The 57671-nt window shown below is 66.5% G+C and carries 41 protein-coding genes (2 of these 41 cut by a window edge); 21 read left to right on the top strand and 20 right to left on the bottom strand.

Going from position 1 to position 57671, the window contains the following annotated elements:
• Positions 1 to 3529: the 3' portion of a hypothetical protein gene (locus F0U60_RS25390; protein WP_395824303.1), read on the top strand. It extends 1442 nt beyond the left edge of the window; only the last 3529 of its 4971 coding nucleotides appear in the window; the start codon falls outside the window, past its left edge; its stop codon occupies positions 3527 to 3529.
• 12 nt (positions 3530 to 3541) lie between these two features.
• On the opposite strand, the gene mmsB is transcribed toward F0U60_RS25390, so the two are convergent.
• From mmsB to chvE, 3 genes are read right to left on the bottom strand one after another with little or no spacing between them, the layout of a single operon-like run.
• Positions 3542 to 4753 (bottom strand): multiple monosaccharide ABC transporter permease, encoded by a 1212-nt coding sequence (gene mmsB / locus F0U60_RS25385; RefSeq protein WP_395824300.1) that lies wholly within the window; start codon positions 4751 to 4753, stop codon positions 3542 to 3544.
• A 2-nt stretch (positions 4754 to 4755) separates the two neighbouring features.
• Positions 4756 to 6285: a multiple monosaccharide ABC transporter ATP-binding protein gene (gene mmsA / locus F0U60_RS25380; RefSeq protein WP_395824297.1), complete on the bottom strand. Its 1530-nt coding sequence runs from the start codon at positions 6283 to 6285 to the stop codon at positions 4756 to 4758.
• A 42-nt stretch (positions 6286 to 6327) separates the two neighbouring features.
• Positions 6328 to 7392, bottom strand: coding sequence for a multiple monosaccharide ABC transporter substrate-binding protein (gene chvE, locus F0U60_RS25375; RefSeq protein ID WP_395824294.1), 1065 nt, complete (start codon positions 7390 to 7392; stop codon positions 6328 to 6330).
• 612 nt (positions 7393 to 8004) lie between these two features.
• Between chvE and F0U60_RS25370 the strand changes: the two genes are divergently transcribed.
• Both F0U60_RS25370 and F0U60_RS25365 read left to right on the top strand, forming a co-directional pair.
• On the top strand, positions 8005 to 8256 hold the full coding sequence (locus tag F0U60_RS25370; protein WP_395824291.1) for a hypothetical protein: 252 nt from the start codon (positions 8005 to 8007) through the stop codon (positions 8254 to 8256).
• A 122-nt stretch (positions 8257 to 8378) separates the two neighbouring features.
• Positions 8379 to 10220 carry a rhamnogalacturonan lyase gene (locus tag F0U60_RS25365; protein WP_395824289.1) on the top strand — a complete coding sequence of 614 codons (1842 nt, stop codon included), beginning with the start codon at positions 8379 to 8381 and terminating at the stop codon, positions 10218 to 10220.
• A 129-nt stretch (positions 10221 to 10349) separates the two neighbouring features.
• Here F0U60_RS25365 and F0U60_RS25360 read toward each other — a convergent pair whose 3' ends face one another.
• Both F0U60_RS25360 and F0U60_RS25355 read right to left on the bottom strand, forming a co-directional pair.
• Positions 10350 to 10520 (bottom strand): hypothetical protein, encoded by a 171-nt coding sequence (locus F0U60_RS25360; RefSeq protein WP_395824286.1) that lies wholly within the window; start codon positions 10518 to 10520, stop codon positions 10350 to 10352.
• A gap of 196 nt (positions 10521 to 10716) precedes the next feature.
• The gene (locus F0U60_RS25355) at positions 10717 to 11307 is read right to left on the bottom strand and encodes a malonic semialdehyde reductase (RefSeq protein ID WP_395824283.1); all 591 of its coding nucleotides are present in this window, start codon (positions 11305 to 11307) and stop codon (positions 10717 to 10719) included.
• Between the two features lie 90 nt (positions 11308 to 11397).
• Between F0U60_RS25355 and F0U60_RS25350 the strand changes: the two genes are divergently transcribed.
• The 4 genes from F0U60_RS25350 (at position 11398) to F0U60_RS25335 (ending at position 14100) form a co-directional block, all read left to right on the top strand.
• The gene (locus F0U60_RS25350; protein ID WP_395824281.1) at positions 11398 to 11802 is read left to right on the top strand and encodes a winged helix-turn-helix transcriptional regulator; all 405 of its coding nucleotides are present in this window, start codon (positions 11398 to 11400) and stop codon (positions 11800 to 11802) included.
• A 223-nt stretch (positions 11803 to 12025) separates the two neighbouring features.
• Entirely contained in the window at positions 12026 to 13144 is a 1119-nt protein-coding gene (locus tag F0U60_RS25345) for an alpha/beta hydrolase family protein (RefSeq protein ID WP_395824278.1), read from the top strand.
• Between the two features lie 172 nt (positions 13145 to 13316).
• Positions 13317 to 13919 (top strand): GrpB family protein, encoded by a 603-nt coding sequence (locus tag F0U60_RS25340; RefSeq protein ID WP_395824275.1) that lies wholly within the window; start codon positions 13317 to 13319, stop codon positions 13917 to 13919.
• Positions 13903 to 14100, top strand: a complete 198-nt coding sequence (locus tag F0U60_RS25335; protein WP_395824272.1) for a hypothetical protein — start codon at positions 13903 to 13905, stop codon at positions 14098 to 14100. Before F0U60_RS25340 ends, F0U60_RS25335 begins: the two co-directional genes overlap by 17 nt.
• Positions 14101 to 14410: 310 nt before the next feature.
• Here the strand turns inward: F0U60_RS25335 and F0U60_RS25330 are convergent, their stop codons facing one another.
• From F0U60_RS25330 to F0U60_RS25315, 4 genes are all read right to left on the bottom strand, one after another.
• Entirely contained in the window at positions 14411 to 14869 is a 459-nt protein-coding gene (locus F0U60_RS25330) for a GNAT family N-acetyltransferase (protein ID WP_395824268.1), read from the bottom strand.
• A gap of 138 nt (positions 14870 to 15007) precedes the next feature.
• The gene (locus F0U60_RS25325; protein WP_395824265.1) at positions 15008 to 15826 is read right to left on the bottom strand and encodes a hypothetical protein; all 819 of its coding nucleotides are present in this window, start codon (positions 15824 to 15826) and stop codon (positions 15008 to 15010) included.
• On the bottom strand, positions 15823 to 16455 hold the full coding sequence (locus F0U60_RS25320; protein ID WP_395824263.1) for a hypothetical protein: 633 nt from the start codon (positions 16453 to 16455) through the stop codon (positions 15823 to 15825). Before F0U60_RS25320 ends, F0U60_RS25325 begins: the two co-directional genes overlap by 4 nt.
• Positions 16456 to 16642: 187 nt before the next feature.
• A complete protein-coding gene (locus F0U60_RS25315) occupies positions 16643 to 17884 on the bottom strand; it encodes an alpha/beta hydrolase fold domain-containing protein (protein WP_395824260.1) in 1242 nt (413 codons plus the stop codon).
• 175 nt (positions 17885 to 18059) lie between these two features.
• Here F0U60_RS25315 and F0U60_RS25310 point away from each other — a divergent pair, with 175 nt between their 5' ends.
• The 4 genes from F0U60_RS25310 to F0U60_RS25295 all read left to right on the top strand — a co-directional run bounded on the left by F0U60_RS25310 (position 18060) and on the right by F0U60_RS25295 (position 24129).
• A complete protein-coding gene (locus F0U60_RS25310; protein ID WP_395824257.1) occupies positions 18060 to 20123 on the top strand; it encodes a lipoxygenase family protein in 2064 nt (687 codons plus the stop codon).
• Positions 20124 to 20327: 204 nt separating this feature from the next.
• A complete protein-coding gene (locus F0U60_RS25305; protein WP_395824254.1) occupies positions 20328 to 20888 on the top strand; it encodes a transglycosylase domain-containing protein in 561 nt (186 codons plus the stop codon).
• A 549-nt stretch (positions 20889 to 21437) separates the two neighbouring features.
• Entirely contained in the window at positions 21438 to 22775 is a 1338-nt protein-coding gene (locus F0U60_RS25300; RefSeq protein WP_395824251.1) for a glycosyl hydrolase family 18 protein, read from the top strand.
• 148 nt (positions 22776 to 22923) lie between these two features.
• The gene (locus F0U60_RS25295) at positions 22924 to 24129 is read left to right on the top strand and encodes a cytochrome P450 (protein WP_395824248.1); all 1206 of its coding nucleotides are present in this window, start codon (positions 22924 to 22926) and stop codon (positions 24127 to 24129) included.
• Positions 24130 to 24177: 48 nt separating this feature from the next.
• Here F0U60_RS25295 and F0U60_RS25290 read toward each other — a convergent pair whose 3' ends face one another.
• The 6 genes from F0U60_RS25290 to F0U60_RS25265 all read right to left on the bottom strand — a co-directional run bounded on the left by F0U60_RS25290 (position 24178) and on the right by F0U60_RS25265 (position 40554).
• Positions 24178 to 27756, bottom strand: a complete 3579-nt coding sequence (locus F0U60_RS25290) for a PAS domain-containing protein (protein ID WP_395824245.1) — start codon at positions 27754 to 27756, stop codon at positions 24178 to 24180.
• 223 nt (positions 27757 to 27979) lie between these two features.
• Entirely contained in the window at positions 27980 to 31555 is a 3576-nt protein-coding gene (locus F0U60_RS25285; protein WP_395824241.1) for a PAS domain-containing protein, read from the bottom strand.
• Between the two features lie 133 nt (positions 31556 to 31688).
• Positions 31689 to 35270: a PAS domain-containing protein gene (locus F0U60_RS25280; protein WP_395824238.1), complete on the bottom strand. Its 3582-nt coding sequence runs from the start codon at positions 35268 to 35270 to the stop codon at positions 31689 to 31691.
• Positions 35271 to 35414: 144 nt separating this feature from the next.
• On the bottom strand, positions 35415 to 36635 hold the full coding sequence (locus tag F0U60_RS25275; RefSeq protein ID WP_395824235.1) for a phosphatidylserine/phosphatidylglycerophosphate/cardiolipin synthase family protein: 1221 nt from the start codon (positions 36633 to 36635) through the stop codon (positions 35415 to 35417).
• A gap of 70 nt (positions 36636 to 36705) precedes the next feature.
• Positions 36706 to 39537 carry a WD40 repeat domain-containing protein gene (locus F0U60_RS25270; protein WP_395824231.1) on the bottom strand — a complete coding sequence of 944 codons (2832 nt, stop codon included), beginning with the start codon at positions 39535 to 39537 and terminating at the stop codon, positions 36706 to 36708.
• A 24-nt stretch (positions 39538 to 39561) separates the two neighbouring features.
• Positions 39562 to 40554: an AraC family transcriptional regulator gene (locus F0U60_RS25265; RefSeq protein WP_395824228.1), complete on the bottom strand. Its 993-nt coding sequence runs from the start codon at positions 40552 to 40554 to the stop codon at positions 39562 to 39564.
• A 34-nt stretch (positions 40555 to 40588) separates the two neighbouring features.
• On the opposite strand from F0U60_RS25265, the gene F0U60_RS25260 reads away from it, so the two are divergent.
• Positions 40589 to 41677, top strand: coding sequence for an alkene reductase (locus F0U60_RS25260; protein WP_395824225.1), 1089 nt, complete (start codon positions 40589 to 40591; stop codon positions 41675 to 41677).
• Between the two features lie 407 nt (positions 41678 to 42084).
• Positions 42085 to 43104 (top strand): hypothetical protein, encoded by a 1020-nt coding sequence (locus F0U60_RS25255; RefSeq protein WP_395824223.1) that lies wholly within the window; start codon positions 42085 to 42087, stop codon positions 43102 to 43104.
• Positions 43105 to 43126: 22 nt separating this feature from the next.
• Here F0U60_RS25255 and F0U60_RS25250 read toward each other — a convergent pair whose 3' ends face one another.
• Complete coding sequence (locus tag F0U60_RS25250; RefSeq protein WP_395824220.1) at positions 43127 to 44167, bottom strand: hypothetical protein; 1041 nt, start codon at positions 44165 to 44167, stop codon at positions 43127 to 43129.
• 309 nt (positions 44168 to 44476) lie between these two features.
• Here F0U60_RS25250 and F0U60_RS25245 point away from each other — a divergent pair, with 309 nt between their 5' ends.
• Positions 44477 to 45106: a hypothetical protein gene (locus F0U60_RS25245; protein ID WP_395824217.1), complete on the top strand. Its 630-nt coding sequence runs from the start codon at positions 44477 to 44479 to the stop codon at positions 45104 to 45106.
• 100 nt (positions 45107 to 45206) lie between these two features.
• Here the strand turns inward: F0U60_RS25245 and F0U60_RS25240 are convergent, their stop codons facing one another.
• Both F0U60_RS25240 and F0U60_RS25235 read right to left on the bottom strand, forming a co-directional pair.
• Positions 45207 to 46337 (bottom strand): DUF2403 domain-containing lipoprotein, encoded by a 1131-nt coding sequence (locus F0U60_RS25240; RefSeq protein WP_395824215.1) that lies wholly within the window; start codon positions 46335 to 46337, stop codon positions 45207 to 45209.
• A gap of 102 nt (positions 46338 to 46439) precedes the next feature.
• Positions 46440 to 48419: a trypsin-like serine peptidase gene (locus F0U60_RS25235; protein ID WP_395824212.1), complete on the bottom strand. Its 1980-nt coding sequence runs from the start codon at positions 48417 to 48419 to the stop codon at positions 46440 to 46442.
• Between the two features lie 317 nt (positions 48420 to 48736).
• Here F0U60_RS25235 and F0U60_RS25230 point away from each other — a divergent pair, with 317 nt between their 5' ends.
• The 5 genes from F0U60_RS25230 to F0U60_RS25210 are packed head-to-tail and all read left to right on the top strand — an operon-like array spanning position 48737 to position 54410.
• Positions 48737 to 50083, top strand: a complete 1347-nt coding sequence (locus tag F0U60_RS25230) for an ABC transporter substrate-binding protein (RefSeq protein WP_395824209.1) — start codon at positions 48737 to 48739, stop codon at positions 50081 to 50083.
• Positions 50080 to 50961 carry a carbohydrate ABC transporter permease gene (locus F0U60_RS25225; RefSeq protein ID WP_395824206.1) on the top strand — a complete coding sequence of 294 codons (882 nt, stop codon included), beginning with the start codon at positions 50080 to 50082 and terminating at the stop codon, positions 50959 to 50961. Before F0U60_RS25230 ends, F0U60_RS25225 begins: the two co-directional genes overlap by 4 nt.
• A 4-nt stretch (positions 50962 to 50965) precedes the next feature.
• On the top strand, positions 50966 to 51799 hold the full coding sequence (locus F0U60_RS25220) for a carbohydrate ABC transporter permease (protein WP_395824203.1): 834 nt from the start codon (positions 50966 to 50968) through the stop codon (positions 51797 to 51799).
• A gap of 13 nt (positions 51800 to 51812) precedes the next feature.
• The gene (locus tag F0U60_RS25215) at positions 51813 to 52895 is read left to right on the top strand and encodes an ABC transporter ATP-binding protein (protein WP_395824200.1); all 1083 of its coding nucleotides are present in this window, start codon (positions 51813 to 51815) and stop codon (positions 52893 to 52895) included.
• Positions 52896 to 52910: 15 nt separating this feature from the next.
• Positions 52911 to 54410 (top strand): mannitol dehydrogenase family protein, encoded by a 1500-nt coding sequence (locus F0U60_RS25210; protein ID WP_395824197.1) that lies wholly within the window; start codon positions 52911 to 52913, stop codon positions 54408 to 54410.
• A gap of 131 nt (positions 54411 to 54541) precedes the next feature.
• Here F0U60_RS25210 and xylB read toward each other — a convergent pair whose 3' ends face one another.
• Positions 54542 to 56005: a xylulokinase gene (gene xylB / locus F0U60_RS25205; protein ID WP_395824194.1), complete on the bottom strand. Its 1464-nt coding sequence runs from the start codon at positions 56003 to 56005 to the stop codon at positions 54542 to 54544.
• Between the two features lie 168 nt (positions 56006 to 56173).
• Here xylB and F0U60_RS25200 point away from each other — a divergent pair, with 168 nt between their 5' ends.
• Both F0U60_RS25200 and F0U60_RS25195 read left to right on the top strand, forming a co-directional pair.
• Complete coding sequence (locus F0U60_RS25200) at positions 56174 to 56752, top strand: hypothetical protein (RefSeq protein ID WP_395824191.1); 579 nt, start codon at positions 56174 to 56176, stop codon at positions 56750 to 56752.
• Positions 56753 to 57136 (top strand): hypothetical protein, encoded by a 384-nt coding sequence (locus F0U60_RS25195; protein WP_395824188.1) that lies wholly within the window; start codon positions 56753 to 56755, stop codon positions 57134 to 57136.
• 4 nt (positions 57137 to 57140) lie between these two features.
• Here F0U60_RS25195 and F0U60_RS25190 read toward each other — a convergent pair whose 3' ends face one another.
• Positions 57141 to 57671, bottom strand: partial view of a hypothetical protein gene (locus F0U60_RS25190; RefSeq protein WP_395824185.1) — the 3' portion only. It continues 1317 nt past the right edge of the window; only the last 531 of its 1848 coding nucleotides appear in the window; its start codon lies beyond the right edge, outside the window — the gene reads right to left on this strand; it ends in the stop codon at positions 57141 to 57143.

Below are 57671 nucleotides of genomic sequence, written 5' to 3'. Positions count from 1 at the left end.
GCTGGCCCTCGCCCTGGCTGGCGTCCTGCTGGCGCGTCTGGTGAGCCCCGCCGAGCCGGGTGGGTGGATGGTGGGAGTTGCCGCCGTGGGAGCGGGGCTGATGTTCGTCGCCCGTCTGAACTCCCAGAGATCCTTCGGCCTGTGGCTGCTGGCCTGGGGCGGGGCGCTCTCGCTGGCGTCGCTGCCGCTGACCTCGTACGCGTCCACATCTTCGGGCTCGGACTCAGGGTGGCCGGCGGTCGCCGCGGGCGTGCTGGTGGCCCTGGCCGCGCACCTCACGGGCGGGTACCGCTGGCGGGCCCTGCATTACCTGGGGGGGATCGCCGTCGTCTTCGGGACCTTCGGCGTCATCGACGCCACGGGCGTAGAGGCGAGGGACTGGGCGCTGCTGTCCGTGCTCACCTTGGCGGCGGCGCTCTACGGCGTGGCGGGGCTCCTCCAGGACGCGTGGATGCGCCGGAAGGGAAAGAGCGACGAACTGCTGCCCCTGGATGACCTCTCGCTCGGCGTGGCCACGCTGACGCTCCTGCTCGCCCTCCCCCGAGTGGACATCAGCTTCCACGGGCCGCCCTTCTTGCCGCGGCGCTTCGCCTATCCCGACGAGTTCTCCCTGTCGCTCATGATTGGCTGCGCGCCGACCGTGCTCGCCTCGGTGCTCCTGCTGCTGCGTGTGAGACGGGATCGCAGCCGGATCGTCAGCACCTTGGTGGCCTGGGGACTCGCGCACTCGGTCTTGCAGTTCTTCCTGCAACGCGACATCCCGCAGCAAGGAGAGCGTGCCCTGCTCTTCGCAGGCCTGACGCTCGGCCTCTGCGCCATTGCGGCACTGAGGGGACGCGAGAGCGAGGCGTCCACTCCGGCCCCGAGAGGCCGGCGGCTGCTCGGGTGGCTCCGGTTGCCCTTCCCCGAGTCAGGACGCCCGCTCTACACCGATGGCTTCGCCGCCGTATCGGCCGTAGGAGTCGCCTTCACCCTCATCGTCCTCCTGTTCTGGCTGCGGCACCCGGACGAGGCCCAGCGATCCCCGGCAGTGCTCGCGGGTGCCCTGCTCACGGGGAGCGCGGTGCTCGCCTTCCTCTCGCGCGGCTTCGTCACGTGGCGCCTGCGCGGCTCGGTGGGGGTGCTCGCCTCCGCGGGCCTCTTCATTGCCCTCACGGCGATGATCAACCGCGCGGGACGCCCGCTCCCGCCCGACATGAGCGCCCTGCGCCTTCCGCTCATCGGCGTGGGCCTCTGGCTGCTGGCGCTCGCCACCCGACGCTTCGGTCCATGGCTCGGACACCGTCTGGAGAACGAGCGTCACGGCCGTCTCTACCACCTCGTCCCGCACGCCGGTGTGGCCGCGCTGGCCGTGGTGCTCTCGGTGAGTGCGTGGAGCACCGGTGGGCCCCTCCTCTCCCGCGCGCTGACGGTGGTGCCTCCGCTCCTGCTCCTGGGGGCCGCGCTCCTGGTGCTACTGCTCGCCTTCTCCTTCCGGGCTTCGGTGCTCGCCAACCTGGGGTTGCTCCTGGGGCTCCCGGGGGCCGCGCTGTGGGCCGTCCACCGCACCGTGCTCGGACATGCGCTGGTGGCGGCGAGTCATCCGGGTGGGCAGTGGGTGCGCGCCGAATTCCTGGAGGCAGCCCAGAGCGGCCACTGGCTCGCGTCCGGGTCGTGGCTGGGCCCCGGGGAGACGGTGCCTCAGTTGTGGTACCGGGCCTTCGTGGGAATCGCCGCCGCGGGGCTCGCGTATGCCGGCGCGGGGCTGGTGCCAGGAATCCACACCTTCGGCCCGGGACTCCTCCGGGCGCTGCACCGCTGGTCGGGCATCGCAGCGGGGCTCGTCTTCGCGGCGGCGTTCTTCCAGCCCGGGCTGGGGGCCGCCGTGCTCACCCTCGGCGCCGGGTTGCTGCTGCTCGTGGTCCGAGCCCGGCCCCAGGGGCATCTGGTGCCAGGCCTTGGCCTCCTCCTGGTCATCCACGCCCTGGCCCATCGCGAGCCCACCGTCGGTGCCTGGCCGGGCCCCCTGCTCGCCCTCGTGGGGCTGGGCGTGGTGGCGCTGAGCCCGTGGGTGGCCCGCTGGCGGGGGCTCGACGAAGGCCGGGCTCGCGCGCGTGCCCAGTTCGGTGCCCTGTTCTACGCCCTGAACGCGGGGGTGTACGCGCTGGCCAGCGGTGGCTCGACCCACCCAGAGGTGGCCGTTCTCAAACTCCTGCTCTCGGGCGTGTACGGCCTCGCCGGAGACTGGATGCAGTCCCCTGCCCTCCCACTCACCACGGCGCTCATCGCCGCCACGCTGTTCATCGGCGCGGCCCAGTGGAAGGGCGCACTGGCACGGCTGGGCGCAGGATGGGCCACGACGCTGGCGGGGCTCGCCGCGCTAACGGGCCTCTCGGTAGCACTCGTGGCGGGCGCGACGGAGCCAAGCTACTCGGCCCTTCTCACGCGGCACGGCCCAGCCCTGGCGCTCTGCGTGGCGGGAGCGGCGGCGCTCGCGCATGCGGCCAACCGCTGGCTTCGGGAGGGACGCGAGGACCTCGCGCGGGGGCTCGCCTGGGGCAGGGACTTGTGGCTCATCGCCACGGGTGGGCTGCTCGCGCTGGTGGCGGCCTGGATGAGCACGCCGGACGAGTGGGCACTCCCGCTGGCGGGCTCGGCCATCGCCCTGGCGGTGGCGGTGTCGCTGCACTGCGCGTGGCGGGAGATGACCGGCCGGCACGTGTACTTCGTGCAGGTGGCGGTGGTGGGCGTGTACGCGCTCGTGAGGGCGCTCTACGCCAGGGAGCTGCGCCCCGAGCATGATGCCCTCTTCGCGCTGGCGCTCGGCTTCGTGCTGGTGGGCGTGACGGTGTTGGCGCGGCGCGCGGGGGTTCCACCGGTGGAGCAGGCTACCCGCCGGTTCGCGGCGTTGCTGCCCGTGGGCATGGCGCTGGTGCTGCCCGGCGAGGCCACGCAGGAGGCCGCGCTGCTGGCGGGTGGCTCGGGCCTCCTGTACGCAGCCCTGGGCGCGGTGGAGCGCAGCCGGCTGTTTGGCTCGCTCGCGGCCACCGCCTGCAACGTGGCGCTGCTCATCGGCGCGCTCTCCCTGGACATGGAGGGCATTGAAATCTACCTGGCGCCGCTCGGGCTGCTGCTGTTGATGCTGGGCCAGCTCTTCACGCGCAGCCTGCCGCGAGCGGCGAGGAACGCAGTGCGCATCCTGGGTGGCCTGCTGCTGTACGTGCCCGCGGCGGCGAAGCTGACACTGCAGGTAGGCCAGGCGGCGGATGGCACTTATGCCTTCGTGTTCGGCGCGGCGTGCCTGCTGGGCGTGGCGGCTGGCATGGTGCTGCACATCCGCGCCTACCTGGCCCTGGGGACGCTGTTCCTCACACTGGACGTGGCGGCCACGCTCGTCCACGCCGGGTTGAGGGACCATCGCATCGGCTTCGGGGTGATGACGCTCACCGGCCTCTCCATCGTGGGCGGCCGGGTGTTCGCCACCCTGCGCCGCCAGGAGCTGGACCGGTGGCTCCGGGGCGTGCGCGTCGCGCTCAGGGGCTGGGACTAGCTCTACCGCCCTCTACTTCTTGCGATTGTAGACATCGACCGACACGGCGGCGAGGAGCACGAGCCCCTTGATGATCTGCTGGTAGTCGATGCCGATGCCGAGGATCGACATGCCGTTGTTCATCACGCCCATGATCAACGCGCCGATGACCGCGCCCGTGACCTTGCCGAAGCCACCAGCGGCCGAGGCCCCGCCGATGAAGCAGGCGGCGATCACATCCAGCTCGAAGCCGAGGCCCGCCTTCGGGGTCGCGGTGTTGAGGCGCGCCGCGAAGATGAGGCCGGCGAGTGCCGCGAGCACTCCCATGTTGACGAAGGCCAGCAGGGTGAGCCGTTCGGTCTTGATGCCGGAGAGTTTCGCGGCCTTCTCGTTGCCGCCGAGGGCGTAGATGCGCCGTCCCATCACGGTGCGGTTCGTCACGAAGCCATACAGGGCGACCAGCAGGGACATGATCAGGAGCACGTTCGGCAGGCCGCGGTAGGTGGCGAGCAGATGACAGAAGGACAGGACGAGCGCGGCGAGCAGCCCGTTCTTGAACGCGAACAGGGCGAAGGGCGCCGTCTCGAGCCCATGCTGCTGCTGTTGGCGGCGCTGGCGAATGCCCCCCCACAGGCTCGCGGCCGCGGTCGCGGCCCCCAGGAGCAAGCACGTGACGTTGAGTGTCTCCCCGCCGAACACGTCGGGGATGAAGCCAGAGCTCAGCTTCTGGAACCCGGTGGAGAAGGGACCAACGGACCGGCCCCCGAGCAGCACGAGCTGCAGCCCCCGGAAGACGAGCATGCCCGCGAGCGTCACGATGAACGAAGGCACGCGCAGGTAGGCGACCCAGTAACCCTGGAGCCCACCGATGAGCCCGCCCACCGCCAGGCAGAGTCCCATCGTCGGCAAGAAGGGCAGGTCGTACTCGACCATCAGCACCGCCGCGAGGCCCCCGACGAATCCGACCACCGAGCCGACGGAGAGGTCGATGTGCCCGGAGACGATCACGAGCAGCATGCCCAGCGCCATGATGACGATGTAACTGTTCTGCAGTACCAGGTTCGTCAGGTTGAGCGGCTTGAGGAGCGTTCCCCCGGTGGAGATCTGGAAGAACAGCATGATCACCAGCAGCGCCAGGAGCATGCCGTAGTCACGGAAATGAGCCTTGAGGAAGCTTCGCGCGGAGGGATGCGGACGCGGGGCGGTCCGCAACGCTTGGGATTCTTGGGTCAGCCCGGTATCCATCGTCAGTGTGCTCCCTTGCGCATGATGGCCTGCATGATCTTCTCTTGTGACGCCTGCTCGGCCGTGAACTCCGCCACGAGCGCGCCTTCGCACATCACGAGGATCCGGTCGCACATGCCGAGCAGCTCCGGCATCTCGGAGGAGATCAGCAGCACGCCCTTGCCCGTCTGGGCGAGCTCGTTGATGATCGTGTAGATCTCATACTTGGCCCCCACGTCGATGCCTCGGGTCGGCTCGTCGAGGATCAACACCTTCGGATTGGCGAAGAGCCAGCGGCTGAGCACCACCTTCTGCTGATTGCCGCCCGAGAGATTCAAGGTCTCCTGATAGATGCTCGAGGAGCGGATCCGCAGCCGCTCCCGGTACTCGTTCGCGACCGCGAGCTCCCGCACCTCGTCGATGACTTGGAAGCGCGACACCCCGTCCAGATGGGCGAGCGTCACATTCTTGCGGATGTCCTCGGAGAGGATCAGACCATAGGTCTTCCGGTCCTCGGTCACGTAAGCGATTCCATGGCGGATGGCCTTCTCCACCGTGCTGACGTCGACCTCCCGGCCCTCGACGCGCACGCGCCCGCGGATGTCACGGCCGTAGGTGCGGCCGAACAGACTCATCGCGAACTCGGTCCGGCCCGCTCCCATCAGACCGGCGATTCCAAGAATCTCCCCGCGGCGCAGCGTCAGGGAGACATCCTTGACGACCCGCCGCGCGGGATGGACCGGGTGATGGGCCGTCCAGCCCTCCACCTCGAGGAGCACCTCGCCCGGAGCCCGGTCTCGTTTGGGATAGCGGTCCGCCATGCCCCGGCCGACCATGCCCTGGATGATCCGGTCCTCGCTGACCGGCTCGCGGCGGCAGTCCAGGGTTTCGATGGTCGCTCCATCGCGCAGCACCGTGATCGAGTCCGCGACCCGGGTGATTTCGTTCAACTTGTGGGAGATGAGGATGGAGGTGATGCCCCGCTCCTTGAACCGCAGCAACAGGTCGAGCAGAGCGCTGCTGTCGCTTTCATTCAGACTCGCGGTCGGCTCATCGAGGATGAGCAGTTTGACCTCCTTGGCCAGGGCCTTGGCTATCTCCACGAGCTGCTGCTTGCCAACGCCGAGCTCGGTCACGAGCGTGTCGGGGGACTCCCGGAGTCCGACCTGCTCGAGCAGTTGCCGGGTGCGCACATGGGTCACGGACCAGTCGATGACGCCGTGCTCCGCCTGCTCGTTGCCGAGGAAGATGTTCTCGGCGATCGACAGCAGGGGGACGAGGGCGAGCTCCTGATGGATGATGATGATGCCGAGCTTCTCGCTGTCCGAGATGCCCGAGAAGCGCCGCTCCTCGCCCTCGAAGAGGAGTTGTCCCGAATAGGTGCCATGCGGATGGACGCCGCTCAGCACCTTCATGAGGGTGGACTTGCCCGCGCCGTTCTCGCCGATCAACGCATGGATTTCGCCGGCCTGGACCGTGAGGTGGACGTCGTGGAGCGCACGCACGCCGGGAAACGTCTTGGTGATTCCCCGCATTTCGAGCACAGCGGTCATGAAGAAGTCCTGGTGGGAGGGAATGGCCCCGTGCGTCTCGGCCTACTTGAGTTGGCTCTCCTTGTAGTAGCCGCCATCGACGAGGACCTGCTTCCAGTTGGTGGCGTCGATGCTCACGGGCTTGAGCAGGTAGGAGGGCACGATCTTCACCCCGTTGTTGTAGGTCTGGGTGTCGTTCACCTCGACCGTCTTCCCGGTGAGGAGGGCATCCACCATGTTGGCCGTGACCCGGGCGAGCTCGCGGGTGTCCTTGAACACCGTGGACGTCTGCTCCCTGGCGAGGATGGACTTCACGGAAGGCACCTCCGCGTCCTGGCCCGTCACGATGGGCATGGGCTGCTTCGGGGTTCCATAGCCCACGCCCTTGAGTGAGGAGAGGATGCCGATACTCAGACCATCATAGGGAGAGAGGACGGCGTCCACGCGCTTGTCGGCGTAGTAGGCGCTCAGCAGGTTGTCCATGCGGGCCTGGGCGACGGCGCCGTCCCAGCGCAGGGTCGAGACCTTGTCCATTCCCACCTGCCCCGAGCGCACCACGAGCTTGCCGCTCTGGATGTACGGTTCGAGCACGGACATGGCGCCGTTGTAGAAGAAGAACGCGTTGTTGTCGTCGGGCGAGCCGCCGAAGAGCTCGATGTTGAAGGGGCCCTTGCCCTCCTTCAGGCCGAGCGCCTTTTCGATATAGCCGCCCTGGAGCACCCCCACCTGGAAGTTGTCGAAGGTGGCGTAGTAGTCGACGTTCTTCGAGTCGCGAATCAAGCGATCATAGGCGATGACCTTGATGCCCTGATCGGCCGCCTGCTGCAGCGCGTTGGACAGGGTGGTGCCGTCGATGGCGGCGATCACCAGCACCTTGGCGCCCTTGGTGAGCATGTTCTCGATCTGGGCGAGTTGATTCGGGATGTCGTCCTCCGCGTATTGCAGATCGACCTTGTAGCCCTTCGCCTCGAGGGCCTTGACCATGTTGTTGCCATCATCGATCCAGCGGGCCGAGGACTTGGTGGGCATCGATACGCCGATGGTCGCCTTGTCCTTTGTACACGCGCCAAGCATGAGCGCGAGCGCACCCATCGCGACTGCCACCACCATGGAGCCGATTGATTTCATGTCGTTTCTCTCACCTGCGTTGGGGGTCGTGCTCCGAGGAGCATGGGAGGGGTTGCCACTCAGTGAGCGATCAACGCGGAGGCCAGCGAGGCGATGCGGGGAAGGCGTGGGGGACGCTGAACATCCGTGTCTCCAGTTAAATTGTGAGCGCTCACATCCTGGGGCGTTGGTGAAGGTACCAACGGATGAAACCCGCGTGCAATGACAAACCCGAAGGAGCAGGGAAACTGTCTCATGACGCGCTGCCCTAGACCCGGCGCGATTTGGCCATGATGCACCGCGCCGTCAGGGATTGAAGGGCTTGGAAGGCCCTGCTGACACGAGTCAGGAAATGGCTGTCACGAGTCATCCGCTCACGCGGGGTGGGATTTTCCGCTCGGCCTCCGCCTGGCGCGGCTGACCTCGGGGGGGGGGAGCGGCGTCCTTCATGGCACTGTCCGGTGCCAAACACCAACGACCGTGGGGTATTTGGGCGTGGAGTCCGAATGTGAGCGCTCACATCTGCTTGGGGGGGGAGCATTGCTTTGCCGCCATGAGAACGCTAACAATGCGGGGATGACCAGGAAAAACAGTTTTGCGGTTCTGGCGGTTCTCACCACGGCCTCCCTGACAATGGCCGCGACCGAGGCCCCCCTCGCGGACCCACTGGCCGCGTACCCGAATCCCGGACGCGTCACCGGCGACATCGGCATCCACGATCCATCCATGGTCAAGACCCCGGCGGGGACGTACCTGGCCGTGTCCACGGGACCCAATTTGCAGCTCAAGACGTCGGTCGATCACTACTACACGGACAGAGGTGCGCCCACTCTGGGGATCAACCTCATCGGTTACGACTCCCAGGGATGGCCCTTTGTCTATTGAGGGCATGCATTGCGAGAGGTTTCAACCCTGGCGGAGGCACCTGGGCCGCCATATGCCGCGACACTTCCAGCCCGGTGAGCAGAACGAAGTCCTGGAACGTGCTCCTGAAGTGGACCCCTATCATGCTCAGACATCTCCTGTTTGGCCGCGCCGCTTGCCTGCTGGCAGGCGCCGCGATCGTTGGTATTGCCACCCCCTCCACCGCCCAATACCAGCGTGAGACGCTTGGACGCGGCGTCGTTGCCGTGCCCGCTTCGAACGGCGGCACCCTGGTCTCCTGGCGCCTGCTGGCCACAGACCCGGCCGGCGTCGGCTTCCACGTCTACCGCGATGGCACCAGGCTCACGACGGATCCGCTCACCGACCGCACCAACATGCGTGACACGCGGGGCACGTCGAGCTCCACCTACACCGTTCGCGCGGTCGTGAACGGCAGCGAGCAGGTGGCCTCCCCCGCAGCCGCGATCTGGTCTGGCGGCTATCTCAACATTCCACTGCAGAAGCCCGCCGGCGGCACCACGCCCGACGGCGTCGCCTACACATATGTGGCGAACGACGGGAGCGTCGGCGATCTCAATGGCGATGGCCAGTACGAGCTCGTGCTGAAGTGGGACCCGACCAACGCCAAGGACAACAGCCAATCGGGCTACACCGGCAATGTCTACATCGACGCCTATCAATTGAACGGCACCCGGCTGTGGCGGATCGACCTCGGCCGCAACATCCGCGCGGGCGCGCACTACACGCAGTTCCAGGTGTTCGACTATGACGGCAACGGCCGTGCCGAGGTCGTGATGAAGACCGCCGACGGCACCGTCGACGGCCAGGGCCGCGTCATCGGCAATGCGAGCGCGGACCATCGCAACAGCGCGGGCTACGTCCTCGCCGGCCCCGAATTCCTCACCGTGTTCGAAGGCACCACCGGCCGCGCGCTGTCCACCGTCAACTACGTCGTGCCGCGCCACCCCGACACGCAGAATCCTTCGTCAAGCCAGCTCAACAGCATCTGGGGCGACAACTACGGCAACCGCGTCGACCGCTTCCTCGCCGCCACCGCCTATCTCGATGGCAGCCGTCCCAGCATCATCATGGCGCGCGGGTACTACACCCGCACCACCGTCACCGCCTGGGACTTCCGCAACGGCTCGCTCACCCAGCGCTGGCTGTTCGACAGCCGGGCGCTCGGCGACTCACGCTATGCCGGCCAGGGCAACCATCAGCTCAGCATCGCCGACGTCGATGGCGACGGCCGCGATGAAATCCTGTACGGCGCCATGGCCTTGGACGACAACGGCGCGCGGCTGTGGAGCAGTGGCCTCGGCCATGGCGACGCGATGCACGTCTCTGATCTCATCCCGTCGCGCCCCGGCCTCGAACGGTTCGGTGTCCATGAGAGCCCGGGCAGCAACGGCGGCATCGGCGCCGCGATGCTCGACGCGCGCACCGGCCAGCGCATCTGGACGAGTTCCGCCTCCAGCGATGTCGGCCGCGGCATCTCGGCCGACATCGATCCGCGCCACCCCGGCGCCGAGGCGTGGGCGTCCAACTCGAGCACGCTCTACAACTCCACCGGCCAGAACATTGGCACGCGCCCCGGCCCGATGAACTTCGCCATCTGGTGGGATGGAGACAAGCAGCGCGAGCTGCTCGACGGCGTCACCATCAGCAAGTGGAACTACACGGAGCAGACGCTCTCGACGTTGCTCTCGCCCTCGGGCACCGCGTCCAATAACAGCACCAAGGCCAACCCGGTGCTCAGCGCCGACATCCTCGGTGACTGGCGTGAGGAGCTGATCGTTCGGACCACCGACAGCACGGCGCTGCGCATCTATTCCTCGCCCTACTCGTCCAACTACCGCTACGTCACGCTGATGCACGATCCGGTGTACCGGCTCGGCGTCGCCTGGCAGAACACCGCCTACAACCAGCCGCCGCACCTCAGCTACTTCATCGGCGACAACTGACGCCGGAAGGACTCCCGCCGCGCCCAGCGGCGGGAGGTCTCCTGGAGCAGGCCTCAAGACAGTTCGGGGGCCATGCTCGCTTTCCGGCCCTGTGAGCCATCACAGAGTCTGCCACCTCATGCGTCGCGCTCAGTCGAGCTTGCGCGGCCCGACATTGCCCGTGACGTTGCTCGGGATGCTACTGGCGCTGTCGAGCGAATAGCTGTACCAACTGACGTCCCGGAGAACGCTGTCGCCGGTATCACGCCTCTGAGAGCTCCCCGTCGACGTTCCCGCGTAGCTGTTCGAGCTCGCGCTCATGTAGCCACCATCGCGCCAGTGGGGATACCTCGAGTTGTTGAAGGAGTTGCCTTCAACCAGGGCCTGACCACCCGTGCCAGTGACGTCCGCGTAACCATCGCTGACCTAGCGGATGCGCAGATGGTCGAGCCAGATGTGGTGGCTGTTGTTGATGGAGACTCCATCACCCGCTTACCGGGAACGGGGTAGTGCGTCCCTATCGGATCAGGTTCGTCTCCTCGAATTCAAGCCGCGGACCGCGTGGGTAGAGCGTGGCGGGATCGCCATAGCCCAGCGTTGTAATGAAGTTCACCCGCGAGGTCGTTCCCGCGAAAAAGGCCTCGTTGACCTTCTCCTCGTCGAAGCCGGACATCGGGTTGGTGTCCAGGCCGAGCAACCGAGCCGCGATGATGAAATAGGCGGCCTGAAGCGAGGAATTGCGAAACGCGGACTCTTCGATGAGCCTCCGATTGTCGCCATACCATCCGCGCGCGTCAGTGTGTGGGAACACCCGGGGCAGATAGTGGACGAAGTTCGTTTCCATGCCGAGCACAGCGCTCACCGGCGCGTCGAGCACCTTCTTGGCATTCCCGGGAGCGCAGAGCGCCGCCAGCGTGGATTTCGCCGCGTCGCTGACGCACCAGACGACACGGAGGGGTTGCTGGTTCGTCGATGTGGGTCCCCATTTCCAGAGCTCATGCAGCGCGCGGAGGGTTGCTTCGTCGACAGGGCGGTCGGTGAAGCTGTTGAAGGTGCGAGCTTTGCGAAACACCCGATCCAGCACAAGGTCACAAAGGGGTTCGGCCATTTGTCCTCCTATTGAGCATGGGACAACGCTCATTTAGAAGGCAGGGTATTCTTTGTATAGTAGGCACCTTTTGTATACCACGCCCTCGACATGAACACGCCAGCACGCAAGGCCTCCGTCACAGAAGCGAACCCACTGCCCGAGCCATGCCCGCTCGTCGAGTTCGTGACCCTGGTTTCAGGGAAGTGGGCGATCCCCCTGCTCTACCGCCTCATCATCAACGGCGGGCCCGTGCGTTTCCGTGAGTTGCAGCGAGCGGCCCGCCCGATCACACAGAAGGAACTCACCAAACAACTCAGACTGCTCGAGACACGTGGGCTGGTCCTCCGCACGGTCTATCCTGAAATGCCGCCACGCGTCGAATACGAGGCCACCCACGTGGCTCGCCAACTGCTCGGCGCTCTGGAATCGATCGCAGCCTGGATGCGCACGCACGGACGGTCGCTACATTCCGAGACGTCGGCCGCTCCCGGGCAGACCGCTAGCAGCAAGTAGTCTGTAGTCCCACCACAGAGTGGCATAGGAGCAGAGGGGCCGAGGCGGGCCACAGAAGGGGGCCGCAGCTTGGGGGGCCGGTTCCGGCGACCGCAAGACGAAGGGCCGGTGACTGTTCGAGGCGGGGCCGGTGTTCCACGAGCGGATGCCTGCCTTTGCCGTACCAGCAGCGGGTCCGGCAGGTGCGGTACCACCGCCACCTTTCCTGAAGGAAATGACACCCATGCCTCGTCTCACGGCCGCTACCGTGCTGTTCCTTGCCCTGTTTGCATCGCCCGCCACGGCGGACACGGCGCCCCACCTCCCCAGACCCACCGGCCACCAGCCGGTCGGCACCACCTCCCTGCACCTGAAGGACACCTCGCGCCCCGACCCGTGGGTGCCATCGGTGAACTACCGGGAGTTGATGGTCTCCCTCTTCTACCCGGCGACCTGGGCGAACGGTCCGAAGGCGCAGTACATGACCCCGGCGGAGTCGGCGGCACTGCTCGCGGACACTGGCATCCCCGACGTGCCACCCGAGCTGCTGAGCACGACGCGGACCAACTCCGTCCGCGATGCGTGGCCGGCCGGTTGCGCGCACAGCCTGCCGCTCGTCGTGCTGTCGCCGGGCTACAAAAAGCCCCGTGCCACGCTCGGCTCACTGGCCGAGGACCTGGCGAGCCACGGCTACGTCGTGGCGGTGGTCGACCACACCTACGAGACTCTCGCCACCAGCTTCCCCGACGGGCACGTCACCGGGTGTGCCTCGTGCGACATACCGCACGACCCGGAGTTCTGGCAGAAGCTGGAGCAGGGCCGGGCGGCCGACGTGTCGTTCGTGCTGGACACCCTGACCGGGCCGCGCCCGAAGTGGCGTGGCGCGTACCTGATCGATCCCTCCCGCATCGGGATGGCCGGCCACTCCGTGGGTGGCGCGAGCACCATTCCCACCATGGTCAACGAGTCCCGCATCCGGGCCGGAATTGACATCGACGGCGACACGGACACCCCGCTCCTCGCCCCCGGGCTGTCCCGGCCGTTCATGTTCCTGAGCCACCAGCTCACGCCCACCCTGTGCCAGCCCGGCGTGAACACGTACTGGGAACGGGACTGGCAGCAGATGACCGGGTGGAAGCGCTGGCTCGAGGTGGCAGGCACGGTGCACGCGTCGTTCACCGACATCGGGCTGGTCGCGGACCAGCTCGGCATCGACATCGGCGCGAGCACCACCGGGGAGCGCACCCAGGCCATCACCCGGGCCTACGTCAACGCGTTCTTCGACCAGCACCTGCTCGGCAAGCCGCAGCCACTGCTGGACACGCCCTCGCCGCTGTACCCCGAGCTCGTTATCTGCCGCTGAGCGAACACGTCCAGCGCACCGCCGCGACCGAGAGCCCCGCCAGCACCGCGGTCGTCGCGACCGTGGCGATTGCGCGCGGAAGGTCGATCGGACGAATGTCCCGCGGGCGGACCGTACACGCTCGAAAGCCGCGTCTTCTCGAAGAAGCAGGCGCTCACTACACTCGGTCGCCATGGCCAGCGCAGCAGAGATCGTCCGCAACCACGAGTACGACCCGAACGGCGTCGAGTACTTCGTTCCCCCGCCGAAGATCGAGCACATCGAGGTGGTGCCGTACGACCCGGCTTGGCCCGATGCATTCGAGGAGCTCGCCGCGCGCATCCGCGCTGCGCTCGGCGACGTCGCCCTCTCGCTCGAGCACGTCGGCTCCACCTCGGTGCCGGGCATGCCTGCCAAGCCGATCATCGACATCGATCTCACCGTTCCCGACTCGAGGGACGAGGACGCCTACCGCCCGGCCCTGGAGGTCGCAGGCTTCCCTGTGCTGTTCCGGGAGCGGGTCTTCCACGAGCACCGGTTCGCTCGCAGCGACTCGCCGCCCGCGAACATCCACATCTGGAGCCCCGATTGCCCGGAGGCCATCCGGCACCGCATGCTGCGGGACTGGCTCATCGCCCACCCGGAGGATCGCGAGCTGTACGCCGCGGCGAAGTTCGCGTCGGCGGAGCAGATCAACTCGGAGGGCGGCATGGTGATGGACTACAACCAGCGCAAGCAACCGGTCATCCGTGACATCCTGGCGCGGATGTTCCGAGCCCATGGGCTCATCGACTGACGTGAGAGGTGTGGCCCACGGCGTCAACGCGCCGAAGTCCAACCCCACCGAGGTGGTGCGCCTGACGCTCGATGCGCTCGAAGCCGGTAGGGAAGAGATCCTCGCTGACGAGGTGAGTCGCAACGTCAAGCAGGGTCTGTCCGCCGAGCCGGGCGTCTATCTCGGCATCCCCGGTGCATGAGGCGCTCCCGACGAGCAGAGCGCTCCGCGCCCCCGCCACTCGCGACCAGGGCCCGCGGCCGCCTCACCTTCTTCGGCTCCTCCACCGTCGCAGCCAGCGCCTGGCTCTCCTCCCTCGCTACCCCACAAGATGACCTTCGTCCAGACCGATCCCGGCGACACCACCGCCGGTTTCGAGCTGCGACGAAGCCGGGATTAGAACTGGACGGCCTCTCAGAGGCCGGCCACCTGTGCGTAGCGGCACAGCCGCTCCAGCCCCAGCCCGGGACTCAGCGCGGTAGTGCGTGGAGGACACGCATGGAAGCGCGGGCTCAAAGCGCGCGCTTCATGCCTTCGTGGCTCGCCTCGAAGCCCAGCCGTGCGTAGAAACGATGGGCGTCGGTGCGGCGCTTGTCGGTGGTGAGTTGCATCATCCCGCAGCCACGGGCCCGGGCGCGGGTCATCGCATCCTCCATCAGTTGCTCACCGATGCGCTGGCCCCGCAGGTCCGAGCGCACGCGCACCGCCTCCACCAGCGCGCGGCGCATCCCGCCCCGGCTCAGGCCGGGGATGTACGTGAGCTGGAGCGTGGCGATGACCTCGCCCGCGAGCTCTCCGACGACGAGCTCGTTGTTCGGGTCGGCGGTAATCTCGTCGAAGGCGGCGCGCACGCTCGGGGTCGGCTCCGCGACGTAGCCCGTGCGTGAGCGCGCAATCGCGTCATCCGCGAGCAGCGCGAGGATGGTGGGAAGGTCGGCGGCGGTGGCGATGCGAAAGGTGACAGGGGCCATGACCCCCATCTAGGCAAACTGCCACGCGTGCGCCACCCGTGAGTGTCTCCACCAAGTGCATCGTGCCGCTGGGCGTGCGGGCCAAGGTGGACTGCGAGGTCCGGCGCCTGCGCCTGCTGGAGCCTGCGGTGGTGTGCATCAGCTCTCTGGTTCGTCGGGCTCCACCTCGTAACCCTCGGACATGGAGAGCGGGTAGAGGGCCCGGTGGTTGATGTTGGGGTGATATACCGCGAGGTAGGGCTCACCCGCGATGGACACCCACGCCCATCTGGCGGGCTCGGGTTGTGCCCTCAGCCATGCCTCTGCTTCCTCGAGAGTGGCGAAGGACGCGACGGCGGCGGGTGGCGCCCTCCGCTTTAGCCCAGCGAGGTGGTATTCGAGCATGCGAGAGCGCGGCAGGCGACGGAAGTTCGCTTCGCGGTCATACACCACGTCGTGATAGGTGTTCGCGACCAGTACATGAGCGAAATCAGGAGGATTGGGATGATGTCTCAGCCAGGCTTCCGCCTCCTCCTTCGTCGCGAACGAGTCAATGGCATACGGAGGCGCATCCGCCGTGAGGTGCTCGAGGTACTCACTGAATGACGGGTGCTGCCCGGTCGAGGAGATGAACTGGAGGATGTCCACAACAACCTGGAGCACTTCCTCCTCTCTGGTGGAGTCGGCCTCATCGCGGAGCTTCGTGAGGAGCTCCCTCGTGCTGTTCAGTCGTTCCTCGAGACTCGCGAAGTCACTTCGAAGTGGTTCGAAGGAGTCGGGTGGCGGGCGAGAGCCAGTCACGAGGCTGTTGCGGAACTCCTCGAAGCGATACAGTTGGCCAGTCACGTAGACGAAGAGGAGCGCATCTCTTGCCAGTCCCAGAAGCTGTCTATGTTCAGAAGATGGATGCTTGCTCCATAGTTTCCCAATCGCTTCTTGTGTGTCGTACAAATCGTACCGAGAGCGCCGGGACGTCATGGCTTCACCTCCGCGAGCTGGGGGACCAAAGGCGTCTCAGATGACACCATCAGGATGGCTGGCACGAGGACCAGCGCGGTGCCTGCGCTTCCCACGACTGCCGCGACGAAAGTCACTCCAGCGATTACGACCACGGTCCCCACCACCAGTTCTTCGTGGTGCTGCTTCAACCAGGCAACGGCTTTGTCGGCAGCTGGGAATTTCAGGGCTTCGGCCTGTTCGCGGAGCTTGCAGCAGTCAATATAGGCGGGTCTGCATCTGCCGCGACATGTCTCATCTTTCGAGCCTTTGTTCGAGTGGCTCCAATTGCGGCCCCTGAGAGATTTCAAGCACATGTCCATGCAGGCATCCAGCTCTTCCTCGCAGTCGCGAGTCCACGCGGCGCGGACGATGGGGCCTTCCACGGAGCCAGCGCTCACCCAGTAGGGTAACCGCGACAGGTCGAAGCTGCTCAGGGGCTCCCACGAGTGGGTGACCTGCCCATGCCGAGTCTTCTCGAGGATGAGCACGGAGCGGGAAAGCTCCTGGGCGCTCGTACGGGTGGGGAGAGAGGCGCGGCTCGTACCGCAAGAGACTAGGAGGAAGCCGAAGCTTATCGCCATGAGCTTCCAGGCGGCTGTCGTTTTCACGTGGCGATTATTCGTGCCGAACAAGGGAGCGTCCAACCATTTGCCCTTATGCTGGCTGATAGGGCAGGTCAATCGCGACTGTCCCCGACCGGAGGGGTGCTCACGAATCCGCCGATTCTTCTCCAACGTGATGTGGCGTCTCCACGCGGAGGTTTCCGATGTCCCCCTCGCTCGACATCTCGTCCCTTCAATCGTCCACCACGCCCCGGGAGCTGAGCCTGGAGTCGCCGCGAGCCGTGCTGCTGGTAGCGGCTGCCTTCAGCGGAGCGTCCTGGAACGCGGCGGTGAGGAAGCGCTCCACGGCCCAGGTGGTGATCTGTCCTCCCGGGCCGGCCGGGTTGGCGTCGCAGCCATGCGTGGCCCACGGGAGCTCGATCCACAGATGGGGAACGCGCGCCTGTTCCAGTTGCTGGACGAGACGCCGACTGTGCTCGGCAGGGACCAGTTCATCCCGGGTCCCGTGGATCAGCAGCGTGGGAGGTGTACCCGGATTCACGAACCGAACGGGTGAAGCGGCGTCGAAGCGCTCCTGGACCTGGGCCGGCGTGCCTCCGAGGTATTCCCTCAAGGTCTTGGGACTGTCCATCACCAGGGGGTTGGTGGGGTTGTCCCAACCCCAGTTGAGGTCCGTGGGCGGATACAGCCCGACGACCGCGCGGATCGCCGGATCCCGGGCGGTGTAGGCCGCGAGCAGCGCGAGCTGGCCTCCAGCGGAGCGCCCGAGCAACGCGATGCGAGAGGGATCGCTCCCCAAGCGGGAGGCATTCTCTTGCAGCCACTTCAAGGCAGCCAGCACGTCCTCGGGCTGGGCCGGGAACGAGTGGCGTGGCGCGAGCCGGTAGTTGATCGCCGCGACGGTGAGGCCGCGGGAGGCGAGATAGCCGTTCAGCCAACCGAGCTGGGTGCTGTCCCCGCTGTTCCAGGAGCCCCCGTGGATCACCACCACGAGCGGCTGGGGTTGGGATGCATCGGCGCTCCGGTACAGGTCCAGGTGCAGCGCATGGCCATCGAGCTCCCGATAGAGGTGCCGGGTGGGAACCACCGCGGGAGTGGAGACCGAGAGGAGATCGCCCGGGACGAGAGGCGCGGGTCGCGCAGGAGCCCCGGGGAGCCCACGGGCCTGGATGGGACCAAAGGCCCGCGCGAAGCTCACCTCCAACCCCCTCACATATCCGAAGGCCCGGCCCAACGAGGAGAGCAGGAGCAACGCGGCGAGCACCGCCAGGACAGACGCGATGCGATCGCTGGCTCCCACCCCACCGGGCAGCAGCAACACGAGGAGTGGGCCAATGGCCAGCACGTGGCCCCACTCGGTCGCGGCCACGGCGGGTTTCCAAAGAGAACCCAGAGGAGCCTTGAAGAAGCCCAACAGCCCCAGCCCGAAGGCCAGGACGGCCAGGAGAAGACGAAGGATTGTGAGTGATTCCACGAAGTGAAGCTTAACACTTCCAGTGCGGTGACGCACCTGCTCGCAATGGACGTGTCAACGGAGCCGTTGACGCGTCATTGACGTGTCAATTCCAGCAGCTCGCGACGAAAAACAGGCCAGAGGCACCTTCATTCAACGAGATGCCCGCGGAACAGGGTTAGCAAGTGCGACACGTATGCATTCAGCACTCCGCCGATTTCTGTCGTCTCTGGGCTTCAAGGCTCGGGACGTCGAACCGGACCTCCTCGCTCCCGAAGAGCTGGCCAGGTGGTACTCGAGCCTCCCCCCCGAGGAGCGTGTTGCCGTCAGCCGCGAGCTGGCCTCACGTGTCCGCCGCCCCCGAGCGACCCGGGATCCCGCCACCCTGCCCGCCGTCGCCACCGGGCGCCTGCTCTTCGAGCATGACGGCCCCCAGGGTCCCATCCCGCTGCACCACCTCAAGGTCGAACTGTGGGATCGAGATCCCGGCGCTCCGGATGACTTCCTGGGCGAGGGCTTCACGGATCACGATGGGTACTTCGCGATCCGCTACGATCCCGCCGACGCGGGTGTGGGAGATCTGCCCGATCTGGAGCTTCGCTTCTTCGAACCCCAGCACACCTTCCGCAAGGATGGGCGGGTGGTGGAGACCTGGCGGCGCATCGGCTCGGAGCGGGGCCCCGACAACCACGGCGGACTCCAATACGACTTCGGCGCCCTCCGGCTGCCCTACTGGGAATACGATCCGACGGCGCCGCTGGCCCGGCTGCTCGTCACCGAGGAAGGCACTCCGCCCACCGCCTATGCCCCGGGGCGTTCTCTCGCGATGCTGAAGGCGGTCGCCCCCATCGAGCTCATCAAGCGCCAGCATCTCCTCCAGATAAACCTGGGTCATCCTCCGAGCCTGGCCCAGGTGCAGGCCGACTACCCCGAGCCGTTGACCGTCCGCATGGAGCGACAAGCGCCGGGCTCTTCCCGGAGCGACGCCTTCTTCGGCGAACGGTTCCTCAATGGAATGTTCTCGACCATCTTGGACCGCGATCCCGAGGTCCCCGGCGATCCCCATTCCTTCCGGCTCTATTTCCCCTGGAACGCCTACGAACAGGACGGCGTCCACTGCCTCCCGGATGTGGATGTGCGGTTGCGGCTGGTGGACGGCCAGCTGCTGCCCGTCCGCATCATCCTGGGGCTGCGGGAGCCAGGCGCGACAGCTCCCGGCTCACCTGTGACACGCCGGACTTTCACACCAGCGGATGGCGCCCACTGGGAGGCCGCCAAGCGCATGGCCCGAGTGAGCGCGACGCTGGACACCGAGCTGGGCAACCACCTCGGGCAGTGTCACCTCAATGTCGAGCAGTACGCCATCGCCGCGCACCGGAACCTGAGGCAGAACCCCCTCCGCTGGCTGCTCATGCCCCACCTGCGTGAGGTGGTCCTGATCAATCACTCCGCCAGCGGATTCCTGATCGGGCCGAAGGGGTACATCACCCGGGCCAGTGCGTTGACCGAGCGGGGAATTGAGACGCGACTGCAACACCTGCTGGGCAGCTACGACTGGAAGGGCTTCGCGCCCGCGGCGCCTGTGTGTGAAGGGCACCGCTATGCCCACGCCGCACAGCTCTTCTGGCGACTGCTCGGGGCGCACATCGACGCCTTCTTCGCCGAGCACGGCAGCGCGGTGGAGGCGCACTGGCGGGAGGTTCACCGCTTCTCGGACGACCTCGTGGCCCATTCGGTGCCTGCCTTCGTGTGCCGCTATCTACAGGCGCGGGTGTCGGGGAAGGACGCTCCGTGGTTCGTGCGCTCCGAGCGCATGGACCTGGACGAGAAGGCCACGAAGCCGCCACCGAAGGCCGTCAGCGCGATAACCCATACCGACAGCCCTGCGCCCGGGGAGGTCGATGCGCTCAAGCAGCTCTGCCGTTACGTCATCTTCTTCGCCACGTTCCGGCATGCCTGGGCCAACAACCTCCAATGGGAAGACGCAGGCGAGGTGCTGTACACCAGCCTAGGGCTCCGCTGGGGAAAGGGAGGAGTCCTGGTGGCCGAGGAGGATCCGGACGTCGCCCCGCCGCCGGACGAGGCAACCGAGATGCTCTGGATCTCCTGGATGCTGTCCAAGACCAACTACGGATTCATCCTGGCCAACGAGGAGGACGACGTGCATCCGCGGCTCGTGACGCTGCTCCGCGCCCACGCGGCCGAGTTCGCCGCACTGGGTATGGACATCAAGACGGTCAGCTCCCGCATCAACATCTGAGGGCGCCGGGATAGGAGTTGGCAAGGACCCTGCACAGGAGATCGTGCCGGAGGGCGGATGGCTCTGGGACGAAAGGCACGGTGGCTCATCGCGGGAGTGCTGGGACTGGCCCTGATGTCTCCGGTCTGGGGCTTCGAACTGTTATACCTGTATGGCCTTCCGGCGGAAGCGCTGCCGGAGCCTCCGGAGCAAGGGGCGCCTCCGATGATGCTGCAGGCGCTCTGGCTGGCGTCTGGAGAGGCGCCGGGTGCTGGAGTTCGCGCGTTGTGGGCGGGCAACTACTTCGCGAACGCCCTCGAGAAAGAGGAGCGGGCGTCACCGGGCAGGCATGCGGTGACCCGGGTCGCGTGGCTGCTCGTGCACCAGAGCCAGGAGCGCAGGATGCGAAACCTGGAGCACCACCTCGTCACCGGGGCGGTCGCCGTGTGGCTCTCGCGCCACGCCACTGAGTCCGAATTGAAGCGGTATCTCGCCGGCTGGGGGTACTTCGGCCGAGGCGCGCGCGGTGTCGAGGCAGCAGCGGCGACGTACTTCGGCAAGCGCCCCTCGGAGCTGACAGTCGCCCAGGTTGGGATGCTCGCAGGTCTACTGCGGAGTCCGTCACGCGATGAGCCCGCCTGCAACCCGGCGCGAGCCGTGAAACGCCGCGACTTCGTTCTGACGCGACTGCGCGATGCAGGGGTGATCACTCCCGAGGAGCTCACGGCCGCGATGAGTGAGCCCTTCGTCGTTCTCCCTCCACCGGTGCCGTGTCGATGGCCCTAGCTGGAGGACCCGTCGGGCAACGGCTCTCGGGCCGCGAGCCAGGACGGGGGAATGCGCTCTGCACCGGTGGTGCGAGCCGGTCCTGCTCAATAGTCCCGTGCCGCCGCAGCATGGCGACCACCGACAGGGCCATCTCGGTGTCATCCGAATAGGGCCACGGCCCAGGCGGAGCCGTCCTCTGGGCGATGAACTGCTCCTCCTGCGCTCCCAGGCGGAAGAACTGATCCCCGAAGGCGTCCCCCGTGGACAACCCCATCAGGGAGAGCGCCGCGCGCTCGTTTGCGTTCATGCTCATGCGCACCGAGCCTACTCCCCTGTCGATTCTGGTGACCCGAAAACCACGGCACGAGCCTCTATGGACAAATGACCCCCCTTCCCCTTCGTTCGCTCGAAACTGGCTCCATGCTCCAGCACAAACGTTCAGGGCTCCTCCTTCGCACCGCGTGCACGATTCTGTTCCTCGCGAGCGGGTGCACCCCGGCGACCGATTCGCCTGACAGGCAAGACGACACAACAGGGGCCTCCTCGGGTGCACTGGCCATATCCGGCGTGAGCTTCAAGACGGTGCTCGGCAACCGGTACGTGGGCGCCCAGAACAACGGCGGCGGCGCGGTCATCGCGACGGCCACCAGCGCACAAGCGTGGGAGAAGTTCACCCTCGATGACATCAACGGCGGCTCCCTCGAAAGTGGGGACTCAGTCTTCATCATCGCGGGCACCGGGCAGTATTTCCAGGCCGCGAACGGTGGCGGCTCCTCGCTGAACGCCGCCAGCTCGAATCGTCTCGGCTGGGAAACGTTCCGCATCGTCAAGCAGAACGGGAGCGGCGTGATCGCCAATGGCGACGTCGTCGGCCTCCAGACGGTGACCACGGGCCATTGGGTGTCGGCGGAGAACGGCGGCGGCGGCACGGTGTTCGCGTATGGCGCCGCGCTCGGCCCTTGGGAGCAACTGACCATCTCCGGCCTGCCCTCGAGCCAGCCTCCGCCGCAAACGGGGAAGCGCGTCGTGGGCTATCTGCCGAACTGGTACGGCTCCTACGCGAGCTGGGTCGGCCGGGTGGACTTCGACAAGCTCACCCATGTGAACCTCGCCTTCGCCCTGGGCGACGCGAACGGGCACCTCGAGCTGGCGCCGAGCAGCGACCTCGCGACCTTCGTGAACGCCGCGCACGCCCGAGGCGTGAAGGTGTTCCCCTCGCTCTGCGGTGGCGGAGGAGACAGTCGGATCACGCCCTTCTACCAGCCCGATAAGGTCGATGCCTTCGTGGATCACATCATCGACTTCGTGGTCTCGCACAACATGGATGGGATCGACGTGGACGTGGAGGCGCCGGATCGCATGGGTGCCGCGTATGACACGTTCATCGCGAAGCTGATCGCGAAGGCGCGTCCACGCGGGCTTCCCGTGACAGCCGCTGTCTCGCAATGGATGCAGTACGGCATGTCGGACACGACGCTGCGCTCCTTCGACTTCATCACCATCATGTCCTACGACAACGCGGGCACGTGGACGGGCCCGGGCGAGCACTCGAGCTATGCGCAGGCGGAGACCGCGCTCGCCTTCTACAAGAACAAGGGCGTGTCGCCGGACAAGATCGTGCTCGGCGTGCCCTTCTACGGGTACTGCTGGGGCAATTGTGGTGGAGGGAAGAGCAGCGCCTACGTGCTCTACAAAGACATCCTGGCGAAGTACCCGAACGCCTCGAGCTCGGATTGGCTCAGCGTCGACGGGGCCCAGTATTCGTATAACGGCCTAGCGACGATGCGCGCGAAGACGGCCCTGGCGAAGCAGCACGGAGGCATCATGATCTGGGAGCTGGCTGGAGACCTGAGCACGTCGAGCGAGCAGTCGCTGCTTCGCGCCATCAACGGTTCGCTGCAGTAGACGGTCGTGGAAAACGGGTGATGGGCAGCGCGGCGCATGGCCGGCTGCACCCGCCCCAGGGGAGCTGGCTCATCCGCCACTCCTCTCAAGCCACTCACAAATAGCCCCGCGGACTCAACCCCCATGGTCCCCTAACAAGAGGAGTACCATGACCGGGAATGCCTATGAGCTGTGGACCCCCGCCCACCGCGCCGATCCACGGCCCGTCTACGCGCGCATGCAGCAGGAGGCCCGCGTCGTCCGGTTGGTAGAGCCCTTCCAGCAGATGCCGTTCTGGTTGGTGAGCCGCTACCAAGATGTCGTGCCACTGCTGCGTGACGATCGCCTCACGAAGGACCCGTACAAGTTGAGTGAGCAGGCCCGCGCGCAATTCCTGCGCTACACCCACGATGGGCTCTCCCGGCACATGTTGTTCTCGGATCCGCCGGACCACACCCGGCTGCGCACGCTGGTCTCCCAAGCCTTCACCCCTCGCCGCGGCGAGGCACTGCGCTCGCGCGTCATCACCCTTGCTACCGAGCTGCTCGAGGCGGCGATCGCCCGAGGGAGCGTGGACTTCATCGACGCATTCGCCTTCCCGCTGCCCGTCATCGTCATCACCGAGCTGCTGGGGCTCCCCCCCGAGGACCGCGGGCCTTTCCGCGCCTGGACACACGCGATGCTGGTACCGCCCGCGGACGGCAACCCCGAGCCCGTCATGGCCGCGAGCCGGAGCTTCCTGCGGTACTTCACCACGCTGCTCGAGCGGCGGCGGGCCGAGCCGGGAGATGACCTCGTGAGTGCAATGCTGGCGGTCGAGGCGCAAGGGGACCGGCTCCGTCCCGAGGAGCTCATCAGCATGCTTCTCCTGTTGCTGGTGGCGGGCCACGAGACAACGGTGAACCTGCTGGGCAGCGGGTTGCTGGCGCTGCTCCAACACCCCGAGCAGCGCGAGCGCCTGCAAGCAGATCGGAAGCTGGTGGACTCGGCGGTGGAGGAGATGCTGCGCTACTGCAGCCCGGTGGAGATGAGCACGGCACGCTTCACGGTGGCGCCCACCGAGGTGTGTGGCCAGGTGATTCCAGCCGAAGAGATGGTGATCGCGGGCCTGATGTCGGCCAATCACGATCCGGAGGTGTTCGCCGATCCCAAGCGGTTCGATGTGGGGCGCACGCCCAACAAGCACGTGGCCTTCGGCCTGGGCATCCACTTCTGCCTGGGAGCGCCGCTGGCGCGATTGGAGGCGAAGGTGGCCTTCGAGCTGCTGTTGGAGCGGGCTCCTGGAGTGCGGCTGGCGGTGGCACCTGAACAGCTGGAGTGGCGCAAGACCTCCCTCATCCGGGGCGTGGAGCAGCTCCCGGTGAGCTTCAACTGAGGGGGCTCTCATAGGCCCTCTCCCTCGGGAGAGGGCCAAACGCTGGCGCTACTGCTGGACCGGGTGTCGTGGCAGGCGCACCATGAAGGTGGTGCCTTCTTCCGGCGTGGAGTGCACATGGAGGTCCCCGCCATGGGCGAGGACAATCTGTCGGGTGATGAAGAGCCCCAGGCCGAGGCTGCCGTGACGCGCACCGGCCTGGGGCCCCCGCCGGTAGGGTTCGAAGAGGCTGGAGAGCACCTCGGGGGGGATGGCGCGTCCCGCGTTCTCGTTGTGCACCTCGAGCAGGACGTTCGCGTTCTCGCTCCGGGTGGACACCCGTACGGGTGTGCCCTCTGGGCTGTGCTGGAGCGCATTGCCCACCAGGTTGGTCACCACCTGCGCCAACCGGTCCCCATCCCACTCCCCCTGCCCCTCTCCGCTGGCGTGGAACGCGATGTGCCTGTCGGGATGGGCCAGGCGCACCTCCTTCACCACCTTCAAGACGAGGGCGTGGAAGTCCAGGGGCTCGCGCTGGACGGGGATGCCTTTCATGCGCGCCTGGTTGAAGTCGAGCAGGTCTCGAATCATCCGGCTGGCCCGGTCCGCCGCCGCTTGGATTCGGTTAACGGCTGTGGTGGTGCGCTTGTCCACCTCCCCGCGCTTGAGCAGGCTCGTGGCCGACAGGCTGATGGCATTGAGCGGGGTACGCAGGTCGTGGCTGACGATGGCCACCACGTCTTCTCTCACCCGGATGGCCTCCTGCGCCTCCTGGTAGAGACGCGCATTGTCCAGCGCCAGGGCCGCGCGATCGGCCACGCCCCGAGCCACCTCCAGGTCCGTCGTGGCGCACGTGGGGCGGGGCTGGCTCCAGGCAAAGGAGATGAGACCAAGCTTGCGACCCCGGGCCACCAGCGGGACGAGAAGGATTGACTTCAGCTCGAGCGACTCCAGGAGGGCCCGGTACTTGGTGCTGCCGACAAGGGCGTCCAACCACTCGGGGGAGGGCTCCGGCTCGGCCAGGGGCTCGCCGCTCTCCAAGATGTGCCGCAGCAAGGCGCTGGAGACTTGTTGAGAGGAGGACGACATCGAGCGACGGATGAGCGCCTGGCGCTCGGGGTCGCGTGCCGCCACCTCCAGCAGCCGCAACTGTCCGTCCTCACCTAGCAGGTCCACCATGCAGTAGTCGGCCAGATGGTTCACCACGAGCGAGGCGAGATTCTTGAGCGTGGTGTGGACGTCGAGTGACTGGGACAGCAGCGTGCCCACCCGGACGAACAGGGCCTGCGCCTCCTCGGCTTGCTTGCGCGCGGAGATGTCGCGCACCAGGCAGGTGAAGAAGCGTCCCTGTGACAGGCGAGTCTCACTGACGGAGAGCTCCAGGGGAAACAGGCTCCCGTCCTCACGACGGCCTCGCACCTCGCGCCCATTGCCGAGCAGCTTGCGCCCTCCGGGCTGGATGTTGCCGCTCAGGTACGGCTCCGGCAGCAGCCGCAGGAAGTCCTGGCCCAGGAGCTTTTCAGGGGGATGGCCGAAGATGCGCTCGGTGGCCGGATTGATGCTCTGGATGCGGCCTCCCTCATCGATGGTGATGATTCCATCCACCGCCGTCTCCAGGATGGCCTCCAGCCGCTGGGTCGTCGCGCGCAGCGCCTCCTCGGTTTGCCGCCGCTGGGTGATGTCGCGGGTAATCTTGGCGAAGCCCCGCAGGTTTCCCCGCTCGTCGCGCAGGGCGGTGAGCAGCACATCCGCCCAGAAACGGCTGCCGTCCTTGCGCACCAGGGGCATCTCCGCACGGTGCTGCCCCTCGGTGGCGGCGAGCTGTAGGGCCTCCTCTGGCACGCCAGCCACTACGTCTCCGGGAAGGTAGAAGACGGACAGGGAGCGGCCGAGGACCTCCGCGGCCTTCCAGCCCTTGATGCGCTCGGCGCCTGGATTCCAGCTCGTCACCCGGCCCTGGGGGTCGAGCATGAAGATGGCGTAGTCCTCCACGCCCTCCACCAGCAGGCGGAAGCGCTCCTCAATGGCGCTCTCGGCGCGCTTGCGCTCGGTGATGTCCAGCATCGCGCTGGCCACGAGGATGACCTCGCCGGCCCGGTTGCGCACCGGGACGTGGTTGAAGAACCAGTAGCGGCTCTCTCCGCCCATCGCGGCGTGGGGGCCTGTCACCTCCGCTCCGAAGACCGGCTGTCCCGTTTCCAGCACCTGGCGGCGGATGGGCGTGAGCTGGGAATCCCAGACGGGAGAAAGTTCCTCCAGGTGGTGGCCCAGGATGTGCTCGAGGGGATGGCCGAGGATATCGACCACCATCTGGTTGACGCGCACGTAACGCAGGTCGCGGTCGACGAAGGACATCGCCACTGGAGCGGTGTTGAACAAGGAATCCAACAGCGCCAGCGCCTCTTCCGCCCTGCGGCGTTCGCGCACCAACTCCGTCACCTCCACCGCATGCACGAAGACGCCATCCACCTGGCCGTCCGGCCCATGGGTGGGCGCGTAGACGTAGTTGAAGTAGGCCTCCTCGGGCTCCCCTCCTTCGGGTGGGAGCAACCACAACGGGGCCTCGTTGCTCGCAACAGGCTTGCCCGTGCGGTAGACGTTGTCGATCAGCTCGCCGTAGCCCTGCTCCACCATCTCCGGAATCGCCTCGCGCAGGGGCTTGCCCACCATGTCCCGGCTCCCGCGGCGCTGGACGGAGAGGGGATTGGCCAGGGTGATGATGTGATCGGGCCCCTGCATTACGTACATGATGGCCGGTGACTGTTGTTGGAGAAGCGAGTTCAGACGCTCGCGTTGAGCTTCGGCCTCGCGCAGCAGCCGGGCCCGAACGGCCTCGGCTTCCTTGCGTTCGGTGATGTCGGTGGAGATGCCGCCCATGGCCGCGGGAGCGCCCTCGTTCCCCGGCAGGGGAAACTTCGTGGCCAGGAAGGTGCGCGGCCCTAAAGGAGTGTGCACCACTTCCTCGGTGACACAGGGGTGCCCGGCCAGAGCTTGGGCGTCATTGGCCTTTAATGAACTGGCGATTTCCTCGGGGTAGAAGGCGAAGTCGTCCTGGCCGAGGATTTCCTCACGCGAGCGCCCTACCAACTCCTGCACGTAGCGGTTGGCGACGATGAAGCGGCCCTCGGCATCCTTGGCATAGATGGCGACGGGGGCATGGTCCAACAGCGCCTGGAGTTGGACCTCGTTGAGCCGCTGCGCCGCATCCCGCTGGCGGGTGTACTCGTCTGTCGCATCGGCGATGCCGTGGACGATGAAGGAGGCAAGCGCTCGGAGCTCGGACAGGGTGACGCGCGCGCCCGTCTGCTCCACCGAGTCGAGGATGCACTCGTGCAGCACGCCGTATTCCCGCACCAGCCCTCCCAGGTCGAAACCGATGCGCAGGCGCTGACGGCCGTGCTCCCGAGCCACGGCACTCTCCTCTGGTACCGCAGTGGCGCCTCCCTGCCCGGCCCGGTGCAGCACCGTCGCCAATTCCCGGAGGTAGTCATCAATGTGGTCCTCCAACACGCCCCGGGCCTGGGGCTCCAGAGCCAGCCCCTCGCGCAGCCGCTCTACCCAGTGGTGGACGATGTCGTCCTGCCGCGCCTCCAGCACGTCCGCCAGTGAGGCAGGCGGAGACTCTTGCCGATGTATTTCAGGGTTCACGGCGGCTCCCTCCCCCAGCAAATGGAGACAACAGCTCCATTCGATGAAGATAAAGCTGCATGAGAGAAGAGGAGTTCCCCTGAGCCAGCGAGCGGACATGTGAGAGCATTCCCGCTCGGAGGAGCCGCCCTCGTGGGCAAGTCTCGCGTGCCATGCGGTGAGACCCCGGCCGCCTCAGCGTGAGCACGCAGATGTGCTGGGACACCGAGATGGACACACGGCGCTACTGCTGGACGGAGCGTCGAGGCAGGCGCACGGTGAAGGTGGTGCCCTCCTCTGGCGTGGAGTACACATGGAGATCCCCGCCATGGGCGAGGACAATCTGCCGGGTGATGAAGAGCCCCAGGCCGAGACTGCCGTGACTCGCACCGGCCTGGGGCCCCCGCCGGTAGGGCTCAAAGAGGTGCGACTGAAGCTCGGGGGGGATGGCTCGCCCCGCGTTCTCGTTGTGCACCTCGAGCAGGACGTGCGCGCCCTCGCTCCGGGTGGACACCCTCACGGGTGAGCCCTCTGGACTGTGTTGGAGCGCATTGCCCACCAGGTTGGTCACCACCTGGGCCAACCGGTCCCCATCCCACTCGCCCTGCCCCTCTCCGCTGGCGTGGAACGCGATGTGCCTGTCGGGATGGGCCAGGCGTACCTCCTTCACCACCTTCAGGACGAGAGCGTGGAAGTCCAGGGGCTCGCGCTGGATGGGGATGCCCCTCATACGCGCCTGGTTGAAGTCGAGCAGGTCTCGAATCATCCGACTGGCCCGGTCCGCTGCCGCGTGGATGCGGCTAACGGCTGTGGTGGTGCGCTTGTCCATCTCCCCGCGCTTGAGCAGGCTCGTGGCCGACAGACTGATGGCATTGAGCGGGGTACGCAGGTCGTGGCTGACGATGGCCACCACGTCTTCTCTCACCCGGATGGCCTCCTGCGCCTCCTGGTACAGCCGCGCGTTGTCCAGCGCCATGGCCGCGCGATCGGCCACGCCCCGGGCCACCTCCAAGTCCGTCGTGGCGCACGTGGGGCGGGGCTGGCTCCAGGCGAAGGAGATGAGGCCAAGCTTGCGACCCCGGGCCACCAGCGGGACGAAGAGGAGGGACTTCAGCTCGAGCGCCTCCACGAGGGCCCGGAGCTGTGTGTTACCAACGAGGGCATCCAGCCACTCGGGGGAGGGCTCCGGCTCGGCCACCGGCACACCGCCCTCCAGGATCTGCATCAGGCCACTGGAGTCCAGATGGGGAGGGAACGGCATCGCACGGCGGATGATCGCCTGGCGCTCGGGGTCGCGTGTCGCCATCTCCAGCAGTTGCAACCGCCCGTCCTCCCCCAGCAGGTCCACCAGGCAGTAGTCGGCCAGATGGTCCACCACGAGCGAGGCGAGATTCTTGAGCGTGGTGTGGACGTCGAGTGACTGGGACAGCAGCGTGCCCACCCGGACGAACAGGGCCTGTGCCTCCTCAGCTTGCTTGCGCGCGGTAATGTCGCGCACCAGGCAGGTGAAGAAGCGTCCCTGCGACAGACGGGTTTCGCTGACGGAGAGCTCCAGGGGGAAGAGGCTCCCGTCCTCACGACGGCCCCTCACCTCGCGTCCGCTGCCGAGCGGCTTGCGCCCTCCCGGCTGGATGTTGCCGCTCAGGTACGGCTCCGGCAGCAGTTGGATGAAATCCTGGCCCAGCAGCTTCTCGGGGGGATGGCCGAAGATGCGCTCGGTGGCCGGATTGATGCTCTGGATGCGCCCCCCCTCGTCGATGGTGAGGATTCCATCCGCCGCCGTCTCCAGGATGGCCTGCAGCCGCTGGGTCGTCGCGCGCAGTGCCTCCTCGGTTTGCCGCCGCTGGGAGATGTCGCGGGTAATCATGGCGAAGCCCCGCAGGTTTCTACGCTCATCACGCAGGGCGGTGAGCAGCACGTCCGCCCAGAAGCGGCTGCCGTCCTTGCGCACCAGGGGCACCTCCGCGCGGTGCTGCCCCTCGGTGGCGGCCAGTTGCAGGGCCTCCTCGGGCACGCCGGCCACCACGTCTCCGGGGAGGTAGAAGACGGACAGAGAGCGGCCGAGGACCTCTGAGGCTTTGCAGCCCTTGATGCGCTCGGCGCCTGGATTCCAACTCGTCACCCGGCCCTGGGGGTCGAGCATGAAGATGGCGTAGTCCTCCACGCCCTCCACCAGCAGACGGAAACGCTCTTCAGCCGCGCTCTCGGCGCGCTTGCGCTCGGTGATATCCAGCGCCACCGTGGCCACGAGGATGACCTCGCCAGCGCGGTTGCGCACCGGGGCGTAGTTGCAGAGCCAGTTTCGGACCTCTCCGCCCATCGCGGCGTGGGGACCTTTTACCTCATGACCGAAGACCGGCTGCCCCGTTTCCAACACCTGACGGCGGATGGGCGTGTGCAGGGCGGCAGCTTCGGGAGCAACAAAATCATCAAAGCGGTGGCCCAGGATGTGCTCGAGGGGACGGCCGAGGATATCGACCAGCATCTGGTTGATGCGCACGTAGCGCAAGTCGCGATCGACGAAGGACATCGCCACCGGAGCGGTGTCGAGCAGAGTGTCCAGCAGCGCCAGCGCCTCCTCCGCCCTGCGGCGCTCACATACCAACTCCGTCACCTCCACCACATGCCCGAAGACGCCATCCACCTGACCGTCCGGCCCATGGGTAGGTGTATAAACGTAGTTGAAGAAGGCCTCCTTGGGCTCCCCCCCTTCGGGTGGGACCAACCACAGCGGGGCCTCGTTGCCCACGGCGGGCTTGCCCGTGCGGTAGACATTGTCAATCAGCTCGCCGTAGCCCTGCTCGATGAGCTCCGGAAACGCCTCGCGCAGGGGTTTTCCCACCATGTTCCGTCCATGGAGGCGCCGGACGGTGAGGGGATTGGCCAGAGTAATGATGTGCTCGGGCCCCTGCATCACGAAGATGGCGGCCGGCGACTGCTGGAAGAGCAATTCCAGGCGCTCGCGTTGAGTTTCGGCCTCGCGCAGCAGTTGGGCCCGAGAAGCCTCGGCCTCCTTGCGCTCGGTGATGTCCGTGGAGATGCCGCCCATGGCCGCGGGAGCGCCCTCGTTCCCTGGCAGGGGAAACTTCGTGGACAGGAAGGTGCGCGGCCCAGAGGGATAGTGCAGCACTTCCTCGGAGACACTGGTGTGTCCGGCCAGCGCTTGGGCGTCATGGGCCTGCAATGGATTGGCGACCTCCTCGGGGAAGAGGGAGACGTCGTCCTGCCCGAGGAACTCCGCGTGCAAGAACTCTAGCTGCTCCTGCACGTAGCGGTTGGTGATGAAGTAGCGACCCTCGGCATCCTTGGCATAGATGGCGACGGGGGCATGGTCCAACAACGCCTGGAGCCGGACCTCGTTGAGCCGCTGCGCCGCATCCCGCTGGCGGGTGTACTCGTCTGTCGCATCGGCGATGCCGTGGACGATGAAGGAGGCAAGCGCTCGAAGCTCGGACAGGGTGACGCGCGCGCCCGACTGCTCCACCAAGTCGAGGATGCACTCGTGCAGCACGCCGTATTCTCGCACCAGCACCGCCAGGTCGAAGCCGATGCGCAGGCGCTGGCGGCCGTGCTCCCGGGCTTCGGAGCTCTCCTCCGGTACCGCGGCGGCTCCTGCCTGTCCGACCCGATGCAGCACCGTCGCCATCTCCCGGAGGTAGTCACCGATATGGTCCTCCAGCACGCCCCGGGCCCGGGGCTCCGGGACCAGTCCCTCGCGCAAGCGCTCCACCCAATGGTGGACGATGTCGTCCTGCCGCGCCTCCAGCACGTCCGCCAGCGAGGCAGGCGGAGACTCTTGCCGATGCATCTCGGGGTTCACGGCGGCTCCCTCCCCAGCAAATGGAGACAACGGCTCCATCCGATGAAGATAGAACCTCATGAGAGAAGAGGAGTCCCCCTGCGCCAGCGAGCGGACATGAGAGAGCATTCCCGCTCGGAGGAGCCACGCGGCGCTACTGCTGGACCGGGCGTCGAGGCAGGCGCACGGTGAAGGTGGTGCCCTCCTCCGGTGTGGAGTGCACGTGGAGGTCCCCCCCATGGGCGAGGACAATCTGCCGGGTGATGAAGAGCCCCAGACCGAGGCTGCCGTGACGCGCACCGGCCTCGGGCCCTCGCCGGTAGGGCTCGAAGAGGCTGGAGAGCACCTCGGGGGGGATGGCGCGTCCCGCGTTCTCGTTGTGCACCTCGAGCAGGACGTTCGCGTTCTCGCTCCGGGTGGACACCCGTACGGGTGTGCCCTCTGGGCTGTGCTGGAGCGCATTGCCCACCAGGTTGGTCACCACCTGCGCCAACCGGTCCCCATCCCACTCGCCCTGCCCCTCTCCGCTGGCGTGGAACGCGATGTGCCTGTCGGGATGGGCCAGGCGTACCTCCTTCACCACCTTCAGGACGAGAGCGTGGAAGTCCAGGGGCTCGCGCTGGATGGGGATGCCCCTCATACGCGCCTGGTTGAAGTCGAGCAGGTCTCGAATCATCCGGCTGGCCCGGTCCGCCGCTGCGTGGATGCGGCTAACGGCTGTGGTGGTGCGCTTGTCCATCTCCCCGCGCTTGAGCAGGCTCGTGGCCGACAGGCTGATGGCATTGAGCGGGGTACGCAGGTCGTGGCTGACAATGGCCACCACGTCTTCTCTCACCCGGATGGCCTCCTGCGCCTCCTGGTACAGCCGCGCGTTGTCCAGCGCCATGGCCGCGCGATCGGCCACGCCCCTGGCCACCTCCAGGTCCGTCGTGGCGCACGTGGGGCGGGGCTGGCTCCAGATGAAGGAGATGAGGCCAAGCTTGCGACCCCGGGCCACCAGCGGGACGAAGAGGAGGGACTTCAGCTCGAGCGCCTCCACAAAGGCCCGGTACTTCGGGTCGTGGGCGAACGCATCCTGCCACGCAGAGGTGGGCTCCGGTTTGGCCACCGGCACACCGCCCTCCAGGATCTGCATCAGGACTCTGGAGCCATGTTGAGAATGAGCAGGGGACGGCATCGAGCGATGGATGAGCGCCTGACGCCCGGGATCGCGTGCCGCCACCTCCAGCAGTTGAAACTGTCCATCCTCCCCCAGGAGGTCCACCAGGCAGTAGTCGGACAGATGCTCCACCACGAGCGAGGCGAGACTCTTGAGCGTGGTAGGGACGTCCAGCGACTGAGACAGCAGCGTGCCCACCCGGACGAACAGGGCCTGCGCCTCCTCGGCTTGCTTGCGCGCGGAGATGTCTCGCACCAGGCAGGTGAAGAAGCGTCCCTGCGACAGGCAGGTCTCACTGACGGAAAGCTCCAGCGGGAAGAGGCTCCCGTCCTCCCGGCGGCCCCGCACCTCGCGTCCGTTGCCGAGCAGCTTGCGCCCTCCCGGCTGGATGTTGCCGCTCAGGTAGGGCTCGGGCAGCAATTGGAGGAAGTCGTGGCCGAGGAGCTTTTCGGAAGGATGGCCGAAAATGCGCTCGGTGGCCGGATTGATGCTCTGGATGCGGCCCCCCTCGTCGATGGTGATGATTCCATCCGCCGCTGTCTCCAGGATGGCCTGCAGCCGCTGGGTCGTCGCTCGCAGTGCCTCCTCGGTCCGCCTTCGCTGGGAGATGTCGCGGGTAATCATGGCGAAGCCCCGCAGGAGCCCCCTCTCGTCGCGCAAGGCGGTGAGCAGCACGTCCGCCCAGAAGTGGCTGCCGTCCTTGCGCACCAGGGGCACCTCCGCGCGGTGCTGCCCCTCGGTGGCGGCCAGTTGCAGGGCCTCCTCGGGGACACCAGCCACCACGTCTCCGGGGAGGTAGAAGAGGGACAGGGAACGGCCGAGGACTTCCGACGTCTTCCAACCCTTGATGCGCTCGGCTCCCGGATTCCAGCTCGTCACCCGGCCCTGGGGGTCGAGCATGAAGATGGCGTAGTCCTCCACGCCCTCCACCAGCAGGCGGAAGCGCTCCTCAACGGCGCTCTCGGCGCGCTTGCGCTCGGTGATGTCCAGCGCCACGGAGGCCACGAGGATGACCTCGCCGGCCCGGTTGCGCACCGGGACGTGGTTGTAGAGCCAATGGAGGGACTCTCCGCCCCTCTCGGGGGGGAGGGTGCGCGTCACCTCATGACCGAAGACCGGCTGCCCCGTCTCCAGTACCTGGCGGCGGATGGGCGTGAGCTGGGCGGCGGCGACGAGATTGAGCTCTTCCAAGTGATGGCCCTGGATGTGCTCGATGGGACGGCCGAGGACATCCGCCAGCATCTGGTTGACGCGCACGTAGCGCAGATCGCGATCGAGGAAGGCCAGCCCCACCGGAGCGGTGGTGAGCAGGGTGTCCAGCAGCGCCAGCGCCTCTTCCGCCCTGCGGCGCTCGCGCACCAACTCCGTCACGTCCACCGCATGCATGAAGACGCCATCCACCTGGCCGTCCGGCCCATAGGTGGGCGTGTCGACGTAGTTGAAAAAAAGCTCCTTGGGCTCTCCCCCTTCGGGAGGGGGCAACCACAACGAGGCCTCGTTGCCCGTGACGGGCTTACCCGTGCGGTAGACGTTGTCGATCTGCTCGCTGTAGCCCTGCTCCACGACCTCTGGAAACACCTCGAACAGAGGCTTGCCCACTAACTCCCTGCCACCGAGGAGCTGGACGAAGAGAGGATTGGCCAGAGTAATGATGTGCTCGGGCCCCTGCAGTACCATGATGCAGGCTGGCGACAGCTGGAAGAGCGAGTTTAGACGCTCGCGTTGAGCTTCGGCCTCGCGCAGCAACCGGGCCCGAGCGGCCTCGGCCTCCTTGCGCTCGGTGATGTCCGTGGAGATGCCGCCCATGGCAGTGGGAGCGCCCTCGTTCCCCGGCAGGGGAAACTTCGTGGACAGGAAGGTGCGCGGCCCAGAGGGATAGTGCACCACTTCCTCGGAGACACAGGTGTGCCCGGCCAGCGCTTGGACGTCATGGGCCTTTAATGGACTGGCGATTTCCTCGGGGAAGAAGGCGAAGACGTCCTGGCCGAGGATTTCCTCACGCGAGCGCCCTACCAACTCTTGCACGTAGCGGTTGGCGACGATGAAGCGGCCCTCGGCATCCTTGGCATAGATAGCGACAGGGGCATGGTCCAACAGAGCCTGGAGCCGGACCTCGTTAAGCCGCTGTGCCTCATCCCGCTGGCGGGTGTACTCGTCTGTCGCATCGGCGATGCCGTGGACGATGAAGGAGACAAGCGCTCGAAGCTCGGACAGGGTGACGCGCACCCCCGACTGCTCCACCAAGTCGAGGATGCACTCGTGCAGCACGCCGTATTCTCGCACCAGCACCGCCAGGTCGAAGCCGATGCGCAGGCGCTGGCGGCCGTGCTCCCGGGCCACGGCACTCTCGTCCGGTACCGCGGCAACTCCGCCCTGCCCGGCTCGGTGCAGCACCGTCGCCATCTCCCGGAGGTAGTCTCCAATGTGGTCCTCCAGCACGCTCCGGGCCCGCGGTTTCGGGACCAGCCCTTCGCGCAGCCGCTCCACCCAGTGGTGGACGATGTCGTCCTGCCGAGCCTCCAGTACGTCCGCCAGTGAGGCAGGCGGGGACTCATGCACATGCGTCTCGGGGTTCACGGCGGCTCCCTCCCCAGCAAATGGAGACAACGGCTCCATCCGATGAAGATAAAGCCGCACGAGAGGAGTGAAGTTCCCTGGCGCCAGCGGGCACCCGCCCTCCTGCTCCTCCCTCCCCTGCTGCTGCTCGGGAGCGTGGGGTCTTCAGTCCCGAGCCGCCCGTTCGGCCTTCATCTCGCGCGCGTGTTTCAGGTCCTCCAGGAAGAAGGCCTCCATCTGCCGCGCGGCCTTGTCGTCCTGGAGCACCAGCGAGCCTTCCTCGAGCATGTTGAAGGACAGCGGATCGTAGTTGATGGAGCCCACCAGCACGAGCCGGTCATCCACCAGCATCGTCTTCGCGTGCATCATCGAGGGCTGGTACTCCCAGATGCGCACGCCCGCGGCTCTCAACGTGTCATAGGTGGCGCGCTGCACCAGGGTGATGGACGGGTGGTCATTCTTGTCCCCGGGCGCGAGCACCCGCACGTCCACTCCCGCGCGCGCCCGCTCCACCAGCAGCGCCGTCAGGGCCTCGTTCGGCGTGAAGTAGGCCTGGGCAATCCACAGCCGCTTGCGCGCGGCGCGCACCATCAACTGAGTGAGACGCTCGGCGCGCGTGAGCTCGGGGTTCGCGGTGCTGCCGACGAAGGCCGCCCAGCCCTCGCCCGCCCCATCCAGTCCGGGCTGCGGGGTAGCGAGTCCGGGGAAGTCGCTCGCGGGCAGCAGCTCACCCGTCGTCTCCTGCCAGTTCTCCGCGAAGGACTGCTGGAGCTGCGCCACCACCGGGCCCTCGACCCGCGCGTTCGTGTCGCGCCACTCCTTCTCGTTGCGAGCCTCCCCGAGCCACTCGTCCTGAATGGCCAGCCCGCCGGTGATGCCCACCCGACCGTCCACCACGATGATCTTGCGGTGGTTGCGCGCGAGGTTCTCGTCCGCGGGCAGCGGTCGGAACAGGTGCACCCGGCAACCAGCCGCCTCCAGCCTCGGCTTCACCTGCTTTTCGAAAGGAGCGCTGCCCAGGGGATCCACGAGCACGCGGCAGGCCACGCCCGCCCGAGCGCGCTCGGTGATGACGGAGAGCAGCCGCTCGGAGGCGGCTCCCGGACGCCAGATGAAGATGACGATGTTCATGGAGGAGCGCGCGCGAGACAGCTCCTCCACCATCACGTCGAAGACGGCGCCGTTATTGGCCCAGCTCAGGCGATTGCCGGGCACCATGCGCACACCCACCGTCTGGTAGAGCGCCGTGGCGAACCCCGCGCCCCGCGAGTCCACGTCCCCGCGCAGGTGGAAGGGTTTTGATGCCTCCTTCGTGGAGAACGCCGCACACGCTGACATCACGGTGGCCGCCGCGACCACCATCGCCCACCCTCGTCCCCGCCCCATGTGCACGCCCAAGCCTCCTGAGGTCAGGAGTTAGGCATGCAGCCCGGGTCCGTCATCCCCCGGCAGGCCCCTATCGCTTCTGTCGATACTCCCCGTGCCGGAACGAATACCTGCGCTCCTCGTGGAACGACTGCACCTGGTTCCGCTTGGAATTCATGCGCGTTCCACTCACGGTGAGAACCAGATCGGGCAGCTCACTGTTCGCACGGCCCGTGTCGGTATCCAGCTCCCATACGGAATCGTAGGCGTAGCAGTCCGGGCCATCCTCGTCCGCATCCGCACAGTTACCCTCGTTGGTCTCTCCGGTGTCCTGGATGTGCCCCACCTCTGCGATGACATCCTTCTGCACCGACTTGGGCACATCGGAGAGGAAGACCAGGGAGCTCATCGTGGTACCCATCCCCGTGTAGCCCGTGGTCAGTCCGGCGAGGAACCCCTTCCCGTCGATCTCATAAGGGGTAACGGTCGAGTCGGGGGCTGCACCAAAGGAACCGATCTCCGTGATGACCCGCTGGCGCTTCTCCACCTCCCAACCCGTCCGGCTCCTCGTGAAGATCGCCCCGCCGATGAGCGCGGTTGCCGGATGGGAGATCGGCTCGGACCGGGTCTCGGTCAGGAAGAGGACCTTCTCTTCCCCGCCGACGCTGTAGGTGGTGGTCTTCCACGGGAGCGCCCGGAAGTTGGGAGCTGAGAAGCCTTCCAGCTTCTTGAGCCGTGCCTCCTCTTCCGGGGTCGGCTTCCAAGAGGAAACGTTCTCCTTCTCGTCGAAGGAGCCGTAGAGCACGCGCATGGCCTTGGCGTCCTCGAACTCGCCCTTGAAGGCATTGGGGGCGCCTATCGCGTAGAGCAACACCTCTCCGCCCTCACCGGGAGGCTGCATCAGCAGGAGCTCCTCGTCGGGGCTGATGGCGAGCACGCGCCTGCCCTGGACTCCGCCCGGCCAGAACTTCCCCTTGGAGACCTCGAGCACGCGCGTCGCGCCGTCCGTGGTGTTCACGACGACAAGCTCTCCGCTTTGCGTGAAGACACCGCGCGGGAAGGAGAGACCCTTGAGGGTGGCGCCCGGGGAAATCCGCCCCTCGTCGACGTCGAAGTGCACCAGCGACGCGCCGTCCTCATGGCCCAGGAAGAGCGTGCTCCCATCTGGGGAGAGCGCGGCTGAGGTGATGCGCTTCTTCACGCGCTGCTCGAACCTCGCCTCGCCTCCTTCCGTGTCCCAGACGGTGACCTTCGTGTCGGCCCAGGCGAAGAGCAGAGAGGAGTCCGGGTGCAGACCGGCCAGTCTGCCCTTCTTCATGATCGTGCGAACCCTGGCCACCGCCGGCGTGGCGGAGTCCTGCCCGGCGTCGGGAGCACCCTCGACCTCCTTCTCCGCCTCCGCGGGCGCGCCGCCGATCGCCCGGACCACGATGTCCGAGGAGGGTAGCTCGGCGGCGAGCAGACTCCCGTCCCGGTTCAAGTGAACCGCCTGCAACGTGCGGACATCCTCGAGCAACTCCAGCCGCTCGCCCGTCTTGGCGTCCAGGAGGCAGACCGGGAGGTCCTTCAACGCGTCCGAATCGTGAAACGCCAGGGCGAGCACGCTCCCGTCCTGGGAGAACGTCGCGGAGCTCAGCTTCTGTGGACGCGGGGGCTCGATTGGGGGGAAGGCCTTCTGCACGAGGATCTGTCCGTCCGCCCGGGAGATGCGCCGGAAGTCCGTATCCGTCACCACCGAGAGCGTCTGCCCGTCCTCGTCGAACGCAACAGCCCTCCACGTGGGGTCCACGGCGATGAGACGATCGGCCACCAGGGGACCCTCATGGAGCGGTGGTCGGACCCGCTCGCTGGGAGTGCCTCGCGGCTCCATCGGGGGCCACTTCCCTTCCAGCGCCTGGAGCTCCTTCTTGTAGGCGGGGTCATAGCCGTCGAGCACCCGGAACAAGAAGGCGCCGAGGATGCCAGCGGTCTCGTCCTCGAAGCGCCGCAACCAGAAGCCCACGTCGAGGGGATCGAACTGCCTGCGCGCGAGGCCCGTCTTCCCATCGAGCCCGAGCTCGCGGGTAACGGCCTGGTAGAAGTGCCGTCGGTCCTTCTGCGGCTCGTTGAAGTACATCGAGCTGTCGTTCCAGAAGTACTGCTCGGCGGGGAGCTCCTCGTTCACATCGGGGTAGTGCGCCTCGCCCCGTGCGAGCGCGCCCTCGTACTTCCGGATGGCCTCTCGCTGGTGGGCGACCACCTGGTACAGCCGGGCCTGGGTGCGAACAAAGGGGCGGAAGAGCAGATAGGCCTCCTGCGCTGTCTTGCCGAGGAGCAAGGCATCGGGAGGGATGTAGGCCGCATCGAGGAGCACGCCGAGCGCCTGCGCATCATAGCGGTGGCGCTTCTCGTCATAGAGGGCGGCTCCCACCACCTTGCGCAGCTCCGCGAGCGGCCCCTCCCGTGCGATCTCCCAGAGGGAAGAGTTCAAGCGGCCACGCGTGAGGAGCCGCAGTCCCTCGTGCTCCAGGGAGAGCACGCGCAGCGGCTCGAGGTCTCCATAACGCTCCCGGGGCTCGGCGGCGGCGGCGAGTGAGAACAGGAAGCGCGCGGCGAGCGGAGCCAGCTTCCCGCGCAGTCCCGCGATCTTCTCCTCGCGCTCCTTCGCCAGACGCACCTGCTCGCGACGTTGCGCCAACAACTCCCCTGCCCTGGCGGCCCGGGGATTGCCGTGCTCGTGAGACGCCGGGTACCTGGCGAGGAACTCCTCGAGGGCCTGGAGGTCATCCTCGAGGGCCGGAGTCGTCAGGGCGCCCTTCTCGAGGGCAGCCCAGGCGGCTTCAATCTGCTCGTGGTGCTTGTCGCGCGCGGAATTGCAACCCAGGGCGGAGACGGCGAGCACGAGCAGAACGGGGAGAAATGTGGAGAAGGCGCGGCAGCTCATTCCCTACAGGCTACCGCAGTCGACTCAGCCAAGCGCGCGAGTCCGCTCGTTCTGCCGCCGATACGCGCCTGGCGCAATCCCTTCCCAGCGCTTGAAGGCCCGGTTGAACGACGCCTCGTTCTGGTAGCCGACGGTTACCGCGACCTCACTCAGCGAGAGCTCGCTTTCGCGGAGGAACTGGGCGGCCTTCGTCATCCGCCACCGCGCGAGGTACTCCAAGGGGGGTTCTCCAACGAGCGCGCTGAAGCGTGCGGCAAACCCGGAGCGTGAGAGGGCAACAGCCGTCGCGAGACTCTCGACGGTCCAGGGTTCGGCGGGTCTCTCGTGAATGAGCGAGAGGGCCTTGCGAATCTGAGGATCCGCGAGCGCGCACAGCCCGTGCTCCCGGCACTGACCTGCCGCGATGTGGGTCCGGATCGCCTGCACGAGCAAGATGTCCGCGAGCCGGCTCATGATGACGGTCGCGCCCGGGCTGGACGAGGCACTCTCCGAGATGAGCAGTTGAACGATCGCCGTCAGCGAGGGGGACGTCTCGGGCGAGTCCGCAGCGACCTGGATGACGCGCGGAAGTCCCTCGAACAGCAACGTGCGAGGCGCGGCGCCGAGCCGGAAGGAACCCGCCACCAGCGCCGTCCGGGCCCCGCTGCCACCCAGCCGGATCGGCCCTCTCCCGTGAGAGCGCTGGCATTCGCCTTTCCCTAGAATGTGGAGCGGACTCCCCTCCGCATCGCGGAGCGTGTGCCCTCCGCCGTGCGGAAGCAGTACCAGGTCTCCCGCAGACAGTACGATGGCTCCCTCAATCCCCTCGACCTCCAGGCGAGCGCCTCCACGCGCGATGACGACGATGTGCGCAGCAGGCCCCCCTGGGAACTGGATTCCCCAAGGCGCATACAGGTCGAAGCGGCCATGCATGAGGGTCGTCAGGCGCATGGTGTCCAACACATCTGCGAGCACGTCGGTTATCGGCTCGTCTCCCGGGCTTGGACGATCGGTCAATTCTTTTGGACTGGATGCCATGGCACGTCCATATCGGCCCCGACATTTTCTGGCCATGACAACCCCTTCAAACCTCCTCTCCCCCTTTCGCCTGGGCCGCCTCGAACTGAAGAACCGGATGGTGCTGGCGCCCATGACGCGCAGCCGGGCGCTCGTCGACGGCAATGTGCCCAACCCCCTGGCAGCGACCTATTACGCGCAGCGTGCCTCGGCGGGGCTCCTCATCTCCGAGGGGACCCAGGTCAGCCCTCAGGGCGTGGGGTACATCCGCACGCCCGGCATGCACTCGCCCGAGCAGGTCGCGGGCTGGAAGAAGGTGACGGATGCCGTCCATGCGGTGGGCGGCGTCATCTTCGCCCAGCTGTGGCATGTCGGGCGCATCTCTCACCCGGACTTCCATGACGGCCAGTTGCCCGTGGCGCCCTCCGCGATCCCCGTCGACGGGGAGGTCTTCACGTTCAAGGGCAAGACGCGCATGGTGACGCCGCGAGCGCTGGAGACCGAGGAGCTTCCCGGCATTGTCGAGCAGTTCCGGCGCGCGGCCGAGAACGCCAAGGAAGCGGGCTTTGATGGTGTGGAGCTGCACGGCAGCAACGGCTACCTGCTCGACCAGTTCCTGCGGGATGGCTCCAACCAGCGCACCGATGCCTATGGTGGCAGCATCGAGAACCGGGCCCGCTTCCCGCTGGAGGTGGCCCGGGCGGTGGTGGACGTCTGGGGCGCGGAGCGGGTGGGCTATCGGCTCTCGCCGCAACCGTATCCCTACGGGGGCATGACGGACTCCACGCCGGCCGAGACATTCTCTTACATGGCTCGCGAGCTGAGCCGGTTGAAGCTCGGCTACCTGCATGTCACCGAGGCCGTGACGGGCAAGTCGGCACCCAACGCGGAGCAGCGCATCACCCCGCTGATACGCAAGGCCTTCCAGGGCACCCTCATCGTCAACGGTGGCTACGACGCGCAGACGGGAGAGGCAGCGCTCTCCCAAGGAGAGGCCGATCTCGTGGCTTACGGCGTGCCATTCCTCGCCAATCCAGACCTCCCGGAGCGCTTTCGGCACAAGGCCCCGCTCAACTCGGCGGACTTCGCCACCTTCTACAGCGGCGAGGAGAAGGGATACACAGACTACCCGGCACTGCGCTAACCCGAGGAGCAACTCGAGAGGCCGGGATACACCCCTCCGTGCGCTCGTCCCGAGCCTCTCCTCATACCCTCACAGGGATGGCTTTGATTGCCTCGGGAGGCAAGGGGCCGCACGCAGGGCGACAGTCCGTGGGACGGAGAAAAAACATACTTGAACTTGTGCACAGATGTGGCGGCAGCCCGTGAGCGCACACGGTGCTTCGCTAAAGTACGCGCCCGAGTACGAGCATGTCGCTGGTTACTCCCTCCAGGACACCCTTCATGTTGGACTCCTCTCTCCAAAGCCGCTGTGCTCTTCACAGGTGCGCGCTCGTTGTCCTCTCCCTCCTCGCCGGAGTGGTATGTGCCCCGCATGCCGGATCCGAGCTGGGCTTTGAATACCTATCAGCGCCCCCCGGGCTCCACTCCGTGGACGAGTGGGAGAGGCGGTTCCTCACCCAATGGGAGCTCGAGCATACGACGAGCTTCCTGCCCGCGAGCACCTCGCGCGACAGCTGGCAGTTCTACGGCCTCTCCTACGGCATTGATGGCAACACCGCCATGTACCGAGCCACGGGGAAGGTTCAATACCTCGACCGGGCCCTGCTCTACGTCAACAACGTCGTCAACTCGGCCAGAGACTCCTGGTCGCTCTCCGGAGGCCAATTCAAGGACGTGTACAGAGGCTGGGCCTCGCAGCATCCGGAGACCAGGGGGCAGGAGGTGCCGCTGTACGAGAGCTACTGCTGGCGCTACGTGACCCGCCTGCTGCGCGTCATCCGAGAGACGCCTGCGCTCTACAACACCCCCCGGTATCGCGCGCAGTACCATCGTTTGCTGGAGTTCTCGGAGATAGACATTTTCGAGAAATGGCTCCGACGAGGAGCGAGCATCCACATCTACCGGGAAAACACGCACATGGCCTCGCACTGGGCCGCTATCGCGATGAACCTGTCGCTCCTGACGACGGACGCGACACGCAAGGCCCGGTACTTGGAAGTGCTCAACAACATCAACCGGAGCCTGCCGAACCACTCGTCGTCTCTGCGTGAGCAACTGGGCGCCAGCCCCGTCAACGAGGCGGCCTTCTTCTGGAACGACTCCTGGGGCACCCACTCGCGTCCTGGCCAGGACGTGTCCCACGGCAACGCCGTGGTGGCGTTCATCATCGAGGCATACGAGGCGGGAGTGGAGTGGACCGAGGATGATGTCCGCGCCCTCACGGTGACGCTCGACTCCGTCATCTGGCCCGCAGACGAGCAGTACGCCAAATACGTTGACGGCTCGGGGCGTGGCAATGGGTGGTTCAACGACGGCTTCATGAAGCTCGGCCGCTACGACATCCACCTCCAGCGCCGGCTGGAGAACCACTCCGTCGGGAACAACACCCAGTTCTACGGAAATGCCGCGCTCAACGTGCGGTTGCTGTCCGAAAAATCCGCACGTTGAGCCGTGCCGGAAGGCAGCTGACTCAGCGGCTGAAGCCCACCGGATCAACGAGGAACCGAGCGGAGCACTTGCTGCGGAAGTCCTGCGGGGCGGTCCTGATCAGCTCGCTGAGGCTCGAGCCCGGCTGGATATGAGCTGGCAAGGAGATGTAGACGTCGGTCAGCTTGCCGCCGGCGCAGGTCAATTGCAGCCGCTGGCGAGCTCCTTCGCCCAGGGCGCTGTCCACCTGCGCCAGGAAGTCCTCCACCAGGACCTGCTTGCCCATGTTCGCGGCCATGAACTTGTTGAGGCCCGAGTCGTTGAACTGGCGAACGAGGTCGATGGCTACCTCGAAGTATTGGCTGGGATCCCAATCCACCTGACAGGTGCCGTGCTTGAACCACTCGTGGCGCTCCAGACACGAGGCAGTGCCAGGCATCACCTGGCTCAACTGCCTGGTCACCTCCGCGTTGACGCCGGGGGAGGGGTAGTCACAGAACTCGCGCTGCGGGCGCCGGTGCTCACAGTTGCCATAGTTGATGCCGCAAGCCTCCCGATTGGGCCAGAGGCCGTGCAGGGTGAAGTTGCCCGCCGACTGGTAGGCGGCGGGGAAGTTGGCAGCGCACTCCTTCTTCCCGCGGTGGCTCTCGCAGAAGGCCGGCTGCCAGCTCAGGGCCAGCTTGAAGCTGTCCTGCAGGCCAGCGGTGCCGCAGAGCGAAGGGTCATCCGGCTCAATCGGGCGTTCGGTCTCCGCCTGCTCTTCTTCCGCCGGCGTCTCGCTCAACTCCTGTCTTCCGCAGCTCGCCTCCACCCACCGCTCTGGCGGATTGGCATCCTCCACCCGCACCCGCACCCAATCCGGCTGCTGGGGGCGATTCACCTCCAGGATGACGTAGGCATCACCCGGCTCGAGGCGCGCCTTGTCGGGGTTGCTCTTCTTCTTCTTCGACACAAAGGCCTCGCAATCCCTCTCCGCGTGCAGAGTGCCGCGGAGGGGGACGCTCGCGCCGCTAGGTCCGGGCGCGAAGAAGACACTGACCGCCAGGAGGACGGAAGAATGCCGTTTGCGCCATTCGATGATCATCGAGTCTCCCGTGGGTGAGGGGGGCGACGCCGGACACCGCGAGTCACCGGCGCTGACCGCACAAGGGTACGTCCGTTCCCGGCTCCGCTTCGCGAAGCACCCCTGACGCGAGTCTCGCGCCACACACAACCCACGAGCGATTCAACGAGTCTGAACAGGCGCGGACGCGTACGTCACCCTCGAGTCCGAGACGCCTGTCATCCAACCAAACGTGCACACGTGTGCGGCCCCATTCACACCTGACACAACCGAGACTCCATTCTTTCAGAGGGTTGCGCAGGGCACGAATCTTGATTGAGCCGCGGGTATATGAATCCGTACACCACTCGTTTCCTCGCCTTCGCCAGCCTTCTCACGGCCCCTGCCCTGGCGCTCGCCCAGGATGAAGCCCCGAGCGAGACCGCTCCCGCGGAGTCCGCTGCACCCTCGAGCCGCTCGCGCAGCGCGCTCGCCGTCGGTCTGCGCAGCCATTCGCTCTCGGTGGAGGCAACCCCGCCCGAAGCGCCAGCTTTTGTCGTGGACCTGGAGCACCCCATGCTGCCGCACCTCACGGTGTTCGGGGGCTTTCATCTCGGCATGGGCATGGACGCCGTGGGCCTTCAGGCCGGAAGCCGTCTCTACGTCGGCAACCAGCCGTTCCAGGGTCTCTTCCTGGGCCTCCAGGCGGAAGGCACGTTCTTCAAGCGCGACGAACAGACAAGCGGGACCCGGACGTCCGTCGGTGGGCTCCTGGGTTATTCGCAGACGCTCGGAGAGCAATGGCGCGTGTCGCTCGGCGCGGGCGCCGACGTCAGCCAGACGCGAAGCGAGACCGTGGAGCCACCCACCCCGGGGTGCATTCTCTTCACCCCCTGTCTGTTGACCAGACGCGAGACGCACGTCGAGAAGCAGGAGGCGGTGCGGCCCCTCGTCCGGCTCGCGGCCGTCTACCGGTTCTGAGATGATCCCCCAGGGCACGGGAGCCAGCCGGGGCGGCGGCATGGAGGGACGCGTACCCGGGCGCTGACGGGATGCTTCGGGCAGGGGCGAAGCCGGTGGCTCAGGGCATCGACAGGGTGTGACCCGTCATCGCCAGCCAGGTGGAGACGGTTGCGTTGGACACGCTGTCACCGAAGTCGAAGGCGTCGGGCTTGAGCCGCAGCATCTGCACCTTCCCGCTCGCGTCGAAGATGACGATGAAGGTCGCGCTCTCCTTCACCGGGCGCATGAAGTAGTTGGGGCCGCTGCCCGTCGCACCTTCGAAGGAGTAGATGGTGCTCGTCGCATGCATCGGATGTTCGCCGTGGATGACCTCGGCCACGTCCAGCTCCCCGCAGCCTCCAGGCGAGCCCATGCCCCGGCAGTTACAGCCATACTGCGCGGTGCGTACCACGCGGGCATTGAGCATCCAGATGGCCGGCACGTCGTCGTAGTACTCGGTGATGGGCCCCGTGTAGCGCGGCATGCGGGCGCGGATGGCGAAGATCTTCGCGCCCGCCCAGCCGTGACGCGTCACGCCCCGGTAGAAGCCACACTCGCTCGCATCCCCCGTACCGTTACAGGGCTCGTCCGACAGGATGTTCATCTCGACCCGGTTCGCGAGCGTGCCGTTGAAGCGGGTGGGGGCCGCGACGGCCGTCTTCGCATCGGCGGAGGCATAGCTCTGGCTGTTCCCACCGCACAGCGTCCACTCGCCGCTTCCCGTGCCACCCAGGTTGTTGAAGAAGGTGAGGTTCGTGGAGCCGCAGCGGTTCCACGAGGACACCCGCTTCCAGGAGCTCGCGTCCGGCCGGTAGACGGCAATGTCATACAGCTCCATCGGTCCGCGGAAGTTGACCGTCAGCTCCTCGTTGAAGGGAGCGAGCGCGCCACTCACGGGCGTGGTTGCCTTCTGGCACGCATTGGAGGGGCAGGCCTGTCCCCAGACACCGGGAACCATGTGCGTCACGCGCTCGTACGAGCCCGTGCCACCCACGTTCTTGATGGTCATGGTCGTCACCGGCGTGCCCGTTCCATCTGGCAGGTCATCCCCGAGGTCCTGGAGCGCCGCGGTGTTTCCGACGGCGCAGTCCGCTGCTGCGAGGGGCACGGCTCCACCGTCCGGAGCGTCCTCCGGTGGTGTGGTGGTCCCACACGCGCTCTGCAGGAGCGCGGACAACGCGAGCATCGACAGCTTCCATCCGCTCTTCATGAGTGTGTTCTCTCGCTGAGTTGAGAAAGGAATGTGCCGGGAACAAAAAACGGCGGCCCCGGAAAGAGGGCCGCCGTCATTGAACCACAAAGCGCGGAGGGTCTACTGGATGGTGTAGGCCACCGTGCCGCTGCAGCTGCCGGAGGAGTAGCAACCTGCGCGAATCTGATACGTGCCGCCCGCGCCCGCCGGAACGGTGTAGCTCAGGTACGAGAGCCTGCTGCACGAATCATCGTTGGAGCTCACCTCGGCGCCGGCAGCGGTATAGAGCCGCAGGTACGTATCACCGGTGCCGGAAGAGCCCGCCACGGTGCAGGTGCCGAGCTGGATCGTCTGTCCCGCGGCCACCGTCACGTCGTGATTGGTGGTGTTGAGGGTGGCGCTCTGGGTGCTGCTGGCGCTGAAGTTGAACGAACCGGTGGAGGGAGTGGGACCGGGAGTCGGCGGGGTACCGGCGGTGATCTTCCACACCACGGTGCCGCCGCAGGAGCCACTGGAGTAGCAGCCAGCGCGAATCGTGTAGGTGCCACCCTTGCCCGCGGGCACGGTGTACTTGAAGTAGGACGAGTTGCTGGAGCAGGCGTCGTCGTTGGAGGCGGCCTGGACACCCGAGGCGTCGAACAGGCGCAGGTAGGTGTCACCCGAAGAGGTGGCGCCGGTGAGGTTGCAGGTGCCCACCTCCACCACGTCCCCCGCGTTGAGGGTCAGGCTCTTGTCCGTCGTGTTCTGCTGGGCGCTGTTGGTGTTGGTGGCGGTATAGGTGAAGGACTCGGGAGGAGGCGGAGGAGGAGGCGGCGGCGGGGGCGGCGGCTCGCCGTTGGCACCCCACGGGTCCGGGCACTCCTCGCTGCGGAGGGCGCACTGCGGCAGGCTGCTACCGAGGTGGCTGATGACCTCCTGGATGGGCACGCCGCGGTTGGGGCAGTTGGCGCAGTGGTGCAGCGCCACCACCTGATGGTCGGCGTAGCCAATCACCGGCGAGCCCGAGGAGCCACCCTGGGTATCCGCGTAGTAGCCCACGTCATTGGGACCACCGCTCTGGCAGGCCGCCGCGTTGAGGCTGTACACCTCGGCGAAGCCGGAGGCGTCAGCCGTGGCGCTGGAGGTGACGGCGATCTTCTTGCCGTACGCCGCCGGGTGCTGGGGGACGTAGATGCGCTCTTCCAGCACCGCGCCAGTAGGACGCAGCTGGAGGAAGCCATAGGTGCCGGAGGGGTTGCTGGGCAGCTTCAGCAGCGTGTAGTCCCGGGGGGCGTCCGTCTTGATGAGCGTGGCGCTGGTGGCCACCACCGTGCCAGGGCACGCGCCCCACGAGGCGCAGCTGGTGGAGCAGGTGCTCCCCTCGGCCATGAACTCGTAATCGGTGTTCTGCGCTGCCGCGGCCGTGCTGATGCAGTGGTTGTTCGTCAGCAGGTGGCCCTCGTTGCCCACGAGCCAGCCGGTGCACGCGCTGGAGCCATTGATGAGCAGGCGCACCACGGCCCGAGCGTGGTTGTAGATTTGCGCCTCGCTGCCCTCGTAGCACCGGGCCCAGCCGGAGTCGTCCGCGCCACACAGGGCCTTGGTGCTGAAATCGGAGCTGTCCAGCTCCTGCGCGGTGTAGCCGCGCGCGTACTTGTCGATGCGGTAGCCGTACTTGTTGAGCACGCCGCGGCGCTCCACCGCCTTGCTGTGCAGCTCGATGATGGCGGTGTCTCCGGGGATGTGGATGCCCCAGAAGCCATCGCGCGCGCCTGGGTGCGAGTTGTCATAGCGCCAGGAGCGCGAGCCGTCCGGAGAACGGACGACGAGGTAGTCCCCCTCCTCGAGCTCGAGCGTGGCGAAGTGCGGGGCGATGTACGAGGCCCCGGGATGGGTGATCTTCTCGCTGAGAAGCGCCCCTCCCCTGGCGGCGCGCAGATCCACCGCGGCGGCGTACGGGTGCGGTGACTCGAGGCGGCGCACCACCTCCTCACCCACCTTCTTGATGCTCTGCGATGCGGGTGACGCCTTGCACACCAGATCACTCGCTGATTCCGCGGCTTGCGCGCTGACGCCGAGCGCGAGGCTTACGGCGAGACATGCCAGTCGGATGTTCTTCATCAAGACCTCCCATCTTTCATCATCTGAGAAGCTGTAAGTACGGCAATTACCTTCTTAACAGATGACTCCGACATTCCCAGCTTTTGGATGCTGGGGTGCGTCATCGCTTCAGGGAAGTTCCATAGGGTTACACAATTGCAATCGCCATTGAGTCGTTCCCCTCCTGTCTCTGCTCACAGCAGGGGCGTTAAGTTGCGCCATTTGTTACATGGTCCGCAGCCCGGACATCCGGGATTGAACAGGAAGTTGCCCCACCGGGCGATCTGATGGATTGGCGCGACTGCCCGCCGTGAGGGCGCAGCCGCCGGAGTCACCGAATGAAGAGGATGAACCCCGCACACACCGCCCTCGTGGGGCTCGGCCTGCTGCTCGGGGCCGACGCCGCCGGGGCCGCCACGCTGACCATTGGCACCGTCAACAACGGCGACATGGTCCGCATGCAGTCGCTGGCAAAGGTCTATGAAGAGCAACACCCCGACGTGAAGCTCAACTGGCTGGTGCTGGACGAGAACACGCTCCGTCAGCGGCTCACCACCGACATCACCACCGGGGGCGGCCAGTTCGACATCATCACCATTGGCGCCTACGAGGCCCCCATGTGGGGCCGCCAGAAGTGGCTGATGCCGTTGGAAGGCTTTTCGCCCCAGTATGATGTGGACGACCTCATGCCCAACGTGCGCAAGCAGTTGAGCATCGAGGGCCGCCTGTATGCGCTGCCCTTCTATTCCGAGGGCTCCATCACCTACTACCGCACGGACCTGTTCGCCGCGAAGGGGCTGAGCATGCCCGCGGAGCCCACGTGGAAGGAGATCCGCGGCTTCGCCGAGAAGCTGCATGATCCCGCCCACGGTGTGTATGGCATCTGCCTGCGCGGCAAGGCGGGCTGGGGCGAGAACATGGCCATCATCACCACCATCGTGAACGCGTTCGGGGGCCGCTGGTTCGACGAGAAGTGGGAGCCCCAGTTGGACACCCCCGAGTGGCACCAGGCGGTGAACTTCTATGTGGATCTGCTCTCCACGTTCGGCCCGCCGGGGCCCAGCAGCAACGGCTTCAACGAGAACCTGACGCTGTTCAACGCAGGCAAGTGCGCCATGTGGGTGGACGCGAGCGTGGCGGGCTCCTTCGTCACGGACAAGACGCAGAGCCTGGTGCCAGACAAGGTCGGGTTCGCCAAAGCGCCGCGCGCTGTCACCGAGAAGGGCAGCTCCTGGCTGTGGACCTGGGCGCTGGCGGTGCCGTCGAGCTCGCGCCAGAAGGAGGCCGCGTTCGCGTTCATCCAGTGGGCCACGTCCAAGGAGTACGGGCAGCTGGTCGCCAAGCACCATGGCATCTCCGCCATGCCGCCGGGCACGCGTGTGTCCACCTACGAGAACGCGGAGTACCTCCAGAACACGCCCTTCGCCCAAGTCACCCGGGAAGCCATCCAGACGGCCAACCCCGACTCCCCCACCCTCAAGCCCGTGCCGTACACGGGCGTGCAGTTCGCCACCATCCCCGAGTTCCAGGCCATCGGCAGCATGGTGGGCCGGCAGATCTCCGGGGCCCTCGCGGGCTTCAGCCGCGTGGACAAGGTGCTGCACACCTCGCAAGGAGCGGTGCGGCGCACCATGCACCGCGCGGGCTACTACGACGAGAACGAAGCTCCAGGAGCTCAGAGATGAGTGAAGCCGCCCAACCTTCCAGCCGCGCCGGCCGCCTCACCGCGGCCCCCGCGATCCTCATGCTGTTCGCATGGATGATCGTCCCGCTGGTCATGACGCTGTACTTCTCCACGCAGTACTACAACCTGCTCTACCCGGGCAAAACGAAGTTCGTGGGGCTGGAGAACTTCACCTACTTCTTCACCTACCCGAGCTTCCTCACGAGCATCGTCAACACGCTGCTGCTGGTGGGTAGCGTGCTGGTCATCACCGTGGTGTTCGGCGTGCTCATCAGCGTGCTCGTGGACGCGAAGTTCCCCGGCCAGGGCATCGTGCGCATGCTGCTCATCTCGCCCTTCTTCATCATGCCCACGGTGAGCGCGCTCGTCTGGAAGAACCTGCTGATGAACCCGGTGTCCGGGTTGTTCGCCTGGGTGTTCCAGCTCTTCGGGCTCACGCCCATCAACTGGTTCTCCGACTGGCCCCTGCTGTCCATCATCCTCATCGTCGCCTGGGAATGGCTGCCCTTCGCCATCCTCATCTTCGTGACGTCGCTGCAGTCCATGGATCAGGAGCAGAAGGAGGCCGCGCAGATGGACGGCGCCACCCCGGTGGCCATCTTCCGCCACCTGACGCTGCCGCACCTGGCTCGGCCCATCGCCGTGGTGGTGATGGTGGAGTCCATCTTCCTGCTCAACGTCTTCGCGGAGATCTTCACCACCACCGGCGGAGGCCCGGGCGATGCCACCACCAACCTGCCCTTCCTCATCTTCACCCAGGCCCTGCTCGAGTTTGACGTGGGCGCCGCCAGCGCGGGCGGCCTCGTTGCCGTGGTGCTCGCCAACCTGGTTGCCATCTTCCTGATCCGCCTGATCGGCAAATCCCTCACCCAGGCCTGAACCCATGCCCGACTTGAACAACCGCCGTCAGGTCACCGAGACGCTGCGCGCGATCTGCGCGTGGCTCGTCGCCCTGCTCATCTTCTTCCCCATCTTCTGGATGGTGCTCACCAGCTTCAAGACGGAGCTGGGCGCGTTCTCCATGCCCCCGAAGTTCTTCTTCACCCCCACGCTGGAGAACTACCGGGAGATCCTCGAGCGCAACAACTACCTGCACTTCGCCTGGAACTCGCTGCTCACCAGCGGGGGCGCCACGCTCCTGGGCATGATCGTGTCGGTGCCCGCGGCCTACGCGTTCGCCTTTCATCCCAGCGAGCGCACCCAGGGCACCCTCATGTGGATGCTGTCCACCAAGATGCTGCCCGGCGTGGGCGTGCTGGTGCCCATCTACCTGCTGGCGCGCTTCACGGGGCTGCTCGACACGCGCTTCCTCCTCATCGTCGTGTTCGCGCTCGTCAACCTGCCCATCATGGTGTGGATGATCTACACCTACTTCCGCGACATCCCCCGGGACATCCTGGAGGCCGCGCGCATGGATGGCGCCACCACCGCGCAGGAGATCTACCGCGTGCTCCTGCCCGTCAGCCGGGGCGGACTCGCCTCCACCGCGCTCCTGGCGCTCATCCTCAACTGGAACGAGGCGTTCTGGTCCCTCAACCTGACCACCACCCAGGCTGCGCCCCTCAGCGCCCTGGTCGCCTCGTTCTCGAGTCCAGAGGGTCTCTTCTGGGCCCGGCTGTCTGCCATTTCCACGCTCGCTTGCGCTCCGATCCTGGTACTGGGCTGGGGCTCGCAGAAACAACTCGTCCGCGGTCTGACCTTCGGCGCCGTCAAGTAACGGAACACCCCCCATGGCACGTCTCGAGCTCAAATCCCTAACCAAGTCCTTCGGTGACACGCGCGTCATCAAGGGTGTGGACCTGACCATCGAGGACCGCGAGTTCTGCGTCTTCCTGGGCCCCTCCGGCTGTGGCAAGTCCACGCTGCTGCGTCTCATCGCGGGCCTGGAGCAGGCCACGTCCGGTCAAATCCTGCTCGACGGGCAGGACATCACAGGGCTGCCTTCGGCCAAGCGCAACCTGGCCATGGTGTTCCAGTCCTATGCGCTCTACCCGCATATGACGGTCCGCCAGAACATGTCCTTCTCCCTGGAGCTGGCCAAGGCGGACCGCAAGATCATCGACGAGAAGGTGGGCCGCGCCGCTCGCATCCTGGAGCTGGAGCCGCTGCTTGATCGCAAACCGGCGGCGCTCTCCGGCGGCCAGCGTCAGCGTGTCGCCATTGGTCGCGCCATCGTCCGCGAGCCGCGCATCTTCCTGTTCGACGAGCCCCTGTCCAACCTGGACGCCTCCCTGCGCGTGCAGATGCGCCTGGAGATCGCCCGGCTGCACAAGGAGCTCAACGCGACGATGATCTACGTCACCCACGATCAGGTCGAGGCGATGACCCTGGCCGACAAGGTGGTCATCTTCAACGCCGGCAACATTGAGCAGGCCGGCTCGCCACAGGAGCTGTACCGGCGCCCCGCGAACCGCTTCGTCGCGGGCTTCCTTGGCATGCCGCAGATGGCCTTCCTCGACGCCACTCGGACGGACTCGACCCTGACCCTGGCCAATGGCGGCACCCTGCCCCTGCCCCCGGGCATGCGCTCCACCGCTGAAAGCAGCCGAGTGACGGTGGGCGTGCGTCCTGAACAGCTCACACTGGGACAGGCAGGACAGGGAACGCTGGACGGCCGTGTGGACATGATCGAACGGCTGGGCAGCGACGCCTACGCGTACCTCTCCGTGCCTCAGCTCGGGCGCGTCACCGTTCGCTGTGAAGGCGATGTGGGCGCGATTGAGGGCACATCCGTCTCGGTCGCCCTCAAGCCCGAGCGCATCCACGTCTTCGACGCCAACGGCGTTGCCATCCACCACCCCTCCTTGAGCTAAGAGCTCCCCTCTCCCATGCACACGCTCGATCAAGCCCACCTCAGCCGCTTGCCCTCCTCCATCGTCCGCCCCGGTTATGACCGGACCCGGGTGCGCGCCGGCATCGCCCACATTGGCGTGGGCGGCTTCCACCGCGCTCACCAGGCCATCTACACCGACCGCGCCCTCGCACGGCCCGGTCAGGAGGGCTGGGGCATCTGTGGCATCAACCTGCTGCCCCAGGACGCCGCCATGGCCGCGGCGATGAAGACGCAGGACGGGCTCTACACCGTGAGCGAGATGGCGCCGGATGGCTCGCACGTCTCGCGCGTCATCGAGTGCATGGTGGAGTACCTCTATGCCCCGGAGAACCCGGAGGCGGTGCTCGCGAAGCTGAGCCACCCGGACATCCGCATCGTCTCGTTGACCATCACCGAGGGCGGCTATCTCCTCGACCAGCACGGGACGTTCAACCTCCAGAACCCCACCGTCGCGCACGATCTGGCCAACCCCGGATCACCCCAGGGCGTATTCGGCTTCCTCGTGGGAGCACTGGCGCGCCGGCGCAAGGCGGGCGTGAAGCCCTTCACGGTGATGTCCTGTGACAACCTGCGCCACAACGGCGCCCAGGCCCGCCGCGCCGTTGTGGCCTTCGCCAAGGCGAGGGATCCAGAGCTGGCCGCGTGGATCGAGCGCGAGGTGGCCTTCCCCAACGGCATGGTGGACCGCATCACTCCCGCCACGGACGACGTCGCCCGGCAGAAGCTGCGGGAGCTGACCCAGGTGGACGACGCCGCCCCCGTCATCTGCGAGGACTTCATCCAGTGGGTGCTGGAGGATGACTTCCGCAACGGCCGCCCCGAGTGGGACGCCGTGGGCGTGATGTTCACGAAGGACGTGTCGCCGTACGAGGAGGCGAAGATCCGCCTGCTCAACGCGACCCATACGATGCTCTCCTACCCCGCGTACCTGGCCGGCCTGCGCAAGGTGGACGACGCACTGCACGATCCGCTCTTCTTCAGCTATCTGCGCGGCTTCCTCGACCATGACGCGGGCGTGTGGCTCAAGTCCCTGCCCGGACTCGAGATCCCCTCCTACAAGGACAAGCTGCTCGAGCGCTTTGGCAACCGCGCCGTGGGCGATCAGCTCGCGCGCCTGTGCATGGACGGTGGCTCGAAGATCCCCGGCTTCCTCCTGCCTACCGTGCACGCCATCCTGGAGAACGGCCGCCCCTACCACCGCATTGCCTTCTTCCTCGCCGCCTATGACCGCTACCTCAAGGGCACGGACGAGAAGGGCCAGCTCCACACGATCAACGAGCCCAACGCGCGCCAGTTGCTCGAGCCGGTCATGCAGAGCAGCTCGCCCATGACGCTCATCCAGCTCAAGGAGGTCGTGGGCTCGAAGATTCCCGCGCACCAGGGCTTCGTGGACCTGTATCTGAAGCTGCGCAAGCAGATCGACGAGCAGGGCGTGGTCGCCACGCTCAAGTCGCTCGACCCGGCGAAGGAGACCCCTCCCTCCGCCAGGGCCTGAGTCCTCTAAGCCAGGAGACCTCCGCCCTCCGGCCGCACTTTTCGCCAACTTGTCCGACTGTCGGACAGGTCGCGGAAGAACGAGCCCGGAGGGGACGCCTGTCGCTTGAGAACTGCCAGCCTCCCGGCTCTTCAATTGGCTTCGGACACCTGCGCGAGCGCGGGATAGAGGCGGCGCCAGCGGGCGTACTCCTCAGCGTAGAGAGGTACGAGCGTGGCATCGGGTTCCACCACCCGGGCCACGGGCGGCGGCACGGCGAGCGCGAAGGGATCCTCGCCCGTCGCCGCGAGCCGCCCCAACCGCGCCGCTCCGAACGCGCCTCCGAAGTCCCCCTCGGCATGCACATCGAGCGGACGGTCGAGTACGCTCGCGAGGATCTTCAACCACAGCGGCGAGCGCGAGCCCCCGCCCACCGCCGAAGCACGTGCAATCTGAGTTCCCGCGTCGGCGAGCACGCGCAGGCAGTCCGCGAAGGCATAGGCCACGCCCTCGAGCACCGCCTGGGTCAGCGCCGTGCGACCCTCTCCGTGCGCCAGGCCCACGAACGCCCCCCGCGCCGAGGCGTCATTGTGCGGCGTACGCTCCCCCGACAAGTACGGCAGGAACTTCACTGGGGACGGTGCCTGGACGCGCTCGCCGAGCGCGGCGATGAGCGCGGGCGCCGGCTCGCCCAGGAGCGAGGACAACCACTCCAGGCTCGCGGCGGCGGACAGGATGACGCCCATCTGGTGCCAGGTGTGGGGCACGGCATGGCAGAAGGCATGCACCGCGCCCTGGGTGTTCGGTGAGAAGCGCGCGTTGGACACGAACAGCACGCCCGAGGTGCCGAGCGATACGAACGCTGCACCCGGCTTCACGGCACCCATGCCAATTGCACTCGCCGCGTTGTCCCCGCCTCCTCCGGCGACCACGGGCGCTCGGGTCATACCCCAGCGTCGGGCCAACTCGGGACGCAGCCGGCCGGAGGACTCGGATCCCTCCACGAGCCGAGGCATGTGCTCGCGCGTGAGCCCCGTGGCCGCGAGCAGCTCGTCGGACCAGTCTCGCTTCGCCACGTCGAGCCACAACGTGCCGGCGGCGTCCGACATGTCCGAGACATGCTCGCCCACGAGGAACAGCCGCACGTAGTCCTTGGGCAGCAACACCTTGCGCGTCTTCGCGAAGCACTCGGGCTCGTGCCGGGACACCCAGAGCAGCTTCGGCGCGGTGAAGCCCGGCATGGCCAGGTTGCCGGAGAGCTCGCGCGAGCGCGGGCAGCGTTCCTCCAGCAGACGGCACTCGGCCTCCGAGCGACCATCGTTCCAGAGGATGGCTGGGCGCAGCGGCTTGTCATCCGCGCCCAGGAGCGTGGCGCCGTGCATCTGACCGGACAGGCCGATGCCCTCGACGGCCGCCAGGGATTCCCGGTGTGAGGTGGCCAGCGAGTCCAGCACGTGCGCGCAGGCGCGGAGCCACGCCTCCGGATCCTGCTCCGACCAGCCGGGATGCGGCCGGTCCACCTCGAGCGCCGCGCTGGCACTCGCGAGGATGCGCTCCTGGCCGTCCACGAGCACGGCCTTGACGGATGAAGTGCCCACATCAATGCCCAGGAACATGTACCGTCCTCTCCTTCGTGTGCCGTTTTCTCGCCCCGTCTCTCGTGGTCGTCACGATGAGTGAGGATGTCGCTTGCCATGCCCGCCCGGCATGGTACCAGAGCGCCTCCCCTCCACTTCGCGGGACCCCCCTTGATAATGCCCCTTCACGTCAGGTCAGGCGCCTGCATGCTCCTGCCCCTCATCCTCCTGGCGTGCAGCAACCCTCGCCCTGTCCTCTCCGAGAAATTCCAGTCTCCACAGGACCGGCTCCTGGTCATTCGTGATACCTCGGATGAGACCCAGGAAATGACCTGGCAGGAAGTATCAGAACTCGACCGGGCACTACTCGATCAGGCGCTAATCCGGTCAAGGGATTCAGGTCCAATAGCGCTCACTGCACGTCGTGACAGGGATTGTGACAAGGAACAAATCGAGTGCTTCCGGCGCTGTTGGAAGCGAAAGCCGCCCTATCCCTACAAGCGTGGTGGCCATGATCATCATGCGTTCTGCGAGAACACATGTCGCGAAGCTTACGATGACTGCCTCAAATTGAACGAGCTTCACGCACTGGAATTCACGGTGATGGATGATGCGATTGACTGGTTGAGAAGCCACCGCCAACAACTCCTGGTAGGCACCCTCGTCACAGTTGCTGGCGTGACGTTCATCGTCGTCTCTGCCGGTGCTGGAGTGTTGATCCTCGCTCCGCTGGTTCTCATAACCCAATCAGAAACTTCGCTGGATGGTGAAGTGAGTGGAGGATGAATGATGAGCTCCAAACTGGAAGACCTTCTGAGCTCCCTGGAAGCAGTGGCTGGACAGCACTCCAGCGATCCGGAAGCGGTGACCACCCTCGAGACCGCGGCCCTGGCTCTCCACTTCATCCGACGCATCGGCCGGATGAATGATTTCTGGGAGTACGTAAAAGCCGTCAACGCCGAAGAAGCCTGGCCAAAACCCCTTCGCTCCTTCGCAACCGAGGATGAGGCTCGAGCCTGGCTACGAACCCAGCCGACCCTTCCCTATGAAACAGTGTTGGAGATCGCAGGCGCTCTCCACACCGTCACACGCATGCGCGACGGCGAGTGGGTCCTCATCCGCTCCCCCACGATCGAGGAGTTGAAGGCCATGGAGGAGTCGGAAGAGTGATTCTTCAGGGCGTGGGCTCTAGTGCGAGAACCACTCCCTCGGGCTTCTCGAAGATCGTGAAGCCGCTGGCCCGGGCCCGCTTCAACGTCAGCTCGTAGAGTGCGACGAATTCAGGCTCCCTCCGCGCCTTGTCCCGGAGCAGCTCGATCCGCGCCTTCCACCACTCCGTCGTATGGCCCGCTCGCAGTGCAACCGCCGGCACCGAGCCATCCAACAGCACCGCCGATACGCCCGCCGTGTCCTGGCTCGCCGAGTACCCGCCACTCCATTGCTTGACCACCTTCCCTTCCTTGTCCCGCTTCACCCACCAACCGGACGGTCTACCCTCCTCGAACGCCCCCTCCTCCTCCACCAGCCCCGAGTCGAACCACGTCGCGTAGCGGCCGTGTGCCAGCCCCTTCTGGTAGCTCCTGAGCATCCGCCGGTTGCCGCTCGCGTAATAGATGGAGGTCGGGCCCTCGCGCTTGCCGCCCACGTACTCCTCCTCCAGCAGAAGTCGCCCGCTCGGCAGGTACAGCTTCCATTTCCCGCTCGG

Source organism: Archangium minus, assembly GCF_044360475.1.
GTDB classification, from domain to species: Bacteria; Myxococcota; Myxococcia; order Myxococcales; family Myxococcaceae; genus Archangium; species Archangium minus.
This window is presented reverse-complemented; position numbering and strand designations above follow the sequence as displayed.

Coding starts and splice junctions, on each gene's coding strand:
- F0U60_RS25265 (WP_395824228.1), bottom strand. CDS start 40,554: ATGGCATCCAGTCCAAAAGAATTGACCGATCGTCCAAGCCCGGGAGAC.
- F0U60_RS25340 (WP_395824275.1), top strand. CDS start 13,317: ATGGCCAGCGCAGCAGAGATCGTCCGCAACCACGAGTACGACCCGAAC.
- F0U60_RS25325 (WP_395824265.1), bottom strand. CDS start 15,826: ATGACGTCCCGGCGCTCTCGGTACGATTTGTACGACACACAAGAAGCG.
- F0U60_RS25370 (WP_395824291.1), top strand. CDS start 8,005: ATGGCCGCGACCGAGGCCCCCCTCGCGGACCCACTGGCCGCGTACCCG.
- F0U60_RS25345 (WP_395824278.1), top strand. CDS start 12,026: ATGCCTCGTCTCACGGCCGCTACCGTGCTGTTCCTTGCCCTGTTTGCA.
- F0U60_RS25260 (WP_395824225.1), top strand. CDS start 40,589: ATGACAACCCCTTCAAACCTCCTCTCCCCCTTTCGCCTGGGCCGCCTC.
- F0U60_RS25330 (WP_395824268.1), bottom strand. CDS start 14,869: ATGGCCCCTGTCACCTTTCGCATCGCCACCGCCGCCGACCTTCCCACC.
- xylB (WP_395824194.1), bottom strand. CDS start 56,005: ATGTTCCTGGGCATTGATGTGGGCACTTCATCCGTCAAGGCCGTGCTC.
- F0U60_RS25210 (WP_395824197.1), top strand. CDS start 52,911: ATGCACACGCTCGATCAAGCCCACCTCAGCCGCTTGCCCTCCTCCATC.
- F0U60_RS25360 (WP_395824286.1), bottom strand. CDS start 10,520: ATGAGCGCGAGCTCGAACAGCTACGCGGGAACGTCGACGGGGAGCTCT.
- F0U60_RS25235 (WP_395824212.1), bottom strand. CDS start 48,419: ATGAAGAACATCCGACTGGCATGTCTCGCCGTAAGCCTCGCGCTCGGC.
- F0U60_RS25355 (WP_395824283.1), bottom strand. CDS start 11,307: ATGGCCGAACCCCTTTGTGACCTTGTGCTGGATCGGGTGTTTCGCAAA.
- F0U60_RS25295 (WP_395824248.1), top strand. CDS start 22,924: ATGACCGGGAATGCCTATGAGCTGTGGACCCCCGCCCACCGCGCCGAT.
- F0U60_RS25275 (WP_395824235.1), bottom strand. CDS start 36,635: ATGGGGCGGGGACGAGGGTGGGCGATGGTGGTCGCGGCGGCCACCGTG.
- F0U60_RS25250 (WP_395824220.1), bottom strand. CDS start 44,167: ATGATCATCGAATGGCGCAAACGGCATTCTTCCGTCCTCCTGGCGGTC.
- mmsB (WP_395824300.1), bottom strand. CDS start 4,753: ATGGATACCGGGCTGACCCAAGAATCCCAAGCGTTGCGGACCGCCCCG.
- F0U60_RS25245 (WP_395824217.1), top strand. CDS start 44,477: ATGAATCCGTACACCACTCGTTTCCTCGCCTTCGCCAGCCTTCTCACG.
- F0U60_RS25365 (WP_395824289.1), top strand. CDS start 8,379: ATGCTCAGACATCTCCTGTTTGGCCGCGCCGCTTGCCTGCTGGCAGGC.
- mmsA (WP_395824297.1), bottom strand. CDS start 6,285: ATGACCGCTGTGCTCGAAATGCGGGGAATCACCAAGACGTTTCCCGGC.
- F0U60_RS25310 (WP_395824257.1), top strand. CDS start 18,060: ATGCATTCAGCACTCCGCCGATTTCTGTCGTCTCTGGGCTTCAAGGCT.
- F0U60_RS25215 (WP_395824200.1), top strand. CDS start 51,813: ATGGCACGTCTCGAGCTCAAATCCCTAACCAAGTCCTTCGGTGACACG.
- F0U60_RS25350 (WP_395824281.1), top strand. CDS start 11,398: ATGAACACGCCAGCACGCAAGGCCTCCGTCACAGAAGCGAACCCACTG.
- F0U60_RS25225 (WP_395824206.1), top strand. CDS start 50,080: ATGAGTGAAGCCGCCCAACCTTCCAGCCGCGCCGGCCGCCTCACCGCG.
- F0U60_RS25195 (WP_395824188.1), top strand. CDS start 56,753: ATGATGAGCTCCAAACTGGAAGACCTTCTGAGCTCCCTGGAAGCAGTG.
- F0U60_RS25220 (WP_395824203.1), top strand. CDS start 50,966: ATGCCCGACTTGAACAACCGCCGTCAGGTCACCGAGACGCTGCGCGCG.
- F0U60_RS25270 (WP_395824231.1), bottom strand. CDS start 39,537: ATGAGCTGCCGCGCCTTCTCCACATTTCTCCCCGTTCTGCTCGTGCTC.
- chvE (WP_395824294.1), bottom strand. CDS start 7,392: ATGAAATCAATCGGCTCCATGGTGGTGGCAGTCGCGATGGGTGCGCTC.
- F0U60_RS25240 (WP_395824215.1), bottom strand. CDS start 46,337: ATGAAGAGCGGATGGAAGCTGTCGATGCTCGCGTTGTCCGCGCTCCTG.
- F0U60_RS25305 (WP_395824254.1), top strand. CDS start 20,328: ATGATGCTGCAGGCGCTCTGGCTGGCGTCTGGAGAGGCGCCGGGTGCT.
- F0U60_RS25335 (WP_395824272.1), top strand. CDS start 13,903: ATGGGCTCATCGACTGACGTGAGAGGTGTGGCCCACGGCGTCAACGCG.
- F0U60_RS25230 (WP_395824209.1), top strand. CDS start 48,737: ATGAAGAGGATGAACCCCGCACACACCGCCCTCGTGGGGCTCGGCCTG.
- F0U60_RS25200 (WP_395824191.1), top strand. CDS start 56,174: ATGCTCCTGCCCCTCATCCTCCTGGCGTGCAGCAACCCTCGCCCTGTC.